The organism is Streptomyces sp. NPDC101219 (assembly GCF_044767675.1).
Lineage (GTDB): Bacteria > Actinomycetota > Actinomycetes > Streptomycetales > Streptomycetaceae > Streptomyces.
The window spans coordinates 284,333-340,746 of record NZ_JBIWOK010000006.1; the positions used below are offsets into that span (position 1 = coordinate 284,333).

Annotated in this window: 52 protein-coding genes, 1 tRNA gene and 2 pseudogenes (2 of these 55 running past the window's edge); 38 read left to right on the plus strand and 17 right to left on the minus strand. The window is 70.9% G+C overall.

Features of this window, described 5'->3' with window-relative positions; genetic code table 11:
• Both ACIRPP_RS14305 and ACIRPP_RS14310 read left to right on the plus strand, forming a co-directional pair.
• Window positions 1-274: the end of a sensor histidine kinase gene (locus tag ACIRPP_RS14305; RefSeq protein WP_403641755.1), read on the plus strand. 905 nt of this gene lie to the left of the window's left edge; only the last 274 of its 1,179 coding nucleotides appear in the window; its start codon lies off the left edge, out of view; it ends in the stop codon at window positions 272-274.
• Window positions 271-954, plus strand: coding sequence for a LuxR C-terminal-related transcriptional regulator (locus ACIRPP_RS14310; protein WP_403641758.1), 684 nt, complete (start codon window positions 271-273; stop codon window positions 952-954). The genes ACIRPP_RS14305 and ACIRPP_RS14310 overlap by 4 nt, the downstream gene beginning before the upstream one ends.
• A 205-nt stretch (window positions 955-1,159) precedes the next feature.
• Here ACIRPP_RS14310 and ACIRPP_RS14315 read toward each other — a convergent pair whose 3' ends face one another.
• Window positions 1,160-2,377 carry a hypothetical protein gene (locus ACIRPP_RS14315; protein WP_403641761.1) on the minus strand — a complete coding sequence of 406 codons (1,218 nt, stop codon included), beginning with the start codon at window positions 2,375-2,377 and terminating at the stop codon, window positions 1,160-1,162.
• 158 nt (window positions 2,378-2,535) lie between these two features.
• Here ACIRPP_RS14315 and cpt point away from each other — a divergent pair, with 158 nt between their 5' ends.
• Window positions 2,536-3,057: a chloramphenicol phosphotransferase CPT gene (cpt, locus tag ACIRPP_RS14320; protein WP_403642178.1), complete on the plus strand. Its 522-nt coding sequence runs from the start codon at window positions 2,536-2,538 to the stop codon at window positions 3,055-3,057.
• A gap of 76 nt (window positions 3,058-3,133) precedes the next feature.
• On the opposite strand, the gene ACIRPP_RS14325 is transcribed toward cpt, so the two are convergent.
• The 3 genes from ACIRPP_RS14325 to ACIRPP_RS14335 form a co-directional block, all read right to left on the minus strand.
• Complete coding sequence (locus ACIRPP_RS14325) at window positions 3,134-4,933, minus strand: alpha/beta hydrolase family protein (RefSeq protein WP_403641763.1); 1,800 nt, start codon at window positions 4,931-4,933, stop codon at window positions 3,134-3,136.
• The gene (locus ACIRPP_RS14330) at window positions 4,920-6,119 is read right to left on the minus strand and encodes an MFS transporter (RefSeq protein WP_403641766.1); all 1,200 of its coding nucleotides are present in this window, start codon (window positions 6,117-6,119) and stop codon (window positions 4,920-4,922) included. The genes ACIRPP_RS14325 and ACIRPP_RS14330 overlap by 14 nt, the downstream gene beginning before the upstream one ends.
• A gap of 110 nt (window positions 6,120-6,229) precedes the next feature.
• Complete coding sequence (locus tag ACIRPP_RS14335) at window positions 6,230-7,732, minus strand: tetratricopeptide repeat protein (RefSeq protein ID WP_403641769.1); 1,503 nt, start codon at window positions 7,730-7,732, stop codon at window positions 6,230-6,232.
• 882 nt (window positions 7,733-8,614) lie between these two features.
• Here ACIRPP_RS14335 and ACIRPP_RS14340 point away from each other — a divergent pair.
• Window positions 8,615-9,259 (plus strand): hypothetical protein, encoded by a 645-nt coding sequence (locus ACIRPP_RS14340; protein ID WP_403642180.1) that lies wholly within the window; start codon window positions 8,615-8,617, stop codon window positions 9,257-9,259.
• Window positions 9,260-9,421: 162 nt separating this feature from the next.
• Here ACIRPP_RS14340 and ACIRPP_RS14345 read toward each other — a convergent pair.
• From ACIRPP_RS14345 to ACIRPP_RS14370, 6 genes and pseudogenes are all read right to left on the minus strand, one after another.
• Window positions 9,422-9,800, minus strand: a pseudogene (locus tag ACIRPP_RS14345) (IS701 family transposase); the annotation flags it as partial.
• Window positions 9,801-9,897: 97 nt separating this feature from the next.
• Window positions 9,898-10,236: a type II toxin-antitoxin system PemK/MazF family toxin gene (locus tag ACIRPP_RS14350; RefSeq protein ID WP_403641772.1), complete on the minus strand. Its 339-nt coding sequence runs from the start codon at window positions 10,234-10,236 to the stop codon at window positions 9,898-9,900.
• A 603-nt stretch (window positions 10,237-10,839) separates the two neighbouring features.
• A pseudogene (locus ACIRPP_RS14355) lies at window positions 10,840-11,601 on the minus strand (IS5 family transposase).
• 179 nt (window positions 11,602-11,780) lie between these two features.
• Entirely contained in the window at window positions 11,781-13,724 is a 1,944-nt protein-coding gene (locus ACIRPP_RS14360; RefSeq protein WP_403641775.1) for a caspase family protein, read from the minus strand.
• Entirely contained in the window at window positions 13,711-14,133 is a 423-nt protein-coding gene (locus ACIRPP_RS14365) for a hypothetical protein (protein WP_403641778.1), read from the minus strand. The genes ACIRPP_RS14360 and ACIRPP_RS14365 overlap by 14 nt, the downstream gene beginning before the upstream one ends.
• A 445-nt stretch (window positions 14,134-14,578) precedes the next feature.
• Window positions 14,579-14,650: transfer RNA gene (locus ACIRPP_RS14370), tRNA-Arg, on the minus strand.
• A 156-nt stretch (window positions 14,651-14,806) separates the two neighbouring features.
• On the opposite strand from ACIRPP_RS14370, the gene ACIRPP_RS14375 reads away from it, so the two are divergent.
• The 25 genes from ACIRPP_RS14375 (at window position 14,807) to ACIRPP_RS14495 (ending at window position 41,655) form a co-directional block, all read left to right on the plus strand.
• Complete coding sequence (locus ACIRPP_RS14375; RefSeq protein ID WP_360596345.1) at window positions 14,807-15,334, plus strand: response regulator; 528 nt, start codon at window positions 14,807-14,809, stop codon at window positions 15,332-15,334.
• Between the two features lie 255 nt (window positions 15,335-15,589).
• Window positions 15,590-16,714, plus strand: coding sequence for an ArgS-related anticodon-binding protein NrtL (gene nrtL, locus ACIRPP_RS14380; RefSeq protein WP_403641781.1), 1,125 nt, complete (start codon window positions 15,590-15,592; stop codon window positions 16,712-16,714).
• A 15-nt stretch (window positions 16,715-16,729) separates the two neighbouring features.
• Window positions 16,730-18,121, plus strand: coding sequence for a diaminopimelate decarboxylase (gene lysA, locus ACIRPP_RS14385; protein WP_403641784.1), 1,392 nt, complete (start codon window positions 16,730-16,732; stop codon window positions 18,119-18,121).
• Window positions 18,122-18,265: 144 nt separating this feature from the next.
• The gene (locus tag ACIRPP_RS14390) at window positions 18,266-19,558 is read left to right on the plus strand and encodes a homoserine dehydrogenase (protein ID WP_164335378.1); all 1,293 of its coding nucleotides are present in this window, start codon (window positions 18,266-18,268) and stop codon (window positions 19,556-19,558) included.
• 6 nt (window positions 19,559-19,564) lie between these two features.
• Window positions 19,565-20,623, plus strand: a complete 1,059-nt coding sequence (thrC, locus tag ACIRPP_RS14395; protein WP_403641788.1) for a threonine synthase — start codon at window positions 19,565-19,567, stop codon at window positions 20,621-20,623.
• 476 nt (window positions 20,624-21,099) lie between these two features.
• Window positions 21,100-22,017, plus strand: a complete 918-nt coding sequence (thrB, locus tag ACIRPP_RS14400) for a homoserine kinase (protein ID WP_403641791.1) — start codon at window positions 21,100-21,102, stop codon at window positions 22,015-22,017.
• A gap of 398 nt (window positions 22,018-22,415) precedes the next feature.
• Window positions 22,416-24,536, plus strand: a complete 2,121-nt coding sequence (rho, locus tag ACIRPP_RS14405) for a transcription termination factor Rho (protein ID WP_403641793.1) — start codon at window positions 22,416-22,418, stop codon at window positions 24,534-24,536.
• Between the two features lie 430 nt (window positions 24,537-24,966).
• Complete coding sequence (locus ACIRPP_RS14410; protein WP_403641796.1) at window positions 24,967-26,103, plus strand: LCP family protein; 1,137 nt, start codon at window positions 24,967-24,969, stop codon at window positions 26,101-26,103.
• Window positions 26,104-26,331: 228 nt separating this feature from the next.
• Entirely contained in the window at window positions 26,332-26,556 is a 225-nt protein-coding gene (gene rpmE, locus ACIRPP_RS14415; RefSeq protein ID WP_003973638.1) for a 50S ribosomal protein L31, read from the plus strand.
• 106 nt (window positions 26,557-26,662) lie between these two features.
• The gene (gene prfA / locus ACIRPP_RS14420) at window positions 26,663-27,730 is read left to right on the plus strand and encodes a peptide chain release factor 1 (protein ID WP_403641800.1); all 1,068 of its coding nucleotides are present in this window, start codon (window positions 26,663-26,665) and stop codon (window positions 27,728-27,730) included.
• A gap of 26 nt (window positions 27,731-27,756) precedes the next feature.
• A complete protein-coding gene (prmC, locus tag ACIRPP_RS14425) occupies window positions 27,757-28,602 on the plus strand; it encodes a peptide chain release factor N(5)-glutamine methyltransferase (RefSeq protein ID WP_164333638.1) in 846 nt (281 codons plus the stop codon).
• A 52-nt stretch (window positions 28,603-28,654) separates the two neighbouring features.
• Window positions 28,655-29,302, plus strand: a complete 648-nt coding sequence (locus tag ACIRPP_RS14430) for an L-threonylcarbamoyladenylate synthase (protein WP_403641804.1) — start codon at window positions 28,655-28,657, stop codon at window positions 29,300-29,302.
• On the plus strand, window positions 29,299-29,976 hold the full coding sequence (locus tag ACIRPP_RS14435) for a protein-tyrosine-phosphatase (RefSeq protein ID WP_403641807.1): 678 nt from the start codon (window positions 29,299-29,301) through the stop codon (window positions 29,974-29,976). The genes ACIRPP_RS14430 and ACIRPP_RS14435 overlap by 4 nt, the downstream gene beginning before the upstream one ends.
• A gap of 217 nt (window positions 29,977-30,193) precedes the next feature.
• A complete protein-coding gene (gene glyA, locus ACIRPP_RS14440) occupies window positions 30,194-31,432 on the plus strand; it encodes a serine hydroxymethyltransferase (protein ID WP_403641810.1) in 1,239 nt (412 codons plus the stop codon).
• A 148-nt stretch (window positions 31,433-31,580) separates the two neighbouring features.
• Window positions 31,581-32,945 (plus strand): MraY family glycosyltransferase, encoded by a 1,365-nt coding sequence (locus ACIRPP_RS14445; protein WP_403641813.1) that lies wholly within the window; start codon window positions 31,581-31,583, stop codon window positions 32,943-32,945.
• A 335-nt stretch (window positions 32,946-33,280) separates the two neighbouring features.
• Entirely contained in the window at window positions 33,281-33,721 is a 441-nt protein-coding gene (locus tag ACIRPP_RS14450; protein ID WP_403641815.1) for a hypothetical protein, read from the plus strand.
• A gap of 225 nt (window positions 33,722-33,946) precedes the next feature.
• Window positions 33,947-34,768 (plus strand): F0F1 ATP synthase subunit A, encoded by an 822-nt coding sequence (atpB, locus tag ACIRPP_RS14455; RefSeq protein WP_164348381.1) that lies wholly within the window; start codon window positions 33,947-33,949, stop codon window positions 34,766-34,768.
• A 72-nt stretch (window positions 34,769-34,840) separates the two neighbouring features.
• Complete coding sequence (gene atpE, locus ACIRPP_RS14460) at window positions 34,841-35,071, plus strand: ATP synthase F0 subunit C (protein WP_164336124.1); 231 nt, start codon at window positions 34,841-34,843, stop codon at window positions 35,069-35,071.
• A gap of 44 nt (window positions 35,072-35,115) precedes the next feature.
• A complete protein-coding gene (locus tag ACIRPP_RS14465) occupies window positions 35,116-35,661 on the plus strand; it encodes a F0F1 ATP synthase subunit B (RefSeq protein WP_164348379.1) in 546 nt (181 codons plus the stop codon).
• Window positions 35,658-36,473 (plus strand): F0F1 ATP synthase subunit delta, encoded by an 816-nt coding sequence (locus ACIRPP_RS14470; RefSeq protein ID WP_403641819.1) that lies wholly within the window; start codon window positions 35,658-35,660, stop codon window positions 36,471-36,473. The genes ACIRPP_RS14465 and ACIRPP_RS14470 overlap by 4 nt, the downstream gene beginning before the upstream one ends.
• 135 nt (window positions 36,474-36,608) lie before the next feature.
• Window positions 36,609-38,201, plus strand: coding sequence for a F0F1 ATP synthase subunit alpha (gene atpA / locus ACIRPP_RS14475; RefSeq protein WP_403641822.1), 1,593 nt, complete (start codon window positions 36,609-36,611; stop codon window positions 38,199-38,201).
• A 21-nt stretch (window positions 38,202-38,222) separates the two neighbouring features.
• Window positions 38,223-39,140, plus strand: a complete 918-nt coding sequence (locus tag ACIRPP_RS14480; protein ID WP_403641825.1) for a F0F1 ATP synthase subunit gamma — start codon at window positions 38,223-38,225, stop codon at window positions 39,138-39,140.
• Window positions 39,140-40,576: a F0F1 ATP synthase subunit beta gene (gene atpD / locus ACIRPP_RS14485; protein WP_403641828.1), complete on the plus strand. Its 1,437-nt coding sequence runs from the start codon at window positions 39,140-39,142 to the stop codon at window positions 40,574-40,576. The genes ACIRPP_RS14480 and atpD overlap by 1 nt, the downstream gene beginning before the upstream one ends.
• A gap of 129 nt (window positions 40,577-40,705) precedes the next feature.
• Window positions 40,706-41,080 carry a F0F1 ATP synthase subunit epsilon gene (locus ACIRPP_RS14490; protein ID WP_403641830.1) on the plus strand — a complete coding sequence of 125 codons (375 nt, stop codon included), beginning with the start codon at window positions 40,706-40,708 and terminating at the stop codon, window positions 41,078-41,080.
• Window positions 41,081-41,208: 128 nt separating this feature from the next.
• Window positions 41,209-41,655, plus strand: coding sequence for a DUF2550 domain-containing protein (locus ACIRPP_RS14495; protein ID WP_403641833.1), 447 nt, complete (start codon window positions 41,209-41,211; stop codon window positions 41,653-41,655).
• Between the two features lie 267 nt (window positions 41,656-41,922).
• Here the strand turns inward: ACIRPP_RS14495 and ACIRPP_RS14500 are convergent, their stop codons facing one another.
• The 3 genes from ACIRPP_RS14500 to ACIRPP_RS14510 form a co-directional block, all read right to left on the minus strand.
• Window positions 41,923-43,746 (minus strand): glycosyl hydrolase family 18 protein, encoded by a 1,824-nt coding sequence (locus ACIRPP_RS14500; RefSeq protein ID WP_403641836.1) that lies wholly within the window; start codon window positions 43,744-43,746, stop codon window positions 41,923-41,925.
• Window positions 43,747-43,901: 155 nt separating this feature from the next.
• A complete protein-coding gene (locus ACIRPP_RS14505; RefSeq protein WP_403641839.1) occupies window positions 43,902-44,546 on the minus strand; it encodes a response regulator in 645 nt (214 codons plus the stop codon).
• Window positions 44,546-45,751 carry a sensor histidine kinase gene (locus ACIRPP_RS14510; protein WP_403641841.1) on the minus strand — a complete coding sequence of 402 codons (1,206 nt, stop codon included), beginning with the start codon at window positions 45,749-45,751 and terminating at the stop codon, window positions 44,546-44,548. The genes ACIRPP_RS14505 and ACIRPP_RS14510 overlap by 1 nt, the downstream gene beginning before the upstream one ends.
• Window positions 45,752-45,903: 152 nt before the next feature.
• On the opposite strand from ACIRPP_RS14510, the gene ACIRPP_RS14515 reads away from it, so the two are divergent.
• Window positions 45,904-46,485: a hypothetical protein gene (locus tag ACIRPP_RS14515; protein WP_403641844.1), complete on the plus strand. Its 582-nt coding sequence runs from the start codon at window positions 45,904-45,906 to the stop codon at window positions 46,483-46,485.
• Between the two features lie 38 nt (window positions 46,486-46,523).
• Window positions 46,524-46,763 (plus strand): DUF5708 family protein, encoded by a 240-nt coding sequence (locus tag ACIRPP_RS14520; RefSeq protein WP_403642183.1) that lies wholly within the window; start codon window positions 46,524-46,526, stop codon window positions 46,761-46,763.
• Here the strand turns inward: ACIRPP_RS14520 and ACIRPP_RS14525 are convergent.
• The gene (locus ACIRPP_RS14525; protein WP_403641847.1) at window positions 46,667-47,239 is read right to left on the minus strand and encodes a cob(I)yrinic acid a,c-diamide adenosyltransferase; all 573 of its coding nucleotides are present in this window, start codon (window positions 47,237-47,239) and stop codon (window positions 46,667-46,669) included. The two genes, ACIRPP_RS14520 and ACIRPP_RS14525, sit on opposite strands and share 97 nt — an antisense overlap.
• A 142-nt stretch (window positions 47,240-47,381) precedes the next feature.
• The gene (locus tag ACIRPP_RS14530; RefSeq protein WP_403641849.1) at window positions 47,382-48,116 is read right to left on the minus strand and encodes a D-Ala-D-Ala carboxypeptidase family metallohydrolase; all 735 of its coding nucleotides are present in this window, start codon (window positions 48,114-48,116) and stop codon (window positions 47,382-47,384) included.
• Window positions 48,117-48,440: 324 nt separating this feature from the next.
• Here ACIRPP_RS14530 and ACIRPP_RS14535 point away from each other — a divergent pair, with 324 nt between their 5' ends.
• From ACIRPP_RS14535 to ACIRPP_RS14545, 3 genes are all read left to right on the plus strand, one after another.
• On the plus strand, window positions 48,441-49,289 hold the full coding sequence (locus tag ACIRPP_RS14535; protein ID WP_403641852.1) for a 3-hydroxyacyl-CoA dehydrogenase family protein: 849 nt from the start codon (window positions 48,441-48,443) through the stop codon (window positions 49,287-49,289).
• A 153-nt stretch (window positions 49,290-49,442) separates the two neighbouring features.
• Window positions 49,443-49,766 (plus strand): STAS domain-containing protein, encoded by a 324-nt coding sequence (locus ACIRPP_RS14540; protein ID WP_164336093.1) that lies wholly within the window; start codon window positions 49,443-49,445, stop codon window positions 49,764-49,766.
• A gap of 262 nt (window positions 49,767-50,028) precedes the next feature.
• Window positions 50,029-52,560: an ATP-binding protein gene (locus ACIRPP_RS14545; protein ID WP_403641856.1), complete on the plus strand. Its 2,532-nt coding sequence runs from the start codon at window positions 50,029-50,031 to the stop codon at window positions 52,558-52,560.
• An 85-nt stretch (window positions 52,561-52,645) separates the two neighbouring features.
• Here the strand turns inward: ACIRPP_RS14545 and nucS are convergent, their stop codons facing one another.
• Entirely contained in the window at window positions 52,646-53,317 is a 672-nt protein-coding gene (gene nucS, locus ACIRPP_RS14550) for an endonuclease NucS (protein ID WP_164344214.1), read from the minus strand.
• Window positions 53,318-53,629: 312 nt separating this feature from the next.
• On the opposite strand from nucS, the gene ACIRPP_RS14555 reads away from it, so the two are divergent.
• Entirely contained in the window at window positions 53,630-54,022 is a 393-nt protein-coding gene (locus tag ACIRPP_RS14555; protein ID WP_164336165.1) for an SCO5389 family protein, read from the plus strand.
• An 84-nt stretch (window positions 54,023-54,106) separates the two neighbouring features.
• On the opposite strand, the gene ACIRPP_RS14560 is transcribed toward ACIRPP_RS14555, so the two are convergent.
• Window positions 54,107-55,135 carry an LLM class flavin-dependent oxidoreductase gene (locus ACIRPP_RS14560; RefSeq protein ID WP_403641859.1) on the minus strand — a complete coding sequence of 343 codons (1,029 nt, stop codon included), beginning with the start codon at window positions 55,133-55,135 and terminating at the stop codon, window positions 54,107-54,109.
• Between the two features lie 240 nt (window positions 55,136-55,375).
• Between ACIRPP_RS14560 and ACIRPP_RS14565 the strand changes: the two genes are divergently transcribed.
• The 3 genes from ACIRPP_RS14565 to ACIRPP_RS14575 all read left to right on the plus strand — a co-directional run.
• The gene (locus tag ACIRPP_RS14565; protein ID WP_403641862.1) at window positions 55,376-55,708 is read left to right on the plus strand and encodes an ATP/GTP-binding protein; all 333 of its coding nucleotides are present in this window, start codon (window positions 55,376-55,378) and stop codon (window positions 55,706-55,708) included.
• Between the two features lie 89 nt (window positions 55,709-55,797).
• Entirely contained in the window at window positions 55,798-56,100 is a 303-nt protein-coding gene (locus ACIRPP_RS14570; RefSeq protein ID WP_403641865.1) for an ArsR/SmtB family transcription factor, read from the plus strand.
• Window positions 56,097-56,414: the 5' portion of a VOC family protein gene (locus tag ACIRPP_RS14575; protein WP_403641867.1), read on the plus strand. 75 nt of this gene lie beyond the right edge of the window; 318 of the gene's 393 nt are visible here — the first part of the coding sequence; its start codon is at window positions 56,097-56,099; the stop codon falls past the right edge of the window. Before ACIRPP_RS14570 ends, ACIRPP_RS14575 begins: the two co-directional genes overlap by 4 nt.

The window sequence follows — 56,414 nt, forward strand, 5'->3', positions numbered from 1 at the left end:
GACCGCCCTCGGCGCCGCCCTCACCGAGGCCCTCAACAACGTCCTGCGCCACGCCGGCACCGGACGTGCCTACGTGACCGTCACCGGCTCCCCGGACGGCACCGCCCGGGTGACGGCGGTCGACCGCGGCGTCGGCTTCGACCCGGCCACCGTCACCAAGGGCCTGGGCCTGCGCTCCTCGGTCGCCGCCCGGATGCGCGAGGCGGGCGGCAGCGCCCACATCGACAGCGCCCCCGGCGAGGGCACCCGCATCGAACTGCGCTGGCCGGCATGACGGGCACCACCATCACCGTGGGCGCGGTGGACGACGACCGGATGCTGCTCGACGGCCTGCGGCTCTGGCTGGCCGACGTCCCCCGCATCCACCTGGCGGCGACGGCCCCCACAGTCGGCGAACTCCTCACCCCCGCACCGGCACCGGCACGGACACCGGCACCGGCCACGCCCGCCGGACCACCGTGCCTGGACGTCGTCCTGCTGGACCTGCTCCTGCGCGACGGCTCCAGCCCCTCCGACAACATCCGCCGCCTGCGGGCCGCCGGACCCCGCGTCCTCGTCATCAGCACGGTGGCCGACCGCGGCAGGATCGTCGCCGCGATGGCGGCCGGAGCGGACGGCTACCTCACCAAGGACCACGACCTCCCCACCCTGGTGACCGCCCTCACCGACATCGCCGCGGGCGGCACCGCCCACTGCCCCGAACTCGCCTTCGCCTGGGCCCACGACGACACCCCGGCCCGGCCGGCGCTCTCCCCGAAGGAACGCCAGGTGCTGGTCGAGTACGCCTCCGGCCTCACCCTCAAGGCCACGGCCCGCCGCCTCGGCATCAGCCCGCACACGGCCAAGTACTACCTGGACCGGGTCAAGGACAAGTATCAGCAGGCGGGCCGCCCCACCTACACCAAGACCGACCTGGCGAGCCGCGTGCGCGAGGACGGCTGGGGCCCCGACTGAACCCGCTCCGGCACGGGACGGCTCCGTCATGGGACGGCTCCGGCACGGGACGCGCACCGCCGGCCGGAGCCGACCGACCCGATATGCGTTCGTACGCCCGCCGCGCGGCCACCGTCACCACTGCCGGGCCGTGAGCGGCCGGGGGCCCGCGCCGGGCTCCCCGGACCACCCACCAACTCGCCGGCCCACCCGGGGATACGGTGCTCTACCGGCTGCCCCACGGCGCCGGCGCCCCGACCTTCACCCGCGCGTGGCCGCGTACCCGCACCGGGTGCGGTGGCGCCCCCGTCGTGACCAGCACCAGTTCGCCCCCGTCGTGGGGCGCCCCGAACAGCACGGCCTCACGCAGCCGGGGCTCGACGGCACGCGGGTCGGCGACCACGGGCTCCCCGGGACCGGCCACCCGCACGGCGAACACCCGGTCGCAGACCAGCACCGGGTCACTGCCCGCCACATCGTCCGCGGCATACACCCGGACGAGGCCGTCCTCCCCGAGCCGTTCCAGCACCCGCAACGCCGGCACCGGCGCCCGCCACAGGGCCGCCGCCCGCCGACGCGCGAGCAGTCCCGAGCCCAGCAGCGAGAGCCCGGGCAGTCCGGCGACCAGGACCAACAGCTGCCAGTCGAAGGCGTCGTAGGGCTCGGCCACCAGACGCCGCCACGTCCCGTCCTCCAGCACCGTCACCGTGCCCCCGACGGGGTAGTGCTCCGGGAAGAGCGCGTCGACGGTGACCGTCCTCGTACCGTCGAGACGCACCCGCAGCGACAGGTCGTGCCGCGCGACCACCTCGGCCTCCACGGCGACGGCCGCGTCGGCGCGCCGCTCGTCCGCCCGGATACCGCCGAGGCCCATCCCCACCGCCCAGGCGGCCAGGCCGCACAGCGTCGCCCCGACCGCGATCAGGACCGTGCCCCGCCGCAACGGCAGCACGGACGCCGGCAGCGGGTGCCGTGCCTCTCCCGCCGCCCGCAGGGCGAGCTCCCGCTGCCGACGCCGGGCCGCCACCCGCTCCCGGGCACCGGCCCAGCACAGCCCGACGGCCGCGATCACCCCGAGGTTCGCCACCGCCGACGCGGCGTCCGCGCCCGGCACTTCCGTCAGCCCCACCGAGACGGCCAGCAGGGGCGCGGCGACCAGCGCCAGATCCGATCCCCGGGCCGTCCAGTACACCAGCCCCACGGCCAGCCCCAGCTGCGCCATGCCGCCCCAGTCCGGCCCGCACGGCACCGCCTCACTGCACACCGGCACCGGCTCCACGGCGAAGGCCCACACCAGAGCCGCCAGCAGCGCCGGCACCGCCCACAACGGCCGCGCCCACCCGGCGGGCCGAGCCCGCACCCACTCCCACGCATCCCCGGACGACCAGCCGACCGCACCCGCGGGAACCGAAGCCGACGGTATCGGCACAGGACTCTCGATCACGCATGGAGTATGGCGCAGGCGGGGGGCGGCAGCCGGGGTTTTCCCTCCCGGGACCTGGCGCCCAGGTGACCGGCGGCAACCGCCGGGCGGGCAACCGCCGTGGAAACCCGTTTCAGGGACGGCCGCGGTGCCCCTACTGTGGCGCGGTGACGACTCAAGTGATCGTGCTCAACGGCGGTTCCAGCTCGGGGAAGTCCGGCATCGCCCGGTGTCTGCAGGCGGTCCTGCCGGGTCCGTGGCTGACCCTCGGGACCGACACGCTGGTCGACGCGATGCCTGCCTCCCTGCAGACGTCGGACGGGGGCATCGAGTTCGCTCCGGACGGCGAGGTCGTCGTCGGTCCGCAGTTCCGGACGCTGGAAGCGGCCTGGATCGAGGGGGTCGCCGCCATGGCCCGCGCCGGCGCCCGGGTCGTCGTCGACGAGGTCTTCCTCGGCGGAACGGCGTCGCAGCAGCGGTGGCAGAACGCCCTGCGCGGTCTGGAGGTGCTGTGGGTCGGCGTCCGGTGCGACAGTGCCGTGGCCGCGGGCCGTGAGGTCGCACGCGGCGACCGCACCCTCGGGATGGCCGCCTCCCAGGCGGACCTGGTGCACCGGGGCGTGGTCTACGACCTGGAGGTGGACACCACCCGCACCGAGGCGATGGAGTGCGCGCGGGCCATCGCCGCACGGGTCGGGTGATCGACGGCCCCGCCGCAGGTCCGACCGTGTGACCCCGCCACGGTGACCGCCGTGCCCCCGGGTGTGCCGCCGGGGATCACCGCGACGCCAGCGTCGTCCGCCCCAACACCTCGAACAACGCCCCCCGGATGTTCCGGTACCGCTGCTCCGTCTCGTCGGCGTCCGCGGGCACGTGGCCGACGCCCGGTTCGGTGACCAGCGTCCAGGGCAGCCCGCGGCGCGTGGCCTCGTCGGTGACGTGCCTGCTGTGCTGCCACTGCGTCACCTCGTCCTCGCTGCCGTGGACGAGGACGACACGTTGCCCCGGGGCCGTGCCGGCCAAGTGCGCGGGGTCGAAGACCCGCTCGGCCGGAGTCGCCGTCGCCGCGAGTTCGAAGCGGGCCGCGAACCAGTCCCGGTAGAAGGGGTCGGCGGCCGCCGCCCGCTCCGCGTGCCCGCGGATGTCGATGAGAGGGGCGGCGGCCACCGCACCGGCGAGGTCGTGCCGCAGCACACAGCCCAGCAGGGCGAGCGCGCCGCCGAAACTCCCCCCGAGCAGGGCGATACGGCCCGGCTCCACACCCCACCCCGCGGCGGCCTCCACACACGCCTCCACGTCCTCCCGGAACGCGGACGTCCACGCCTTCCAGGCGCGCCGGGTGTGCAGGGGCCCGTGGCCCGCGGAACCGCAGTAGTCGACACCCAGCACGGCGATCCCCGTGTCCAGCAGGTCGCGGTACAGGCCGTCCCAGCGGAGTTCGTCGCGTTCCAGGGACTCCGGACCGCCGTGCAACGACACGACGACGGCCGTCGGCGGCTGCCGCTCCGGCAGGTACCGCAGCATCGGCGTCCGGCCGTAGCGGACGGACGACAGCGTGGCCCGCCCGCCGTACCGGGGCACCTCCCCCGGCGAGCGGTGCAGCGTCGCCGCCCCGTCGTGGCCCAGCCACAGCCAGCCGGAGCCGCCCAGCGTCGACACCTGGTACATCCCGATACCGCGCGGCCCGGCCGTCCGGATGCGCAGCCGGCCGGTGCCGTGCGACGCGAGGGGGACGCTCGTGCCGGTGCGCGGGGACCACAGGTGCGGGACGTCCGAGCCGTCGGCGGTGACCACGACGAGGATCCGCCCACTGCCGTCCCGTACGAAGCGTGCGTCGTCGATGTGTCCGGCAGGTCCCGCGAGGGGCACCGAGGACCCGGCCGCCAGGTCCCACAGCACCGGGCGGCCCTCGCTGTCCGGGGGCGTCCCGACCAGCAGCGCGCGCCCCTGCAGGCCGTCCGCCCACCGCGCCACGACCGACTCCGGGGCGGCCCCGGACAGCGGACGCTCCAGGTGCAGCCGGGGGTCCCACGGACCGCGGTCCTCGCGGACGACGACGGCGTCGCTGCGCAGGTCCCAGTGGACCAACTGCCCGGCCACGGACGGCCGGTGGGTCCGCGCCGCCCGACCGGGACCGACCGCGTGGAACGCGACACCGCCGGCCTCGTCCCGCACCGTGAGCACCAGACACGCGGTGCCCGCCTCGTCCACGCCGTGCACGACGTCCGTCAGGGTCCGTCCACCCCGGCCCGCCGGCGGCAACACCGCCCGCCACCGCTCGCTCCCGCCGTCCAGGCCGTGCTCGACCACGACGACCTCCGTGCCGCCCGCAGGCAGGTGCACCGCGACGAACACCTCGCGTTCCTCGACGTACAGGACCGCGTCGCCGTCGAGCCCGACCCGCGCGCCGCCCTGCACCCGCCGTGCCTCCGCAGGCGCGGCGATGTGCAGCATGCCGTCGTCGCCGACCGCGCCCAGAACGGGGCCGCCGTCCCACGACAGCAGGAACCGCTCACGCTCGCGGAAGAAGGTCCGGCACAGGTGGTGCCCGGGAAGCACGGCATCAGCGAGCCGCATGCGCGCTCCGCCTTTCCGAATCGGGGCCCGAACCGGCCTCGGCCAGTCCGCGCAGACGGCGGTAGAAGGCCGGCACGAGCAGGGCGTTGGCCAGGGTGAGGCCGGTGGCGATCAGGACCGTGTGGGAGCTGCCGAGCTGGTGGTACAGCCATCCGCCGATCGCCCCGCCCAGCGAGTCCCCGGCCAGGAAGGCGCTCTGCACGAGTCCGAAGAAGACCCCGGCGAGCGCACCGGGAAAGGCGTTCAGCTGCAGCAGCTCCTGGGACACCGTGGCCCCGAGCAGGAAGGCGCCCCGCACGGCCAGCGCGCAGGCAGCGAGCCACGGGCTCACCGACAGGGCCAGCAGAAGCGTCGCCGCGGCACAGCAGCTCTCGGAGACGAGGAAGACCGCCAGGGGCGACCGCGCGCGCAGGAACTTCCCCGCGACCGCCGCCGCGATCAGCCGCACGACGCTGGCCACGGCGAGCACGACACCCACCAGAGCCACCGGCACCCCGCGTTCGGCCAGCAGCAACGGCAGATACGGGCTGAGGATGCTGACGTAGAAGCCCATCAGCAGACCCAGCCCCACGATGCCCAGCGCCAGCCCCCGGTACTGCCGGAACACGGTGCGGAACCCGGCCTCGCCGCCACCGTCCGCGCCCGCACCGCCGGCGACGTCATGGGGGCGGCTCGGCGGGACGAGGAGCAGCCCCGACAGGACACACCCCGCGGCAAGCAGCAGCACGGTGACGTACCCGGGATCACCGGCACCCACGAACGCGGCGAGCGCCCCGGCCGTGCCCATGCCCAGCGCCGTCCCCGCCTGGGTCATGAACTCCCGGCGCGACACGAGCCCCACCCGCTGGTCCTCGGTCGTGTTGTGCAGGGTCCAGGTGCGCAGGCCGATGAACACCGACGAGGCCCCGACCCCGGCCACCAGCCCGGACGCGACCGCGACGAGCGCACTGTCGTGGACGATCCGCAGCGCCATCCCGGCCGCGTACAGGGCGGTACCCGCGACGAGCACCGCCCTCGGCCCCCACCGGTCCGCGAGCCGGCCGATGAACACCGACGTCGTGCCCGCGAGCGCCATCGCGGTGTACGAGAGACCGAAGTTGACGAGATGGTCGTGCCGGTCGAAGTACAGCGGGTGCACCGTCTTCGACAGCCACATGCCCGCGAAGAACATGAAGGTGTACGCCACGACGCGACGAGCGCCCGGCACGGGCAGACCGCGCCCGGAGGGCGTGGCAGGGGACGGAATCATGGGCTCTTTCTCGGCTCTGGACAAGGACTCCTCGCTCGGGGGCACGCTCACGCCATGGCGGCCGCCACCTGGTCAAGATTGGCGCGGGCCGCCGGATCGTCCGGAGTGAGCGCGAGGACCTCCTCCAACGCCGCGTGGGCGGCGGGCAGATCCCCCAGCTGGGCATGCTGCTCGGCCGCGAGCGTCAGGAACCTGGCCGCCTGCTCAGCCGGCAGCCGGCCCGTGTCCACGCTCCGCGCCAGCCGCAGGGCCTCCGCCGACTCCCCGGACTCCGCCAGGAGATACGCGTAGTCGTACAACGCCTCGACGTCCGACGGGTCGCAGGCATGCGCCGTGCGGTAGGCATCCAGCGCCTCCGCCGTCCTGCCGAGCTGCAGATAAGTGAAGCCCAGCAGGGAATGCACTTCCTGAATACTCGGCCCGAGATCCCGGGCCTCCCGCAGTGCGGCCAGTGCCTCGGCGAACTGCTCCTTGCTCACATAACAATGAGCGAGCTCCATATGATACTCGGGCATCTTCCCGTCAAGACCGAGCAGTTCACGATAGGTGTCGATCGCGGAATCAATCCTGCCGATGCGGCGATAACACTGGGCCAGGTTGTAGATGAGCACTGTCTGATGCATCCGGTGCAACGCCGTCCCGTTCCGCAACTGCGCGATCCCCGAGGTTAGATGCTCGATCGCGGCGTCGACCCGCCCCCGCCTGAATTCCACGAGCGCGTACCCGTTCCGGTTGAACACCCGGTGGAAGGTGAGGTCCCGTTCGTCGTCCTCGCCGACCCGGCCGAGCGTCGCGTACCCGTGCTCCAGGTATTCGGCGGTCCGGTCGAGCGAGCGCAGGTGCGGCGGATGATGGCGGGCGTACAGCATCGACAGCGCGTAGTCCGCGCCGGCCACACCCACCGGGTCGGGGTCAAGGCGCCACCGCAGGTAACAGAACTCCGCCTCCAGCGTCCGGTCCTGCATCGTGTACGCCAGACCGAGCCGCCCCCACACGGCCGGCACGTCGTGGTACGGCTGGATGCCCCGCAGGATCCGCTCGGCCGTCCAGCTGTCACCGACGCTCAGATACTCCACCGCCTGCTCGTACAGGTACTCCAGATCCCGCTCCGCCAACATCGCGACCTGCACGAACAACCGGTCGACGGTCTCCTCACGGACGTTCTTCACCGGCTGCGCGGTCACCTCGGCATCCCCGGCGCCCACCCGGAACCGCACCTCGACGTCCTGCCCCGGCAGGCCCGCCAGCGTCTCCAGGAACAGCCGGCTGCCCTCGTTGAGCCACTCGGCCCGCACCACCTCGACGACACAGGGCCCCACGGCGGACAGCCACGCCCGGCCCACATCACGGAAGTTGCGCGTCAGACGGTCCTTGAGGAAGAACCGGATCCGCTCCTGGGCCTGCGCGGCATCCGTGAGACTCGCCTCGCGGTCGATACCGGAGCACGCGGGATCCTCCGGGGAGATCAGCTTCAGCCCGATCAGGGCCTCCCGCGGCCACGAGGACCGGTCGGTCTCCTCGATGAGCGCCTTCACCGGCGAGAAACTCACGACCCCACGATCCGCTGACACCACGACATGACGCACCCTGAGCCCCGTTCCCGTTCCCGTAGCCGTCCATTTCACCGCGCGCGGTCCGCGCCCACACCGATTACCTGCGTCCGCGCTGATTACCTGTGCTGCGTGCCGCGAGCTCTGTTCTGTGTGCCGCGTGGGGGCGGGGCGCCCCGCCCCCACGCCTGCGCAACGCGTCGGATCAGACCGGCGCGTTGTACATCACCGAAAAGGTCACCTTCTTGGCAGCGGGAGCGGCCTTGATGAGCTTCATCGCATTCTCCTTCCCGTTTCCCCCGGACGGGCTGCCCAGGTGGAACGAGCGTCATCCACCGCCCATTTACCGAACAAGGCCTTTCCGCCCGACAGGAATTGTGGCGTGCATCACGCCCACGCTCGGTTTACCCCTCGCCGACACACTTCGGCCATCCTCCGAACCATCGGAAACCCTTTCCGGCTCCCGGCCGTCCCACCCCGCTGACCGGGAATGCCTCGGACGCCCCCGCATCCGGCCGGGACAGCCACACATCACAACACGTCACATTCCAGCCGCGTAGCCCAACCAAGTCGGCCAACCCGTTTTCCGTTCCCCTGGCTTCGGCGCCGCAGAAAAAAGGGCGCGCTCCCCGATGAGCGGCGTTCACGCAGCGAAACGCTGATCGCCGAAGCCCGACCGCTGATCAAAACGAACCAAAGGGCACGGACCCCGGACGCCGGATCCCGGCCCCTGGCCCCGGCCCCCGGAAAGTCACTAGCCCCCACGCCCCCGACTCGCCACAATCCGACCCCGTGACGACGCCCCAGCAGACCCTGTTCCCGCCCCTGGCCCAGTCCTTGGTCCGAGCCGCCGCCCGCAACAACGCCGAATGGTGCGCGGTGATGAGCGGGGCACACGGCGTGCCGAACAGCTTCGGCCCCCAGAGCTGGGCAGCCCCCACCCGCACACCGCCCTACTACCCCGACGCGGTGACACTGGTACCGGACGCCGACCCGACCGAGCTCCTGAACCGCATCGACCTCACGGCCCCCGGCGCCACCATCAAGGACAGCTTCGCCGACCTGGACCTGACGGGAGCCGGCTTCCGCATCCTGTTCGAGGCCCAGTGGATCCACCGCCCGGCGAGCGCCCCCGCCGTGGCATCGGACGTCCCCTGGAGCGTGGTCGACACCGCGCCCGCCCTGCACACCTGGGCACACGCCTGGGACAACGGCCAGGGAAACGCCGACCTGTTCCGCCCCGAGCTGCTGAACGACCCGGCGACTGCCGTGCTGGCCGGACACGCGCCCGACGGCACGGTGACCGCCGGCGCGGTGGCCAGCCGCAGCGACCACGTCGTCGGCATCTCCAACGTCTTCGCCCGCAACGACGACCTGGACACCGCCTGGCCCATGATCCTGAACGCGGCCCACACCCTCTTCCCCGGCCACCCCCTGGTCGGCTACGAACACACCGCCGACCTGGAAGCCGCCCTCCACCACGGCTTCGAACCGATCGGGGCGCTGCGGATCTGGCTGCACGGGTAAAGCGGACGCCTGTGCCTGCCCGCCCATCCAGTCCGCTGCACGAAGAAGGCGCGGTAAGCAGCAGAGAAGGTGAACGGGCGCACGGGCACAGGTAGCGCAGTGCGAAGTAGCGATCACGGCACAGTAGGGCCGGGTTCATACTCCAGCTGTAGTTCGTGATCTTCATGTCTGGGTTGCGGCTTGCCGCCGGTAATAACTGGTGCGTGATGGTGCCTGGTGGCGGCGGCGCCAGTCGGACCAGGCAAGCCGGTGGGCCGCGCCGTGGACGGGTCGGGCGACGAGCGCGATGAACAGGCCGCAGATCTCGTTGCAGGTCAACGGGATCAGGCCGTCCGGCGTGGGCCGGTGTGCGTGTTGGTCGGCGCGGACGACGGCGAGGAAGGCGTGGGCCAGAATCGCGAGTGACCCAGCGGGCCCAGGAGGGATAGCGGCGGACCTGGTGCTCATCCAGCCCGGCCAGGCCCTTCTCAATAGGGAAGGTTTCCGCCACCCGCCATCTGGAGCCGGCGACCTTGACCAGCGTGGCCAGGGATGCCGGTGAACGCCTCCCGCGAGCGGACGGGATCTATGCTGTGACCTGCGGCCACCCTCATCGTTACTCCACACAAGTCAGCAAGATCACGATCTGCGGCTGAGTGCTAGGAAAGTCCTAAGATCACGCGAACGCGGTTCTCCACCTGCCTCATCTCGGCCGGATCTAACAGTCCGAGACGCCTACGGAGCCTGGACTTGTTGACTGTGTGCAGGTCAGTGCAGTTGACGTAGGACTCGTCGTATTTGGTAACGCCGCATTCAGGACCAATGGGAATGTGAGTAGCTGCAGGTCCAGACGTCCCCGTGACCACAGCAATCGTCACCGCCGATAGGGGCTCAGCAATGCGATTGACCGTGAGGACCACTACCGGATGTGCGCCAATGGGGCTTGGCAGCACACATCCCCAGACCTCACCGCGCAACGCCGTGCCGGGGCTCACCATTCGATTTCGTCCCCTGCCGCCAGCTCCTCTGCCGTGGCGGGTAGTACACCTGCGGGAGCAGGAGCGGGAGCCCCCTGGTAGAAGGACCGAATCTCCTCAGAGGCTGCTACCTCCGCTGCCTCGCGTGAGAGCAAGCGGAGTCCCTCTCGAAGCGCATCGGAGACCGATGGCAGGTTCAGGGACTGCATCACCAGTCGCAGGTCTGCCATTTCGTCAGGCCTCAGTCTGACCTGAGCCACTTCGGTAGATCGAGAGTGGCTGCCTTTTTGGGACCGTCCACGGTACTGATCAGACTTTGCGTGTTGCGTGGTTTTGCTACTCAGAGGGGTCTTGGTCGTCCTGCTGCGTGTAACACTCGCCTCGCCTCGCTTTGTGCGGGTAACAGATGGCTTGGCTTTTTTGCCTCGGGTTTCAGGGGTCATCAGTCCTCCTTCCGGCGCTTCGTAGTACAGATGTCATACGCCAAGTGTCAGGGGCATGGCTCGGCTGGTCAAGGCAGCGCGATGGGGCTGGCAGGCGTCGCTGTAAGCGCAGGCCCGGAGCGTGTCGGAGGTGTGTCGCGTGTATCGCAGATGGTGCGCGAACAGTGAGCGTTTTCCATCTTCATCTTGAGCAGGTCAGATGAAGGGTGAGTACGGCCTGGACAAGGCTGGTGATCCGGGTGGTCGAGCACCGCAGTTTGCAGAGGAGCCGCCACCTTGAGGGTGGCGACGGCCTGCTCGACGAGGGCTCGGATCTTCGCGTGGGACCGGTTCACTGCCTGCTGGCCTGAGGAGAGGGTCTCCCACCGCCCCCAGCACGGGATGCGGACCGTGCCTCCGGCACCTCGGTATCCCTTGTCGGCCCAGCACGAGACACCGGCCTCGGCCAGGGCGTCGATGATGCCGTGTTCGCGGGCCGCGCGGATGTCATGGACGGCACCGGGCAAAGCCGTGATGCCCACAGCAGCCGACCGAAGGGATCGGCGATGACCTGTACGTTCACCCCGTGCTCCTTGTGTTTGCCGGAGTAGAACGGCCGGTCCGCGACGATGCGGTCGATCGGCAGGAGCGTGCCGTCCAGGATCAGATACGCCTTCGCCGACGCGGTCCGTACCACGTCGGCCAGACTGGGGGCGAGAGCGGCCAGGAGCTCGACCGCCTCGGTGGCATAGCGGTAAGCCGTCGTGGTGCCGACGCCGAATCCGGCGGCGAGCTGGGCATAGGTGTGTCCCACCCGGAGATGGGCGAGGGTGAGCAGGGCCTGGCGGCCGGCGGTCAGGCGCCGCCACCGGGAGCCGCTCGCGCGGCGGTGGCGCCGCAACTGCTGCGCGAGGAAGCGGAGGGCGGAGCTGGACACGTCGACGCCCGACGGGTTGACAAGCACGTGAAGCCTCTGGTGGAGACGGTTCTCTTGGTCGAAAACCCATCTACCAGGGGCTTCACTCGTTGTCAGCCCAACTGGCCAGCCTGAGCGCCAGGTTGGAAAACGCTCACTGATGCTTGGCGCTGTCCGGCTTGTTTGTACAGGTGGGAGGCGTAACCCGACAGTCGTGAAACGCCGTCTTAGCTGAGGGACCACACGGCAGCAGTCTTGTCGAGACTGCCGGTCGCGAGGCGGGTGCTGTTTGAATTGAATGCCAAACCCCACGTGGGTTTCTTGTGCTGCACATCGAGCAGTCGTTCGCCTGTGGAAGTGTCCCAAACTGCCACCGTCCCGTGACGGATGGCGGCCAGGCGGGTACTATCCTGACTGAAAGTCCAACTGTCGGCATGCCGAAAAAAATCGGGCTCACCGCGCAGGGGAATCTGGAGCAGTTGTTCACCAGAGATGGTGTCCCAGAACACCACGGTATCGCGGATAGCGGTAAGCAAGCGGGTGCCGTCCTGGCTGAACGTCAAGGCGACCGGACTGACAGTATCGTGATCCAATAGCAGCTGCCGTGCTCCGGTGGCGGCGTCCCACAGTAGCGCGGCGCGGACGCCGCCGGTCGCCAAGCGGGTGCCGTTTGGACTGAATGCGAGGCAATCAACGGCGTCGTCGCCGCGTTTCGGGATCTCGAGGAGGTGTCGGCCGGTGACGGCGTCCCAGAGCACCGGGGTGCCACGCTCGCCTACAGCAGCTACGCGAATGCTGTCCGGACTGAAGACCAAGCTCCTAATCTTTCCTTGACCCTTCGAGAGCTGGATCTTGAGGAGTTGTTGGCCGGTGGCGGCATCCCAGATCACTGCGGCTTCGTCTTCATCTGCGACAGTGGCCAGTCGTGTGCCATCTGGACTGAGAGCCATGGCCTCCAATGGATTCCATAAAGTGCCTATCTTCTTCCGCCACACAATATTCGAAGTATTGGGATCGCGCAGGTCCCATATGCCGAGATGGCGTGTGGTCGCGATGGCCAGGAGTGCGCCGTCTGGGCTGAACGCCAGATGCATCGCCCACTGCCCGACCTCGATTTTGCGCGGGACCACGGGGTACGGGTCCGGTGGGGGCGACGATGGATCAGGCGCGTTTCCGTAGCCGTTGAGTAGGGGGAGGGAGGAAAGCGGTCTGGGAATTCGGGGGTTGGTGCGTGGCGCTGCCGTCTGCGTCGAGGTTTCGTCTGCCTCGTCATCGAGTTTGCTCTGTGGTCTCCTCTCGAGCGCTGAAGTGGGCTGTGGCAGGACCTGCTCAACCCTGTTACCGGCTGCCCCCTTCAGGCGGATTTGATCAGCATAGGAGGTGGCGGCCAGGTCGGGAGTGCGGCCGTCCGAGGTCCCGTCTCTGTTGGGGCGCCGGGCGATCGCCATACTGCCTTCTCCGCCTAGTAGCCAGCGATGAGGCGTTTGCCTGGCGCCGCTCGCCAGAAGGCGGTCGTTCACATGGAAGTACAGGTCTTCGACGGACACCCACCCGTCGCCGTCGCGGTCAGCCTCGCCGGTGCGGAGTCCGCTGACGATCGCCGCGGTAAAGGCAGACATTTGTGACTGTCCGGTCTCGGTGAAGTGGTCACCCTCCCAGGCGTACTGGAGTGCGTTGGTCGCGGTGATGACGGCGGTCCCGGTGCCATGAAAGCGGTCGCGGAGGTTGACCGTCGTATCGCCCTTCGCGCCGGGGTCAAACGCCCCGCTGTAACAGCAGTCAAGGAGGAGCACCATGCTGCGGGCTACGCAGCGACTAAGTTGACTGCTGAGGAAAGCTGCTGAGACTGCGGTGGATTCCAGCAAGGCCGGGTCATGTTCGGTGTCGGTGCCGGCAAAGTACAGATAGCCGTCGTCGTCCTTGATGCCGTGACAGGAGAAATAGAGAAGTAATTGATCGTCGGTCCTACGGCGGACGAGGAACTCCTGCACCTTGCGCCGAATGACGTGTGTGGGTTGGTCCAGAGCTGTGTGGACCGTATAGTTTCCAATGTCTGGTGCCGATAACACGGCGCCCAAAGACTGGGAGTCTCGGCCGGGAGCCATGAGCCGACTGAACTGTGAGTCGGCGTATGTCGACGTCGCGACAATCAGGCTCTCACGGACTCCCATGGGTCATCTCCCCCTGGGGTGTCTCCCCTTCCTGCGGGGATGTGGCCGTCCTCCGACGGAAGTCGTCAATCAGTTCGCGCTGTTCCACTTCGGACAGGCCGGAAGCGGCCAAGGAGCGCTCGCCCTCGACGATCTCCACGCTGCGGCCAGCGGCCCGCTCCGACCACGTCTGGAAAAGGGAGACTACTGAGCTGAAGACGTGCGGTGCGAGAGTAACCAACATTGCGCCTAGAACAATGCCGTTCCCGGCTTTGGTGTTGGGGGGTCGGCCTTCGTCCCGCTGCAGCCGCACCTCCTCCACACCGACTTGGAGTAGTAATTTGCGCAGCTGAGCTGTGCCCTCCGCGCGCTCCCGCTCGTCAGCTTCCGGTCCCGTGTTGACAATGACATGGATCTGCACGTATGCCATGGCACCCCCTCTTGAGAGGATACCAAGGTAAAGACATAGAGAGGGAGGATTCGTCGCAATGAGTAGCGCGCTCGACGAGTCGCGTCGACACCCAGGACGCCGACGGCACCCGTACCGCGGACGACGTGTGGGCCCGGTGGCGCATGGGTGGCCTCCAGGGCCTTTCTGTCGATCCGAGCACTCCACGTGGTGCCGGCCGCCGCTGCGACAGCGCCGACGAGCCCAAGACCTCCGGCGATAGAGGCGTCCAACCCCTGGTCCCTCGCAGCACCCTCATCGTGACTGGCGCGGTATGTAGCTACGCCTGAGGTGACGAGTGTGTCGTAGGTGTGTCGCGAACACCGAGAGACAACGAGAGAGGGCTGGAGTCAGTGAGACTGACTCCAGCCCTCTTCTGTCGGCATCCGCCCTGGTCAGCACTTGATTTCTGCTGATGCTCGGCGAGTGCCCCCGGCAGGATTCGAACCTGCGCACACGGCTCCGGAGGCCGTTGCTCTATCCCCTGAGCTACGGGGGCGTGTCGGGCGCGGTGATCGCGGCGACGGGTAGAACACTACCAGTTCCGGTGGGGTGGTCATGAACCCCTTTTCGTGAGTCGGCCGAGGTCCCGCCGAGGCCCGGGAGGCGTCTCCGGTCAGCTCCGTGAGCGGTGGGTCGCCCGTGCGGGGTGGAAGTGGGGAAAAGCCGGACGCGGTGGTCGGTCCGGACCTACTCTCGAGTTGTGTCAGGGGCGTCTGGCCGGGTTCTTGTTGTCGACGACAACAAGGTCATCCGGCAGCTGATCAGGGTCAATCTCGAGCTGGAGGGCATCGAGGTCGTGACCGCGGCCGATGGTGCCGAGTGTCTCGAAGTCGTTCATCAGGTGCGGCCCGACGCCGTCACCCTTGATGTGGTCATGCCGCGGCTGGACGGGATCCGGACCGCTGCGCGGCTGCGGTCGGATCCACGTACCCGCGATCTGCCGCTCGCCATCGTCAGTGCCTGCAATCCGCACGAGGTCGAGAGCGGGCTCGAAGTCGGGGTCGACGCCTTTCTCGCCAAGCCCTTCGAGCCTGCCGAACTCGTCCACATCGTGAGGCAGTTGGTCGAGCGCGGGCAGCGCGGTGGCCCACGGCCGGGAGGCCCCGGCGTGGATCGGCTAGGGCGGGTCGCCGGCAGCGCCGACGGTTCCCAGTGGGCTGCCGATCACGCGGGAGGTTGACGGCGGACCTCCGGGAGTGGCGGACCTTCGGGAGTGGCGGACCTTCGGGAGTGGCGGGCCTTCGGGAGTGGCGGGCCTTCGGGAGTGGCGGACCTTCGGGAGTGGCGGGCCTTCGGGAGTGGCGGACCTTCGGGAGTGGGGGAGTGGTGCCGGTCCTCCCCCCGCCCCCCTCGCCCGTCCACCCCGTTGTCCACATCGCGGGACCACCGCAAACCGGTTCGCCTACCCACCCCCCTCCTCGCCTACGCTTGTCCCGTGACCCCCGTCGAGCTCTCCCGCACCGTGCTGCGCGCCGTGCGTTGTGCTGTCGAGGAGGGGGAGCTGGACGTGGCCGTGCCCGAGCGGGTCGTGGTCGCGCCGCCGGGTGGCGGGGGGTGTGGGGACTACGCCACCGGTGTCGCCCTCCAGCTCGCCCGGCCCGCCGGTGAGACCCCGCAGCGGGTGGCCGGCATCCTGCGCGCGCAGCTGCTCCGGCAGCGCGGGATCGGCGAGGTCGTCGTCACCGGGCCCGGGTTCCTCAACATCAGCTTGCGCGGCTCGGCTGCCGTCGCCCTCGTCGCCGAGATCCTGGCGGCCGGCGCGCGGTACGGGGAGAGCGACGTCCTCGGCGGACAGGTCGTCCCGCTGGTCGTTCCCCGGGAAGTGCGGGCCGTCGTCCACGCCGACGTGCTCCGTCGCATCCTCCGGTCGCAAGGCGCCGACGCCTACATCCACGCCGACAGCCCCAGCGGCATCCGCGCCCGCGTCCAGACCCGCGTCCACACCCACCCCAGCACGGACATCCCCCTCCCCTCGTCCTGGCACACGGTCCTCGGCGTCCCCGACAGCCTCCCTGCGGCCCCCGCCCCCCACGGTGACGTAGTCGCGCCCCTCACCCCCGTCCCCGTAGCCGCCCCCGACGCTCTGTTGGGCCTCGGGCGGGACGCCGCCCGGTGGGCGTCGGCGTATCCCGCGGCGCATGATCGGGTCGTCGTCTCCGGGGAGCATCTGGTGCAGCGGGAGAGCAATCCCCTCTTCCGGGTGCGGTACGCCCACGCCCGGGTTCGTGCCCTGCTGCGCAACGCCGCCGACCTCGGTTTCCGGGCCGAGCCCGGGGAGACGGCCGTCCAAGGGCCGGCCGGGCGGGCCCTGCTCGCGGTCCTCGGCGACCACCCCCGGGTCCTTGCCGTCGCTGCCGCCCAGCGTGCGCCCGACCGGGTGGCCCGGCAGCTCGTCGGGGTCGCGGATGCCGTGCTGCCGCTGTTGCCGGACGTGCTGCCGCTCGGGGAGGAGAAACCCTCGGCCGCCCACCGTGCCCGGCTCGCGCTTGCCGAAGCCGCCGGGGCGGTGCTGGCCGGCGGCCTGGACCTGCTCGGCATCGACGCACCCGACCACCTCTGAGAGAGCACGCGAAGAATGAGCCGTTCCGCACACCCCGCCGGGCCCCGTTACGCCGATGTCCTTCCCGAGGGGCACTACTCCGCACCGCCCGCCGATCTGAACGCCCTGGACGCGAAGGTGTGGGCCGAGACCGTCGCCCGGGACGAGGACGGGGTCGTCACGGTGGGCGGGATTCCCGTGACCCGGCTGGCCGAGGAGTTCGGCACGCCCGCCTACATCCTCGACGAGACCGACTTCCGGTCCCGGGCGCGGGCCTGGCGCACCGCGTTCGGGAGCGAGGCCGACGTGTTCTACGCCGGCAAGGCGTTCCTGTCCCGGGCCGTGGTGCGGTGGCTGCACGAGGAGGGGCTGAACCTCGACGTGTGCTCGGGCGGGGAGCTGGCGACGGCCCTGTCGGCCGGGATGCCCGCCGAGCGGATCGCCTTCCACGGCAACAACAAGTCGCCCGAGGAGATCCGCCGTGCCGTCGAGGCCGGGGTGGGGCGGATCGTGCTCGACTCGTTCCAGGAGATCGTGCGGGTCGCGCACATCGCGCAGTCGCTGGGCAGGCGGCAGCGGGTGCAGATCCGGATCACGGTCGGCGTCGAGGCGCACACGCACGAGTTCATCGCCACGGCCCACGAGGACCAGAAGTTCGGCATCCCGCTCGCGGGCGGGCAGGCCGCCGAGGCGGTGCGGCGGGCGTTGCAGCTGGACGGGCTGGAGCTGATCGGGATCCACTCGCACATCGGGTCGCAGATCTTCGACATGTCGGGGTTCGAGGTCGCCGCGCACCGGGTCGTCGGGCTGCTCAAGGAGGTCCGTGACGAGCACGGGGTCGAGCTGCCCGAGATCGACCTCGGGGGCGGGCTCGGGATCGCGTACACCAGCGACGACGACCCGCGGGAGCCGCACGAGATCGCCAAGGCGCTGACCGAGATCGTCACCCGGGAGTGCGAGTCCGCCCGGCTGGCCACGCCGCGCATCTCGGTGGAGCCGGGGCGGGCCATCGCCGGGCCGACCGCGTTCACGCTGTACGAGGTGGGCACGACGAAGCCGCTGGAGGGGCTGCGCACGTACGTCTCCGTCGACGGGGGGATGTCGGACAACATCCGGACCGCCCTGTACGACGCCGACTACAGCGTCGCCCTGGTCTCCCGCACCTCCGACGCCGAGCCGATGCTGTGCCGCGTCGTCGGCAAGCACTGCGAGAGCGGTGACATCGTGGTGCGGGACGCGTTCCTGCCGGCGGACCTGGCTCCGGGGGACCTGATCGCCGTGCCGGCGACGGGGGCGTACTGCCGGTCGATGGCCAGCAACTACAACCACGTGCTGCGTCCCCCGGTGGTCGCCGTGAGCGGTGGCGAGGCGCGGGTGATCGTGCGCCGGGAGACGGAGGAGGACCTGCTCCGGCTGGACGTCGGTTAGCCGGCGGGCGGCGCGGCGGAAGATCTCCGGTTTCCCCGGCCGCCAAAATGAAATAGATGTCTCACGATCCGGACATAGGGCAGAAACGTCCGTCCGGTGAGTGAGACTGGTGCAACCGAGACGGTAATCAGGAAACGAGGTCGGATGATGCGTACGCGTCCGCTGAAGGTGGCGCTGCTGGGCTGTGGAGTGGTCGGCTCAGAGGTGGCGCGCATCATGACGACGCACGCCGACGACCTCGCCGCCCGCATCGGCGCCCCGGTGGAACTGGCCGGGGTCGCCGTGCGCCGCCCGGACCGGGTGCGCGAGGGCATCCCGGCCGAGCTCATCACCACCGACGCCACCGCCCTGGTCAAACGCGGCGACCTGGACGTCGTCGTCGAGGTCATCGGCGGGATCGAGCCCGCCCGGTCGCTGATCGCCACCGCCTTCGAGCACGGCGCGTCCGTGGTCTCCGCGAACAAGGCGCTGCTCGCCCAGGACGGCGCGGCCCTGCACGCCGCGGCCGAGGAGCACGGCAAGGACCTCTACTACGAGGCCGCCGTCGCCGGCGCGATCCCGCTGATCCGCCCGCTGCGCGAGTCGCTCGCCGGGGACAAGGTGAACCGGGTGCTGGGCATCGTCAACGGCACCACCAACTTCATCCTCGACAAGATGGACACCACCGGCGCCGGCTACCAGGAGGCCCTCGACGAGGCCACCGCGCTCGGCTACGCCGAGGCCGACCCGACCGCCGACGTGGAGGGCTTCGACGCGGCCGCCAAGGCCGCCATCCTCGCCGGGATCGCCTTCCACACCCGCGTGCGCCTCGACGACGTGTACCGCGAGGGCATGACCGAGGTGACCGCCGCGGACTTCGCCTCCGCCAAGGAGATGGGCTGCACCATCAAGCTGCTCGCCATCTGCGAGCGGGCGGCGGACGGCGCCTCGGTCACGGCCCGCGTGCACCCGGCGATGATCCCGCTGACGCATCCGCTGGCCTCGGTGCGCGGCGCGTACAACGCGGTGTTCGTGGAGTCGGACGCCGCCGGGCAGCTGATGTTCTACGGTCCCGGCGCGGGCGGCGCGCCGACCGCGTCGGCGGTGCTCGGCGACTTGGTCGCGGTGTGCCGCAACCGGCTCAACGGGGCCACCGGACCGGGGGAGTCCGCGTACGCGGCGCTGCCCGTCTCGCCGATGGGCGAGGTGGTCACGCGGTACCACATCAGTCTGGACGTGGCGGACAAACCGGGTGTCCTGGCCCAGGTCGCCACCGTGTTCGCGGAGCACGGTGTCTCGATCGACACGGTTCGCCAGCAGGGCAAGGACGGGGAGGCATCCCTCGTCGTCGTCACCCACCGCGCGTCCGACGCGGCCCTCGTCGGGACGGTCGAGGCGCTCCGCAATCTCGACACCGTGCGCGGTGTCGCCAGCATCATGCGGGTTGAAGGAGAGTAGGCAGCAATGACCCACCAGTGGCGCGGAATCATCGAGGAGTACCGGGACCGGCTGCCGGTATCCGACAGCACGCCGGTCGTGACGCTCCGTGAGGGCGGTACGCCGCTCGTGCCCGCGCAGGTGCTCTCCGAGCGCACCGGCTGCGAGGTCCACCTCAAGGTCGAGGGCGCCAACCCCACCGGGTCCTTCAAGGACCGCGGCATGACGATGGCCATCTCCAAGGCCAAGGAGGAGGGCGCGAAGGCCGTCATCTGCGCCTCCACCGGCAACACCTCCGCCTCGGCTGCCGCGTACGGGGTGCGCGCCGGGATGGTGTCGGCGGTGCTCGTGCCGCAGGGCAAGATCGCGCTCGGCAAGATGGGCCAGGCGCTGGTGCACGGCGCGAAGATCCTCCAGGTCGACGGGAACTTCGACGACTGCCTCACGCTCGCCCGCGGCCTGAGCGACAACTACCCCGTCGCGCTGGTCAATTCGGTCAATCCGGTCCGTATCGAGGGCCAGAAGACCGCCGCGTTCGAGATCGTCGACATGCTGGGCGACGCCCCGGACATCCACGTCCTGCCGGTGGGCAACGCGGGCAACATCACCGCCTACTGGCGGGGGTACCGCGAGTACGCTGCCGACGGCGTCTCGACCCGCACCCCGCGCATGTGGGGCTTCCAGGCGTCCGGCAGCGCGCCGATCGTGCGCGGCGAGGTCGTCAAGGACCCCTCGACCATCGCCACGGCCATCCGCATCGGCAACCCGGCCTCCTGGCAGTTCGCACTCGACGCGCGCGACGAGTCCGGCGGACTGATCGAGGAGGTGACGGACCGTGAGATCCTGCGCGCCTACCGGCTGTTGGCCTCGCAGGAGGGCGTGTTCGTCGAGCCCGCGTCGGCCGCGTCGGTGGCCGGTCTGCTGAAGGCCGCCGAGCAGGGCAAGGTCGACCCGGGACAGCGCATCGTGTGCACGGTCACCGGCAACGGTCTGAAGGACCCTGACTGGGCCGTCGCGGGAGCCCCGCAGCCGGTCACCGTCCCGGTCGACGCCGCGACCGCGGCCGAGCGGCTGGGCCTGGTCTGACCCGCCCGGCCGGTGACCCCGGGTCACCGGCCGGCGTCCGGCCGCCGTCTTCGGCGTCCCGCAGTCGTCGTCCCGCCGTCTCCGGCGGCGTCCGGCCGCCCCCGTCGGCGCCCGCGTCGCCCGCCCCTGCGCGGGGCGGTGGCCGCTCGCGCACCGGGCGGGTTCCCGGCCCGTACACAGGCGTAAAGGGGCGCCCACCTGGGAAAGTTCTGGGCAGGGTGGCACAGGGGGCTTACGACACGCATCGTGCGCCTCCCGTGCGCCCTATGTCGACACAGAACCTTCCTTCGATAGGCTGTACTGAACCCGCCCGCCGCATATGCCGCGGTACAGCGTCGTCCCCATGGTCCGGACCGTGGCCCGGGGCGGCCCGGAAAGCGGCCGGCCAGCCCGGTCGGCGGCGTCCCCCCATCGGTTTTCCGTTCGTCATCGAATGTCATTCGACAGACACGCAGCTCAAGGAGAGTCATCGAGCGATGGCCGGTCCCGCCTTCCGCGCTGCCGCCGTCCGGGTGCGCGTTCCCGCCACCAGCGCCAACCTCGGCCCGGGCTTCGACGCCCTCGGCCTCGCGCTGGGCCTCTACGACGACGTCGTCGTCCGGGTGGCCGACTCGGGACTGCACATCGACATCGCCGGTGAGGGCAGCGAGACCCTCCCGCGCGACGAGAGGCACCTGCTCGTACGCTCCCTGCGCACCGCGTTCGACCTGCTCGGCGGGCAGCCCCGCGGCCTCGAGATCGTGTGCGCCAACCGCATCCCGCACGGCCGCGGACTCGGCTCCTCCTCGGCCGCCATCTGCGCCGGGATCGTCGCCGCCCGCGCCGTGACCATAGGCGCCGACGCCAGACTGGACGACACCGCGCTGCTCGAACTCGCCACCGAGATCGAGGGCCACCCCGACAACGTCGCGGCCTGCCTGCTCGGCGGGTTCACCCTGTCCTGGATGGACTCCGGCGCCGCCCGCGCGATCCGCATGGAACCCGCGGCCTCCATCGTCCCGGTGGTCTTCGTCCCCGGGAAGCCGGTCCTCACCGAAACCGCGCGCGGCCTGCTCCCGCGCACCGTCCCGCACGTCGACGCCGCCGCCAACGCGGGCCGTGCCGCCCTGCTCGTCGAGGCCCTGACCAGGCGCCCCGAGCTGCTGCTGCCCGCCACCGAGGACCGCCTGCACCAGGAGTACCGCGCCCCGGCCATGCCGGAGAGCGCCGCACTGGTGGAACGCCTGCGGACGGACGGCGTACCGGCCGTCATCTCGGGCGCCGGTCCCACCGTCATGGCGCTGGCCGACGCGGAGACCGCCGACAAGGTCGAAGCCCTGGCAGGACCCGACTGGGCCGCCAACCGGCTCCACCTGGACCAGCACGGAGCGAGCGTGCTGCCGCTCGCCACCTGACACGGTTGCCGGATGAAGAGAGGGGGAATGTTTGTTGGATCCGGTAGTGTTAACCTCAAGTCTGCACCCGACCCCACCATGGCGAGGTGCCTCGTGTCCCCGTTCGGGACAGACATTCTTCCGGGAGCTCCCCAAGCCACACTGTGTTCTCTGCTACGTACGCGAGTAGTACGTCGTACGCGGACACCGAGGGCCCACCGGGCTCGATCCGGAACCGGTGCAACCACGCCACGTGTCACTCGGTGCCACGGCTCGAGGTAGCGCCATCACCAGAAATTTCTTCCGCCGCTGAGGCGGACCACCGCCCCGGCACGGTTCTCGAAGAAGAACCGAAGCCGGACAGCACAACCGGTCGCCGAGCCAGACAGGCCGACGTCCGCTCCAGGGAAGGACCCTTCGTGAGCGACACCACCGATCTGATGGGCGCACGTGTCGAGGAGACCGCTGCCGCGCCCGCCACGGACGCTTCCGCGCCTGCCACCGGTGCCGGCTCCCGGCGGCGCCGCGGTACCGGCCTCGAGGGCATGGTGCTGGCCGAGCTGCAGCAGGTCGCATCCGGCCTCGGCATCAGGGGCACCGCGCGCATGCGCAAGAGCCAGCTGATCGAGGTCATCAAGGAGGCGCAGGCCGCCGGAGGCAGCGCCCCGGCCAAGGCCGACGCGCCCGCCGAGACCAAGCCGAAGCGCCGCACCACCTCCCGTGCCCGTACGGACGACGCTGCGGAGAAGGACGCGGCCGCCCCGGCCGAGGCCCCCGCCGACAAGGCCGCGGACGCCGCGCAGCAGCAGATCGACATCCCGGGCCAGCCCTCCCCGAAGGCCGACGCCCCCGCCGAGCAGGCCGCCGACGAGGCGCCCGCCGAGCGCCGCCGGCGTCGCGCCACCGCCGAGGCCGGCGCCCCGGCCGCCGCGACCGGGACGGTCGCCGCCGACGCGAAGACGGACACCCGGTCCGAGCCGCAGAGCGAGCCGAAGGGCGACGCCCCGGCGCAGCAGCAGAACCAGCAGTCGCAACAGCAGAACCAGCAGCAGGGTCAGCCGTCGCAGGGCGACGGCAAGTCGGACCACGACGGCGGCGAGGGCCGCCGCCGGGACCGCCGCGACCGCGGACGCGGCAACGACCGTGGCGACCGCGGCAACGACCGCGGTGACCGTGGCAACGACCGCGGAGGCCGCGGCAAGGGCGACGACCAGCAGCAGAACCAGGGCGGCCAGGGCGGCCGTCAGAACCAGCAGCAGGGCGGCGGCGGCCGGCAGGACCGGCAGCAGCACGACGACGACGACTTCGAGGGCGGCCGCCGTGGCCGTCGCGGCCGCTACCGCGACCGCCGTGGCCGCCGGGGCCGCGACGACGTGCAGGAGCCGCAGATCAACGAGGACGACGTCCTGATCCCCGTCGCGGGCATCCTGGACATCCTCGACAACTACGCCTTCATCCGCACCTCCGGCTACCTGCCGGGCCCGAACGACGTGTACGTCTCCCTCGCCCAGGTCCGCAAGAACGGCCTGCGCAAGGGCGACCACATCACCGGCGCGGTCCGCCAGCCCAAGGAAGGCGAGCGGCGCGAGAAGTTCAACGCGCTGGTCCGTCTCGACTCCGTCAACGGCATGGCGCCCGAACACGGCCGCGGCCGCCCGGAGTTCAACAAGCTGACGCCGCTCTACCCGCAGGACCGCCTGCGCCTGGAGACCGACCCGGGCGTGCTGACCACGCGGATCATCGACCTCGTGTCGCCGATCGGCAAGGGCCAGCGCGGTCTGATCGTGGCCCCGCCGAAGACCGGCAAGACCATGATCATGCAGGCGATCGCCAACGCGATCACCCACAACAACCCCGAGTGCCACCTGATGGTCGTCCTCGTCGACGAGCGTCCGGAAGAGGTCACCGACATGCAGCGGTCGGTGAAGGGCGAGGTCATCTCCTCGACCTTCGACCGCCCGGCCGAGGACCACACCACGGTCGCCGAGCTCGCCATCGAGCGTGCCAAGCGCCTGGTGGAGCTGGGCCACGACGTCGTCGTGCTGCTCGACTCGATCACCCGCCTGGGCCGTGCGTACAACCTCGCCGCCCCGGCCTCCGGGCGCATCCTGTCCGGTGGTGTCGACTCCACGGCCCTGTACCCGCCGAAGCGCTTCTTCGGTGCGGCCCGCAACATCGAGGACGGCGGTTCGCTGACCATCCTCGCCACCGCCCTGGTGGACACCGGGTCCCGCATGGACGAGGTCATCTTCGAGGAGTTCAAGGGCACCGGCAACGCCGAGCTCAAGCTGGACCGCAAGCTCGCCGACAAGCGCATCTTCCCCGCGGTGGACGTCGACGCGTCCGGCACCCGTAAGGAAGAGATCCTGCTGGCCCCTGACGAGCTCGCCATCGTCTGGAAGCTGCGCCGGGTGCTGCACGCGCTCGACCAGCAGCAGGCGGTCGAGCTGCTGCTGGACAAGATGAAGCAGACCAAGTCGAACGCCGAGTTCCTGATGCAGATCCAGAAGACGACGCCGACTCCCGGCAACGGGGACTGACCCCCGCCGGATCAAGCAGCACCCGAAGTGGCCGTCCTGTGCGCAGGGCGGCCACTTCGCGTGTTCCGGGACCCTCCGCGAGGCCGCAGAAGGGCCGCGGGCGCGAAAGCCGCGGCACGGGGCAGACGTACCGGTACAAGGGCACCGGAAAGGCCACCCGCGAGATCTTCGCCACACGGACGTCCGCCGCGGCCGATTTCGATCAGTACGGCATGCATGGCCGAAAACGCAGGTGAGCGGCGCATTCGCCGCTCTTCGGCGGAACGTGTACCCGCCCCGCCGGCCACCGGCCGGGCACAGGGCCCCGTGCAACCCTGTGCCGGGTTTCCCCGTCTGAGGCATGGAGCGACCATGGGTGTTGTACGGGCCGTCACCGGTCATGTCCGACGCCGCGCAGGGGGTACCCGACCGGAGCAGAGCTGAGGAGCGCATGACTGCCGAGAGCACACCCGGACCCGGCATACCGGGGGAGTCCGCCGCGGAGGGACCGCGCCGGCGGGCCAGGGGCAAGCGGCGCAAGCCGCGCGGGAAGCGGTCCGGCGTGAAGATCGCCGCGTGGACCGCGGCGGCCGTCGTGGTGCTCGGCGGCACCGGCCTCGGCTACGTCTACTTCAAGCTCAACGGCAACATCAGCAGCGTCGACATCGACCAGGCGCTCGGCACGGACCGGCCCGACAAGGTGGACAACGGCTCCGAGAACATCCTCGTCCTCGGCTCCGACACCCGCGCCGGAGGCAACAAGGACCTCGGCGGCGGCAGCGACGACGGCAGTGCCCGCTCCGACACCGCCATGATCGTCCACGTCCACGAGGGCCACAAGAAGGCCAGCGTGGTCTCCCTCCCGCGGGACACCCTCATCGACCGGCCCGAGTGCACCGACACCGACGGCGGCACCCACCCCGCCGCCCGGAACGTCATGTTCAACTCGGCCTACTCCACCGGCGGCGCCGCCTGCGCGGTGAAGACCGTCGAAGAGATCACCGACCTGCGCATGGACCACTATCTGGAGGTCGACTTCTCCGGCTTCCAGAAGCTCATCGACGAACTCGGCGGCGTCGAGATCACCACCAGTAAGCCCATCGACGACCCCGACAGCCACCTGAAGCTGGACGCCGGCACCCACCGGCTCGACGGGGAACAGGCCCTCGGCCTGGTCCGCACCCGGCACGGCGTCGGCGACGGCTCCGACCTCGGCCGCATCCAGCTCCAGCAGGCGTTCATCAAGGCCCTGGTCAAGCAGGTCAAGGAGGTCGGCGTCTTCACCAACCCCAAGAAGCTCTACGACCTCGCCGACACCGCCACCCAGGCCGTCACCACCGACTCCGGCCTGGGCTCGGTGAACTCCCTGATGTCCTTCGCGGGCGGCCTGAAGGGCATCAGCCCCGCCAACATGCACATGGTGACCATGCCGGTGCAGTACGACCCCGCCAACCCCAACCGGGTCCTCGTCCAGAAGGACAAGGCCCGCCTCGTCTGGGACGCCCTCAAGAACGACCGGGCGATCCCCGAGGAGGCGACCGAGGACTCGGCCACCGGCGAGGCCAAGGACGTCGTCAGCGCACCGTAGGGCCCGCAGGGTGCCCACGCCGGTGCCCACCCGGCCCGCGCCCCCGGCCGGGGCGGGCCACCGCCGGCCGGCCGCCGGCGGGAAAACACCCGCCCCGAGGGAACAAAAAACGGCCACCCCCGGTTTTGGGTGGAGGGCCCAGTCCTGGCAGACTGGTACGTCGGCTCCGGTTCACGCTTCCGCACCCCGTGGTGGCGACCCGGCGCCCTCCCGGATCTAGGAGACACCTTGAAGCGCGACATCCACCCCGAGTACGTCGAGACGCAGGTCAGCTGCACCTGCGGTGCGTCGTTCACGACCCGCAGCACGATCGAGTCCGGCACCATCCGGGCCGAGGTCTGCTCCGAGTGCCACCCGTTCTACACGGGTAAGCAGAAGATCCTCGACACCGGTGGCCGTGTGGCCCGCTTCGAGGCCCGCTTCGGCAAGGCTTCCGCAGGCTCCAAGAAGTAGCGAGCCTCCATTCGCCGGTCCACGGCAGCGTCCCCGGCCGGGGGCGCTCCGGGACCGGCGTTTTTGGTCGCCCGCCCTTCACCCACGCACCACGCAGGAGCCCAAGATGTTCGAGGCCGTCGAGGAACTCGTCGCCGAGCACGCCACCCTGGAGAAGAAGCTCGCCGACCCGTCGGTCCACGCCGACCAGGCCAACGCGCGCAAGCTGAACAAGCGTTACGCCGAACTCACCCCGATCGTCGCCACGTACCGCTCCTGGAAGCAGACCGGCGACGACATCGAGACCGCGCGCGAACTGGCCGCCGACGACCCCGACTTCGCCGCCGAGGTCAAGGAGATGGAGCAGCAGCGCGAGGAGCTCACCGAGAAGCTCCGCCTGCTCCTCGTCCCGCGCGACCCCAGCGACGACAAGGACGTCATCCTCGAGATCAAGGCGGGCGCGGGCGGCGACGAGTCCGCCCTGTTCGCCGGCGACCTGCTGCGCATGTACCTGCGCTACGCCGAGCGCGTCGGCTGGAAGACCGAGATCATCGACGCCACCGAGTCCGAGCTGGGCGGCTACAAGGACGTCCAGGTCGCCGTGAAGGCCCGCGGCCAGATCGAACCCGGCCAGGGCGTGTGGGCCCGCCTGAAGTACGAGGGCGGGGTGCACCGCGTGCAGCGGGTGCCCGCCACCGAGTCGCAGGGCCGCATCCACACCTCCGCGGCGGGCGTCCTGGTCACGCCCGAGGCGGAGGAGATCGACGTCGAGATCAACCCCAACGACCTGCGCGTCGACGTCTACCGCTCCTCCGGGCCCGGCGGGCAGTCCGTGAACACCACCGACTCCGCCGTGCGGATCACGCACATCCCGACCGGAGTCGTCGCCTCCTGCCAGAACGAGAAGAGCCAGCTGCAGAACAAGGAGCAGGCCCTGCGTATCCTGCGCTCCAGGCTGCTCGCCATGGCCCAGGAGGAAGCCGAGCGGGAGGCTGCCGACGCCCGCCGCAGCCAGGTCCGCACCGTCGACCGCTCCGAGAAGATCCGGACCTACAACTACCCGGAGAACCGCATCTCGGACCACCGCGTCGGCTTCAAGGCGTACAACCTGGACCAGGTTCTGGACGGCGACCTCGCCGCGGTGATCCAGGCCTGCGTCGACGCGGACTCGGCCGCCAAGCTGGCCGCCGCGTAAGCCCCGTACCCACGTCCGGAGGACCAGTGAACCTGCTGCTCGCCGAGGTGGCCCAGGCCACCCAGCGGCTCGCCGACGCCGGCGTGCCCTCGCCGCGTACCGACGCGGAGGAACTCGCCGCGTTCGTGCACGGCGTCAAGCGCGGCGAGCTGCACAACGTGCCCGACTCCGACTTCGACGCCCGGTACTGGGAGGTCATCGCCCGCCGCGAGGCGCGCGAACCGCTCCAGCACATCACCGGCCACGCCTACTTCCGCTACCTGGAACTCCAGGTCGGCCCCGGGGTGTTCGTGCCGCGCCCGGAGACCGAGTCGGTCGTCGGCTGGGCCATAGACGCCGTCCGCGCGATGGACGTCGTCGAGCCGTGCATCGTCGACCTGTGCACCGGCTCGGGCGCCATCGCGCTCGCCCTCGCCCAGGAGGTGCCGCGCTCGCGCGTGCACGCCGTGGAGCTCTCCGAGGACGCGCTGCGCTGGACCCGCCGCAACATGGAGGGCTCCAGGGTCGACCTGCGCCAGGGCGACGCCCTGACCGCGTTCCCCGACCTCGACGGCCAGGTCGACCTGGTCATCTCCAACCCGCCCTACATCCCGCTCACCGAGTGGGAGTACGTCGCCCCCGAGGCCCGCGACTACGACCCCGGGCTGGCCCTCTTCTCCGGCGAGGACGGCCTGGACCTGATCCGCGGCCTGGAACGCACCGCGCACCGGCTGCTGCGCCCCGGCGGCGTGGTCGTCGTCGAGCACGCGGACACCCAGGGCGGCCAGGTGCCGTGGATCTTCGCCGAGGACCGCGGCTGGACGGACGCCGCCGACCACCCCGACCTGAACAACCGCCCCCGGTTCGCCACCGCGCGCAAGGCACTGCCGTGAGCGGCCCGCAGACTCCACTTCCCAGCAGCATGTGTACGAGGAGGCCCGCCCCATGGCCCGGCGATACGACACCAACGACGTGACCGACCGCGCGACCGGTCTGCGCGAGGCCGCATCGGCGGTACGTCGTGGCGAGCTCGTGGTGCTGCCCACGGACACCGTGTACGGCATCGGCGCGGACGCCTTCACCGCCGAGGCGGTCGGCGACCTGCTGGAGGCCAAGGGCCGCGGCCGGAACATGCCCACCCCCGTCCTCATCGGCTCCCCGAACACGCTGCACGGGCTCGTCACCGACTTCTCCGAGCAGGCCTGGGAACTCGTCGACGCCTTCTGGCCGGGCGCGCTGACTCTGGTCGCCCGCCATCAGCCGTCCCTCCAGTGGGACCTCGGCGACACCCGGGGCACGGTCGCCGTGCGCATGCCGCTGCACCCCGTCGCCATCGAACTGCTCACCGAGGTCGGCCCGATGGCCGTGTCGTCGGCGAACCTCACCGGCCACCCGGCCCCCGAGAACTGCGACGCCGCCCAGGAGATGCTCGGCGACGCCGTCTCCGTCTACCTCGACGGCGGGCCCACCCCGGGCATCGTCCCGTCCTCGATCGTCGACGTCACCCGCCCCGTGCCCGTGCTGCTGCGCGAGGGCGCCCTCTCGCCGGACGAGCTGCGCAAGGTCGTACCAGACCTCGAGGTGGCGAATTGACAGCCCCTGAGGCGGGGCGTGGCATAGGCAACGGGGAACGCAGCGCGGAAGTGACGTCGACCTTCGGCTTCCCGCGCGACACCTTCCGCATCCTCCACGTCAGCACCGGCAACGTGTGCCGCTCACCCATCACCGAGCGGCTGACCCGGCATTTCGTGAGCCAGCGGCTGGGCATCCTGGGCGGCGGGCTGATCGTGGAGAGCGCCGGCACCTGGGGCCACGAGGGCGCGCCCATGGAGACCCACGCCGAGACGGTGCTGGGCGACTTCGGCGCGGACGCGTCCGGCTTCGTGGGCCGTGAACTGCTCGACGAGCACGTCATCCGCGCCGATCTGGTGCTGACCGCGACCCGCGACCACCGCGCCCAGGTCATCTCCATGGGCCACTCGGCGGGGCTGCGCACCTTCACCCTGAAAGAGTTCACCCGCCTGGTGAACGCCATCGACCCGGCGACGCTGCCCCCGCTCGACGAGGGCCTGGTCATGCGCGCCCGCGCCCTGGTCCGCGCCGCCGCGGCCCTCCGCGGCTGGCTGCTGGCGCCCACGGCCGAGGCGGACGAGGTCTACGACCCCTACGGGGCCCCGCTGACGTTCTTCCGCTCCATCGGCGACGAGATACACGAGGCCCTGGACCCGGTGGTGACGGCGCTGACGGGGGTGCCGGCGCGGGCCTGACCGCCCCCAGCGGGCGACCGCCCCCAGCGGCCGACTGCCCCCAGCGCCGGCGCCGGCCTGACCGCCCCACCGGCCGGCCGCCCGGGCACCACCGTGCTCACCGGGGCGTACCGCAGTGCCGGTACCCGTTCGCCCCGCGAGGGTGCCGCAGCCGCGCGGTTGCGGAGAGCCCGGCCTACATTGGTGCTACGTCAGCGTCGACGTCCGGGAGTCCACCATGACGGTCAGCCCTGCCCTCGAGGCCGATGTCCTGCGCCGGCAGGACCCCGAGCTCGCCGACATCCTGCGGGGGGAGAGCGAGCGGCAGCAGACCACGCTCCAGCTGATCGCCGCCGAGAACTTCACCTCGCCCGCGGTGCTGGCCGCGCTCGGCTCGCCGCTGGCCAACAAGTACGCCGAGGGCTACCCGGGAGCCCGGCACCACGGCGGCTGCTCGTACGCGGACGCCGCCGAGCGCCTCGCCGTGGAGCGCGCCAAGGCGCTGTTCGGCGCCGAGCACGCCAACGTGCAGGCCCACTCCGGCTCCTCCGCCGTGCTGGCCGCCTACGCCGCCCTGCTGCGCCCAGGCGACACCGTCCTCGCCCTGGGCCTGCCGCACGGCGGCCACCTCACCCACGGCTCGCCCGCGAACTTCTCCGGCCGCTGGTTCCGCTTCGTCGGCTACGGCGTGGACGCGGAGAGCGGCCTCATCGACCACGACCAGGTCCGCGCCCTCGCCCTCGCCCACCGGCCCAAGGCGATCGTGTGCGGCTCCATCGCCTACCCGCGCCACATCGACTACGGCTTCTTCCGCGAGGTCGCCGACGAGGTGGGCGCCCACCTCATCGCCGACGCCGCGCACCCCATCGGCCTGGTCGCCGGGGGAGCGGCCCCGAACCCCGTGCCGTACGCGGACGTCGTGTGCGCCACCACGCACAAGGTGCTGCGCGGTCCGCGCGGCGGGATGCTGCTGTGCGGCGCGGACCTGGCCGAGCGCGTGGACCGTGCGGTGTTCCCCTTCACCCAGGGCGGCGCCCAGATGCACACCGTCGCCGCCAAAGCCGTCGCCTTCGGGGAGGCCGCCACCCCGGCCTACACGGTGTACGCGCACCAGGTCGTCGCCAACGCGCGGGCGCTGGCCGCCGCCCTGGCCGCCGAGGGCCTGGTCGTCACCACCGGCGGCACGGACACCCACCTGATCACCGTCGACCCGGCCCCGCTGGGCGTCGGCGGCCGCGAGGCCCGCGGCCGGCTCGCGGCGGCCGGTCTGGTGCTGGACTGCTGTGCGCTGCCGCACGCCGACGACCGCGGGCTGCGCCTGGGCACGGCCGCGGTCACCACCCAGGGCATGGGCACGCGGGAGATGTCCCTCGTGGCGGGACTGCTGGCGAGCGTGCTGCGCGGTGGCACGGACCCGGCGCGGGCCCGCGAGGACGTACGGGAACTGGCCGCGGCCTTTCCGCCGTACCCGCACTGAGGGCGCGCTGAGGGCCGGGCCGCCGGGCAGGCGCACGGGATGCACAGCCGTACGTGCAACCATCGTCGCTACCCGGAAGTCCCCACCCATATGCGCGCCTCGCTAGGGTGTGGGGCTGTGATGGCCAGCGAGACCTGTGGGGAAGCCCGTGCGTGAATACCTGCTGACGCTCTGTGTCACGGCCGCGGTGACGTACCTGCTGACCGGGCCGGTACGCAAGTTCGCGATCGTGGCCGGGGCGATGCCGGAGATCCGGGCCCGGGACGTGCACCGGGAACCCACTCCGCGGCTCGGCGGGATCGCGATGTTCTTCGGGCTGTGCGCCGGTCTGCTGGTCGCCGACCATCTCACCAACCTCAACCAGCTCTTCGAGAAGTCCAACGAGCCGCGGGCCCTGCTCTCCGGGGCCGCCCTGATCTGGCTGATCGGGGTGCTGGACGACAAGTTCGAGATCGACGCCCTGATCAAGCTGGGCGGCCAGATGATCGCCGCCGGTGTGATGGTCATGCAGGGTCTGACGATCCTGTGGCTGCCCGTCCCCGGCGTCGGCTCGGTCGCGCTCACCCAGTGGCAGGGCACCCTGCTGACGGTGGCGCTGGTCGTCATCACCATCAACGCGGTCAACTTCGTGGACGGGCTCGACGGTCTCGCGGCCGGCATGGTCTGCATCGCGGCGGCGGCGTTCTTCCTGTACGCCTACCGCATCTGGTACTCGTACGGCATCGAGGCCGCGGCCCCGGCGACGCTGTTCTCGGCGATCCTGATGGGCATGTGCCTGGGCTTCCTGCCCCACAACATGCATCCCGCGCGGATCTTCATGGGCGACTCCGGTTCGATGCTCATCGGGCTGGTGCTCGCCGCCGGTGCGATCTCCGTCACGGGACAGGTGGACCCCGACGCCCTCAACCTGTACGTCGGTTCGGAGAAGGAGGCCGTGCACCAGACGGTGCCGGTGTACATCCCGCTGCTGCTGCCGCTGACCATCATCGCGGTGCCCGCGGCCGACCTGATCCTGGCGATCGTGCGGCGCACCTGGCGCGGCCAGTCGCCGTTCGCGGCGGACCGGGGGCACTTGCACCACCGGCTGCTGGAGATCGGCCACTCGCACAGCCGGGCGGTGCTGATCATGTACTTCTGGTCGGCGCTGATCGCCTTCGGCGCGCTGGCCTACTCCGTCAACTCGGCGTCGATGTGGATCGTGCTGAGCGTGGTGTTCCTCAGCGCCATCGGTCTCATCCTGCTCCTGCTGCCGCGCTTCACCCCGCGCACCCCGCGCTGGATGGAGGCCTTCGTCCCGCCGCGCTACCGGCGCCGCCGCGCCGCGTCGGCGGGTGCGCCGGCGGCCGCCACGGGCGCCCTGCGGGCCGCGGAGGCCGGGGACGGGGACCGGGAGCCCGTCGCGGCCGGTGTGGCCGGAGTCAACGGCGCGACCGCCGTGGGCCACCGCGCACGTCTGGGCGAGCGCCGCACCCCGTCCGGCACCGACGCCCGCTCGGCACCCACGGCCCGGTAACGGGCAAGGTAAGAATTCGGCTAGAGCATTGCCAAGTCGTGGGAGACCGATGGGGCTCCGTTGGGTGCCCCTTGGGCGTGTAAACCCGCGCAATACCAGACAGATCGGTGGCAACGTCGCTGGAACACGCGAGGTTGGACCATGTGTGTGACGCCGAGCACGCTCATCGGGTAAAGACTGCATCAAATAGTTTGTGATAGCGTTCACGAGTCCCCGGACAGAGCCGCCGGGCCGCAGTGCGACGGCCCGCTCGGTGCGAGGAATTTCCATCCCGTCCGGGGGACTACGCTCGTCCATGACGACACCCCTTGCCCCCTGAAAGCGGAGCTGCCGCCATGCCGTCCAACGACGTCCGGATCCTGATCCAGGCTGCCGTGCCCACCGCTGCGGTCGGCGCTGTCGCCGTCGCGGTCGGCGCCGCCGTCCAGGGTGGCCAGGGTGCCATCGGCGGCGTCGTCGGCACCCTGCTCGTGCTCCTCCTCATGGGGGTGGGGCTCTACGTCATGCAGTGGACCGCCAAGTCGCTGCCTCATCTGTTCCAGGCCATGGGACTGATGATGTACATGGCGCAGATCCTGCTGATGTTCATCTTCATCGCGCTCTTCAAGAACACGACGCTGTTCCACCCGAAGGTCTTCGCTCTCACTCTGCTCGTCTGCACCCTCACCTGGGTCGCCGCGCAGGCCCGGGCGCACATGAAGGCCAAGTTCCTCTACGTGGAACCGGATTCGACGGTGAGTGAGCAGAAGAAGGAAGCGCAGGGGCGTCCGTCGTGAGGCGTAGGGCCGCGATAAAGGCGCATGCGGGACCCTGCTATCGTCCGGTGCCAACTGCGGCATCGCGGGCGCGGGCATCCGAGATGACGCCTGCCGCAACGCGAGGCGTGATGCCCCCCGGCCGCCCCCACATCCGTTACACCAGTCCCGTGCCGATCCGCGGCCTCGTGCCGCGCAGACACCACGAGGTTGCCCAATCCATGCGTCACGCCGAAGGAGCCCGCGGTGAGTGCTGACCCGACGCAGGTGCTCGCCTTCGAGACCGACTGCCACATCTTCGACGGCTGTGGCTTCCCGTCTCCCGGGCTGCACTCGTTCGTCTTCGAGCCCCTCTGGGGCGACGGCGACAGCAACCTGTACTTCAACAAGGTGATGTTGCTGGCGCTGATCGGCTCGCTCGTCGTGATCCTCTTCTTCTGGGCGGCCTTCCGCCGGCCCAGGGTCGTTCCCGGCAAGCTGCAGATGGTCGCCGAGGCGGGGTACGACTTCGTCCGCCGGGGCGTCGTCTACGAGACCATGGGCAAGCGTCAGGGCGAGAAGTACGTCCCGTTCATCGTCGCCCTGTTCTTCTTCGTGTGGATGATGAACCTCTGGTCGATCATCCCGCTCGCCCAGTTCCCGGTGACCTCGATCATCGCCTACCCGGCGGCACTCGCCCTGGTCGTCTACGGGGTCTGGGTCTCGCTGACCTTCAAGAAGCACGGCTTCGTCGGCGCCCTGAAGAACTTCACCGGTTACGACAAGTCTCTCGGCGCCGCCCTCCCGGTCGTCATGCTGATCGAGGCCTTCTCGAACCTGCTCGTGCGCCCCTTCACGCACGCCGTGCGACTCTTCGCGAACATGTTCGCGGGTCACATCCTGATCGTGCTGTTCACCATCGCCAGCTGGTACCTGCTGAACGGCATCGGGATCGCCTACGCCAGCGTGTCGTTCCTGATGGTGCTCGTGATGACCGCTTTCGAGCTCTTCATCCAGGCCCTGCAGGCCTACGTGTTCGTCCTGCTGGCCGTGACCTACATCCAGGGCGCGCTCGCCGAGCAGCACTGAGCGTCCCACTCCACACCCCCAGTCGTCCGGTGGCGCACCCCCACCGGCCCGCGAAGAAAAGGAAGAACTGGCATGTCCCAGACCCTCGCTGCCGTTACCGGCTCGATCGCTTCCGTCGGTTACGGCATCGCCGCCTTCGGCCCCGGCATCGGCGTCGGCATCATCTTCGGCAAGGGCACCGAAGCCATCGCCCGTCAGCCCGAGGCCGCCGGCCTGATCCGCGCCAACCAGATCCTCGGCTTCGCCTTCTGCGAGGCGCTCGCCCTCATCGGCCTGGTCATGCCGTTCGTCTACGGCCGGTAAGCACCTGATCCACGACCAGGTCACCAGACGAAAGGCACTTTGATATGAACGCACTGCTTCATATCGCGGCCGAGGAGCCTCAGAACCCCCTCGTCCCGCCGATTCCCGAGCTCGTCATCGGCCTGCTCGCCTTCGTCATCGTCTTCGGCTTCCTCGCCAAGAAGCTCCTCCCGAACATCAACAAGGTTCTGGAGGAGCGCCGCGAGGCGATCGAGGGCGGGATCGAGAAGGCCGAGGCCGCTCAGACCGAGGCCCAGAGCGTGCTGGAGCAGTACAAGGCCCAGCTCGCCGAGGCCCGGCACGAGGCCGCGCGCCTGCGCCAGGAGGCGCAGGAGCAGGGCGCCGCGCTCATCGCCGAGATGCGCGCGGAAGGCCAGCGGCAGCGTGAGGAGATCGTGGCCGCCGGTCACACCCAGGTCGAGGCCGACCGCAAGGCCGCGTCCGCGGCCCTGCGCCAGGACATCGGCCGGCTCGCCACCGAACTGGCGGGCAAGCTGGTCGGCGAGTCCCTCGAGGACCACGCCCGGCAGAGCCGTGTGATCGACCGCTTCCTCGACCAGCTCGAGGAGAAGGCCGAGGCAGCACGATGAACGGAGCGAGCCGCGAGGCACTGGCCGCCGCACGTGAGCGGCTCGACGCGCTGACGGACTCCACGTCCGTGGACGCGGCGCAGCTCGCCGACGAGCTGGCCGCCGTCACCGCGCTGCTCGACCGCGAGGTCAGCTTGCGCCGGGTCCTCACCGACCCGGCGCAGGCCGCTGACGCGAAGGCCGAACTGGTGGGGCGCGTCCTCGGCGGTCAGATCGGCGGCCCCGCCGCCGACCTGGTGGCCGGCACGGTGCGCTCCCGCTGGTCGCAGTCGCGTGACCTGGTGGACGCGCTGGAGGAGCTGGCCAACACGGCCGACTTCACCGCCGCCCAGCAGGACGGCACGCTCGACGACGTCGAGGACGAGCTGTTCCGCTTCGGCCGGATCATCTCCTCCGACACCGAGCTGCGGGCGGCGCTGACCAACCGCGCCGCGGGCGCCTCGGCCAAGAGCGAGCTGGTGCGCAGCCTGCTCGGCGGCCGGGCCCGGCCCACGACCGAGCGTCTGGTGACGCGCCTTGTCACCGCGCCGCGTGGACGTAGCCTGGAGGCGGGACTCGAGTCCCTGACCAAGCTCGCGGCCGAGCGTCGCAACCGCATGGTTGCCGTCGTCACCTCCGCGGTCCCGCTGAGCGACACCCAGAAGCGGCGCCTCGGTGCCGCCCTGGCGAAGCTCTACGGGCGGCAGATGCACCTCAACCTCGACGTGGACCCCGAGGTCCTGGGCGGGATCCGGGTGCGGGTCGGCGACGAGATCATCAACGGCTCGCTCGCGGACCGGCTCGAGGACGCCGCCCGCCGCATGGCGAGCTAGCAGCAACTCCATAAGCATGACTACGGCCCGGGTTGGGCCGTGCAGAGGATTCACCTCTTATTGGGGGGAGTCCCCGACTCGTGGAATACCCCCCAAGTGAAACTTCGGGCCCAACAAGGAGAGCAGGGAACTCAGATGGCGGAGCTCACGATCCGGCCGGAGGAGATCCGGGACGCGCTGGAGAATTTCGTCCAGTCGTACAAGCCGGACGCGGCCTCGCGCGAGGAGGTCGGTACGGTCACCCTTGCCGGCGACGGCATCGCCAAGGTCGAGGGTCTTCCCTCGGCCATGGCCAACGAGCTGCTGAAGTTCGAGGACGGCACCCTCGGTCTCGCCCTCAACCTCGAGGAGCGCGAGATCGGTGCCATCGTCCTCGGTGAGTTCAGCGGCATCGAGGAGGGTCAGCCGGTCACCCGCACCGGCGAGGTCCTGTCCGTCGCCGTGGGCGAGGGCTACCTCGGCCGTGTGGTCGACCCGCTCGGCAACCCGATCGACGGCCTCGGCGAGATCGAGACCGAGGGCCGCCGCGCCCTCGAACTGCAGGCCCCCACGGTCATGCAGCGCAAGTCGGTGCACGAGCCGATGGAGACCGGCTACAAGGCCGTCGACGCCATGACCCCGATCGGCCGTGGCCAGCGTCAGCTCGTCATCGGCGACCGCGGCACGGGCAAGACCGCCCTCGCCGTGGACACGATCATCAACCAGCGGGACAACTGGCGTTCCGGCGACCCGAAGAAGCAGGTCCGCTGCATCTACGTCGCCGTCGGCCAGAAGGGCTCCACCATCGCGTCGGTGCGCCGCGCGCTGGAGGAGAACGGCGCCCTGGAGTACACGACCATCGTCGCCGCCCCGGCGTCCGACCCGGCCGGCTTCAAGTACCTCGCGCCGTACACCGGCTCGGCCATCGGCCAGCAGTGGATGTACGAGGGCAAGCACGTCCTGATCATCTTCGACGACCTGTCGAAGCAGGCGGACGCCTACCGCGCCGTGTCGCTGCTGCTGCGCCGCCCGCCGGGCCGCGAGGCCTACCCGGGTGACGTCTTCTACCTGCACTCCCGCCTGCTGGAGCGCTGCGCGAAGCTCTCCGACGAGATGGGTGCCGGCTCGATGACCGGTCTGCCGATCGTCGAGACCAAGGCCAACGACGTGTCGGCGTTCATTCCGACCAACGTCATCTCCATCACCGACGGCCAGTGCTTCCTGGAGTCGGACTTGTTCAACGCCGGTCAGCGCCCCGCGCTGAACGTCGGTATCTCCGTCTCCCGGGTCGGTGGTTCCGCACAGCACAAGGCGATGCGCCAGGTCTCCGGCCGTCTGCGCGTGGACCTCGCCCAGTTCCGTGAGCTGGAGGCGTTCGCCGCCTTCGGTTCCGACCTGGACGCCGCGTCCAAGGCGCAGCTGGAGCGCGGTCAGCGTCTGGTCGAGCTGCTGAAGCAGAACCAGTACGAGCCGATGGCGACCGAGGACCAGGTCGTGTCCGTCTGGGCCGGTACCACGGGCCGCATGGACGACGTGCCGGTCGGCGACGTCCGCCGCTTCGAGAAGGAGCTGCTGGAGTACCTGCACCGCAAGGAGCAGGGCCTCATGACCTCCATCCGGGAGGGCGCCAAGATGTCCGACGACACGATCCAGGCGATCGCGGACGCCGTGGCGGAGTTCAAGAAGCAGTTCGAGACGAGCGACGGCAAGCTGCTCGGCGAGGACGCCCCGGCCGCTGCCGCCAAGTGACGTAAGGAAGGGACCTGACTCATGGGAGCTCAGCTCCGGGTCTACAAGCGTCGCATCCGATCCGTCACCGCGACCAAGAAGATCACCAAGGCGATGGAGATGATCGCCGCCTCGCGTGTCGTCAAGGCGCAGCGCAAGGTGCGTGCTTCCTCGCCGTACGCGGAGGAACTCACCCGCGCGGTCACGGCGGTCGGTACCGGTTCGGACACCAAGCACCCGCTGACCACGGAGGCGGAGAACCCGACCCGTGCCGCGGTCCTGCTCCTCACGAGCGACCGCGGCCTGGCCGGCGCCTTCAACGCCAACGCCATCAAGGCGGCGGAGCAGCTGACCGCGCGCCTGGAGCGCGAGGGCAAGGAGGTCGACACGTACATCGTCGGCCGCCGTGGTCTCGCGCACTACAACTTCCGTGAGCGCAAGGTCACGGAGTCGTTCAGCGGCTTCACCGACGACCCCTCGTACGCGGACGCCAAGAAGGTCGCGGCGCCCCTGATCGAGGCCATCGAGACGGACACGGCGGAGGGCGGTGTGGACGAACTCCACATCGTCTACACCGAGTTCGTGTCGATGATGACGCAGACCGCGGTCGGTGCCCGGCTGCTCCCGCTGCGTCTCGACGAGGTCGCGGAGGAGTCGTCCGCCAAGGACGAGATCCTCCCGCTGTACGACTTCGAGCCCTCGGCCGAGGACGTCCTCGACGCCCTGCTGCCGCGCTACGTGGAGAGCCGGATCTACAACGCGCTGCTCCAGTCGGCCGCCTCCAAGCACGCCGCCACGCGGCGCGCGATGAAGTCGGCCACCGACAACGCGGGCGAGCTGATCAACACGCTCTCCCGTCTTGCCAACGCGGCCCGCCAGGCCGAAATCACCCAGGAAATCAGCGAGATCGTCGGTGGCGCCAGTGCACTGGCCGACGCGACCGCGGGGAGTGACAAGTAATGACCACCACTGTTGAGACCGCGACGGCTACGGGCCGCGTCGCCCGGGTCATCGGCCCGGTCGTCGACGTGGAGTTCCCCGTCGACTCGATGCCGGAGATCTACAACGCCCTGCACGTCGAGGTCGCCGACCCGGCGAACGCGGGCGAGCTGAAGACGCTGACCCTGGAGGTCGCCCAGCACCTGGGTGACGGTCTGGTCCGCACCATCTCCATGCAGCCCACCGACGGTCTGGTCCGCCAGGCCCCGGTGACGGACACCGGTTCCGCCATCTCCGTCCCGGTCGGCGACTTCACCAAGGGCAAGGTGTTCAACACCCTCGGTGAGGTGCTGAACGTCGACGAGCAGTACGACGGCGAGCGCTGGCCGATCCACCGCAAGGCGCCCAACTTCGACGAGCTCGAGTCGAAGACCGAGATGTTCGAGACCGGCGTCAAGGTCATCGACCTCCTCACCCCGTACGTCAAGGGTGGAAAGATCGGTCTGTTCGGCGGTGCCGGCGTCGGCAAGACGGTGCTCATCCAGGAGATGATCTACCGCGTCGCCAACAACCACGACGGTGTGTCGGTGTTCGCCGGTGTCGGTGAGCGCACCCGTGAGGGCAACGACCTCATCGACGAGATGAGCGAGTCGGGCGTCATCGACAAGACCGCGCTGGTCTTCGGCCAGATGGACGAGCCGCCGGGGACGCGTCTGCGCGTCGCGCTGGCCGGCCTGACCATGGCCGAGTACTTCCGCGACGTCCAGAAGCAGGACGTGCTGTTCTTCATCGACAACATCTTCCGCTTCACCCAGGCGGGTTCCGAGGTGTCGACCCTGCTCGGCCGCATGCCCTCCGCGGTGGGCTACCAGCCGAACCTGGCCGACGAGATGGGTCTCCTCCAGGAGCGCATCACCTCGACCCGTGGTCACTCGATCACCTCGATGCAGGCGATCTACGTCCCCGCGGACGACCTGACCGACCCGGCCCCGGCCACCACCTTCGCCCACCTCGACGCGACGACGGTGCTCTCCCGTCCGATCTCGGAGAAGGGCATCTACCCGGCCGTGGACCCGCTGGACTCGACGTCCCGGATCCTGGACCCGCGCTACATCGCGCAGGACCACTACGACGCGGCCATGCGCGTGAAGAACATCCTGCAGAAGTACAAGGACCTGCAGGACATCATCGCGATCCTCGGTATCGACGAGCTGGGCGAGGAGGACAAGCTGGTCGTCCACCGTGCCCGTCGCGTGGAGCGCTTCCTGTCGCAGAACACCCACGTCGCCAAGCAGTTCACCGGCGTGGACGGCTCGGACGTGCCGCTGGACGAGTCGATCGCCGCGTTCAACGCGATCTGCGACGGTGAGTACGACCACTTCCCCGAGCAGGCGTTCTTCATGTGCGGTGGCATCGAGGACCTGAAGGCGAACGCGAAGGAGCTGGGCGTCTCCTGAGCCCCGTGCTCCGGATGAGCCCCCGGGCTCACCCTGAGGGGGCGGGCGTGTCCCGCCCCCTCGTACACGCCCTTTAGACTTGTAACCAACACCCGGCATGACCGCCGGGTGGTGACCCGAGGAGCCACCTTGGCTGCTGAGCTGCACGTCGCGCTGGTCGCGGCCGACCGAGAGGTCTGGTCCGGCGAGGCCACCCTGGTCGTCGCGCGCACCACGTCCGGCGACATCGGCGTCATGCCCGGTCACCAGCCGCTGCTCGGTGTGCTGGAATCGGGCCCCGTGACCATCCGCACCAACGAGGGGGAGACGGTCGTCGCCGCGGTGCACGGCGGTTTCATCTCGTTCGCGGACAACAAGCTGTCGCTGCTGGCGGAGGTCGCCGAGCTGGCGGACGAGATCGACGTCCGGAGCGTGGAGCAGGAGCTGGCCCGCGCGAAGGCGGAGAACGACCCCGACGCAGAGCGCCGCGCAAACGCACGTCTGCGGGCGACGGCGGCGCGCTGACCCCAGCGCAGTGCGATGATGTCACTCAGCCGCGGCAGGCACCGGAGCGATCCGGAGCCGGTCGCGGCTGAGTCAGATCTGGATGATTTTTCCGTTCCGTTACCTAGGAGACGAGGAGGTCGGTGTCGATGGTCCTCGCTCTGACTGTGTGCGGAATCGTGGTGGTGCTCGTGGTGGCGGGCCTGTTCGTCTTCGGGCTGCGCCGCCGCATCATCCAGCGCTCCGGCGGGACGTTCGACTGCAGCCTGCGCTGGGAGGCGCCGGAGCCCGGTGACCCGGGCGGCAAGGGCTGGGCGTACGGCGTGGCCCGCTACAACGGCGACCGGGTCGAGTGGTTCCGTGTCTTCTCCTACGCGCCCCGCCCGCGCCGCGTCCTGGAACGCTCCGCGATCGAGGTGGCCGGCCGCCGGGTCCCGGAGGGCGAGGAGGAGCTCGCGCTGCTGTCGGACGCGGTCGTCCTGGCCTGCCGGCACCGCGGCACGCGCCTCGAACTCGCGATGAGCGAGGATGCGTTGACCGGTTTCCTGGCCTGGCTGGAGGCAGCCCCGCCGGGACAGAGGGTGAACGTCGCGTAGCGGCGTTCAGGGCCCCGCTGGGTGGGGGAGGGTGGACGTCGCGTAGCGCGGCCCCTAGCTCGCACAGCGCGGCACCCGGGGCGCACAGCGCCCCCCCGGTCGGGTAGTTCGGCCCCCGGGCCCCGGCAACAGAGGACTCGGGCTGCCGCAGAGGCAGGCATCTCCCGTGCGGACGGTGAGCCGTCCGCGCCCGTGGCAACGGAACCGCCCCCGGACTCGGTCGTCCGGGGGCGGTGGTGTCGCCGTGGCCGTGGGGGGCCGGTGGTGCTACTTCAGTCCGCTGTCGATCGCGCTCACGAGTTCGCCGTTCGCGGTGTCACCGCTGAACTCCCAGAAGAACGCGCCGCCCAGACCCTGGTTCTTGGCCCAGGCCATCTTGCCGTTGATGGTGGCGGGGGTGTCGTAGGACCACCAGTTGCTGCCGCAGTGGGCGTACGCGGTGCCGGCGAAGGTGCCGGTCACGGGGCAGGCGGTCTTCAGGACCTTGTAGTCCTCGATGCCCGCCTCGTACGTGCCGGGCGCCGCGCCCGTCGCCGTGCCGCCGGGGGCGGACTGGGTGACGCCGGTCCAGCCGCGGCCGTAGAAGCCGATGCCGAGCAGCAGCTTCTTCGCCGGGACGCCCTTCGCCTTCAGCTTGGCGATGGCGGCGGCCGAGTTGAAGCCCTCCTTCGGGATGCCGTTGAACGAGGTCAGCGGCGAGTGGGGGTTGGTCGGGCCGGTCTTGTCCCAGGCGCCGAAGTAGTCGTAGGTCATCACGTTGTACCAGTCGAGGTACTGCGCGGCGCCCCCGTAGTCGGCGGCGTCGATCTTGCCGCCGTCGGAGCCGTCCGCGGTGATGGCGGCGGTGACCAGGTAGTCCTTGCCGAACTCGGCGCGCAGGGCCTGGGAGAGGTTCTTGAAGGCCGCCGGGCCGCTGGTGTCACAGGTCAGACCGCAGGCGTTGGGGTACTCCCAGTCGATGTCGATGCCGTCGAAGACATCGGCCCAGCGCGGGTCCTCCACCACGGCCTTGCAGGACTTGGCGAACGCGGCCGGGTTCTGCGCGGCCTGGCCGAAGCCGCCGGAGTAGGTCCAGCCGCCGAAGGAGTACAGCACCTTGATGTGCGGGTACTTGGCCTTCAGCTGGCGCAGCTGGTTGAAGTTGCCGCGCAGCGGCTGGTCCCAGGTGTCGGCCTGGCCGCTGACGGACTGGTCGGCGGTGTAGGCCTTGTCGGTGGCGGCGTAGGCGTCGTCCAGCTTGCACTGGCCGTTCACCACGTTGCCGAAGGCGTAGTTGATGTGGGTGATCTTGGCGGCCGAGCCGGACGTCACCAGGTTCTTGACGTGGTAGTTGCGGCCGTAGACGCCCCACTCGGTGAAGTAGCCGAGGTTGATCTTGTCGCCGGTGGGCGGCGGTTCCTCGGTCTGGCCGGTGGTGCGGACCTTCACCGCGCCGCTGACCGGGCCGGTCTGGTCGGCGGTGTCCCGGGCCTGCACGGTGTAGGAGTAGTCGGTGCCCTTGCTGAGCCCGGTGTCCGTGTAGGTGGTGCCGGTCACGGTGGCGACCTTGGCGCCGTCGCGGAGCACGTCGTAGTTCTTGATGCCCTTGTCGTCGGTCGCCGCGGACCAGGACAGCTTCACCGAGGTGTCGGTGACGTTCGAGGCGGTGGGGGTGCCGGGCGCGGAGGGTGCATCGTCGCCGGGGACGCTGCCGCCGTCGCAGCTGCCGCCGTTGAGCTTGCAGCCGGAGGGGGAGCCGGTGCCGCTGCCGTTGAAGCCGAAGGAGACGGACGCCCCGGGGGCGAGGGTGCCGTTCCAGCCGAGGTTCTTGGCGGTCCAGTGGTCACCGGAGTTGGTGACCGTGGCGTCCCAGGCCGACGTCACCTTGGTGCCGGCGGGGAAGTCCCACTCGATCGTCCAGGCGTTGATGGTCGTGGTGCCGGTGTTCTTCACCGTCCACTTGCCCTCGAAGCCGGAGCCCCAGTCCTGGGTCTTGGCGTAGGTGGCGGTGGCGGAGGTGGCGGCCTGGGCGGGGGGTGCGAGGGCGACCATGCCCGACAGGGGGAGCAGCAGGGTCGCGAATCCTGCCGCGGCTCTGTGTCTGAAGCGCATGCTGCGCCTCCTTGTGAGGTCGTGGAGGGGACGTGACTGAGCCATCACGCCCACGGTGCCGCGAGAATAGAAAGGTCTGGACCACGGGTCAATAGGTCTGGACCACCTGGACGGTTTGTCCGCTCCCTGATCCGGCATGATCCGAACCAGAGGCGCTAGATCCCCAACTCCTGCGCGAGCACTGCCGCTTGGACCCGGCTGCGCAGCCCCAGCTTGCCCAGCAGGCGGCTGACGTGCGTCTTCACCGTCGCCTCCGCCATGTCCAGGCGTTCGGCGACGGCCGCGTTGGACAGCCCCTCGCCCAGGCACGACAGCACCTCCCGCTCGCGCCGGGTGAGCGCGTCCAGAGCCGCCGGGTCCACGGCCGGAGTGCGCCGGACGGGCTTCGCGGCGAACTCGGCGATCAGCCGCCGGGTGACGGCCGGGGCCACGATGCCCTCGCCCTGCGCCACCGTGCGCACCGCCGCGAGCAGGTCCTTGGCGTCGGTGTTCTTCAGCAGGAACCCGGCCGCCCCCGCCCGCAGCGCCCCGAACACGTACGCGTCGAGGTCGAAGGTGGTCAGCACGAGCACGTCCGCCAGCCCCTCCGCGACCACCTGCCGGGTCGCCGACACCCCGTCCAGGCGCGGCATCTGGATGTCCATCAGCACCAGGTCCGGGCGCAGTTCACGGGCGAGCTCCACCGCCCGCTCGCCGTCCGCCGCCTCGCCGACCACCTCGATGTCGGGCGCGCTGCGCAGGATGAGGACCAGCCCGGCGCGGACGGCGGACTGGTCCTCGGCGACGAGGACACGGATCATCAGGCATCTCCCGGGGCGGAATCGGTGTCGGTGACGGGCAGCGAGGCACGGACGGCCCAGACCTTGCCGCCCGTGCCGTCCGGGTCCTTCTCGGGACCCGCGTCGAAGGTGCCGCCGAGCAGGGCGGCCCGCTCCCGCATGCCCACCAGTCCGGCCCCCGAACCAGGGGCGCGCGGGGCGTCACGGCCGCCGTACGGACTGGTCACCCGGACGTCCAGGGTGCCGTCGGTGCGGCGCAGCCACACGGACACGCGGCCCTTCTCGGCATGCTTGAGCGCATTGGTCAGCGACTCCTGGACGATCCGGTACGCGGCCAGCTCGACCGGTGCGGGGACGGAGCAGGGCTCGGTGTCGAGGCGGGCGTCCAGGCCGTTGGCGCGGGCGCCCTTCACCAGCGCGGCGAGGCCGTCCAGGGTCGGGGTGGCCGCGGGTTCGCCGTCGTCGGCGCCCTCCCGCAGGATGCCGATCAGGCGGCGCATCTCGGACAGCCCCTGGACACTGTTCTCCCGGATCACGGTCAGCGCCTCGCGGGAGGTGCCGGGCTCGTCCAGGGAGAGCGCGGCCGTGGAGTGAATGGCGATCGCCGACAGGTGGTTGGCGACCACGTCGTGCAACTCCCGGGCCATGCGGGCGCGTTCCTGGTTCACCGCCTGGGTGCGGTCCATCTCGGCCAGCAGCGCGGTCTGTTCGGCGCGCAGCCGGGCGGCGTCGGCGGCGTCGCGGTGGTTGCGCACGATCAGACCGGTCGACGCGGGCGCGAACGTCACGGCGCCGACCACCAGCCCGATCAGCAGCGCCTCCGGCACCCGCCACCCGGCGTACGGGACCAGGGTGGCCGCGACCGTGAGCACACCGGTGATCTTGGGCAGGCGGCGGGCGGTGGCGGGCGTGCCGTACACCACCGCCGCGTACATCAGGTCGGTGTACATCACGATCGTGGCGATGCTGCCCTGGGTCATGGTGTCCGCGGCCAGCGCGGCCGTGCCGATCAGCAGGGCGGTGCGGGGGGCGGTGCGGCGCAGCAGCTCGCAGCAGGCCATCACGGCCAGCGGCACGAGCAGCGGCCAGCGGCCCCCGAAGAGCACCATCGGGTCCTGGGGCGAGCGGACGCCCAGCCCGAAGCCCCACAGCAGCAGGCCGCCGGCGAGACCCGCGAGCGCGATCCACGCGTCGAACCGGGAAGGTCGGGACAGTCGTACGGCCATGGCACCATCCAACACGCTGCGCGGCGCCGGTGCCCGGTCCCGGGGGAGGGTCCTGGACTGCATCTTTCGATGTACCGCGAGTTCGTCGTCGGCGACGACGCCCCGGGCCGCCCGGGGCGGGAGCCTGGAAGGGTGACCGAGAGGAGCGAGACGTGATCGTCGCCTTGATCGCCGCCTGCGAGATCGGCTTCTGGGTGCTGCTGGCGGCCGGCCTGGCCTTCTGCTACCTGTTGAAGATGCCGCGCACCGGCCTGGCGCTGCTGCTGTGCGAGCCGCTGCTGGAGGTCGTGCTGCTGGTCGTGACCGCCCTGGACCTGAAGAACGGCGCGGAGCCGAACTGGACGCACGGGCTGGCCGCGCTCTACATCGGCTACACCGTCGGCCACGGTCACCGCACGGTGAAGTGGCTCGACGGCCACGCCGCCCACCGTCTGGGCGGCGGGCCGAGGCCGCCCGGCGCGCCGAAGTACGGACGGGCCCGCGCCCGGCACGAGACCCGGGTGTGGCTCGGCACGCTGGCCGGCGCCGCGGTGGCGACCGTGCTGCTCCAGCTGGCCATCTGGTATGTCGGCGATCCGGGCCGCGTCACGTCCCTGGAGGCCTGGCGCTTCACGGCCTGGCGGGTGGCCGGCATCCACGGCCTGGTGACGCTGGCGTACTGGGTGTGGCCGAAGAAGGCCCCGGCGGGCGACGCCGGCGCGGGCGTCGCGGACCGCGAGCGGGTGGGCCGGTGAGACGGGCCGCCGAGCACTGCGCCACCGGCGCGGGCACGGTGCTCGGGGGCCTGGCCCTGTGGCGCTGCACCCAGGGGGTGGAGCTGCCGGTGGTCTCGCTCCCCAAGGTGGGCGTCCTGTTCATGTGCCTCGGCGCCGCCGAGGTCCTGCTCGGCCTGTACCGGGTCGTGCGCGGTAGGGCTCAGCGCTCCCCGCCCGGCACCCACAGCACGTCGCCGGTCTCCTTGTTGGCGATCCGGGCCAGGATGAACAGCAGGTCCGAGAGGCGGTTGAGGTAGGTGGCGGTGAGCGGGTTCATGCTCTCACCGTGCGCCTGAAGGGCGGCCCAGGTGGAGCGCTCGGCCCGCCGTACGACCGTGCACGCCTGGTGCAGCAGCGCGGCGCCCGCGGTGCCTCCGGGCAGGATGAACGAGCGCAGCTTCTCCAGCTGCTCGTTGAAGCGGTCGCAGTCCGCCTCCAGCCGGTCGATGTAGAACTGCTCCACCCGCAGCGGCGGGTACTCGGGGTTCTCCACCACCGGGGTCGACAGGTCGGCGCCCACGTCGAACAGGTCGTTCTGCACGCGGGTGAGGACGGCGACGAGGTCCTCGTCGAGACCGCCCAGGGCGAGCGCCGTGCCGATCACCGCGTTCGCCTCGTTGGCGTCGGCGTAGGCGGAGATCCGCAGGTCGGTCTTGGGGACCCGGCTCATGTCCCCCAGGTTGGTGGTGCCCCGGTCGCCGGTCCGGGTGTAGATGCGCGTCAGATTGACCATGGGGCCAGCCTAGTTCCGCCGACGCTCCCGGGGGCGGCTGTGTGCGGGGGGTCACGGAGCGCCGGGGGAGGCGTCCCGGCCGCGCCGGGACGGCGCGGCCGGAATTCCCCGGGCGTGCGGTGGGGCGCACGCCCCGTTCCGGTCAGATGCCGCAGGTGGGCGCCGACCAGTACGCGGAGGGGTCGAAGGCGACGTGGGTGTGGTCGTTGTGGCCGGGGTAGCCCGGGCCGAGGATCTCGGAGAAGCCGTGGACCCGTGCCTGGCGGGCCAGCGTGCACAGGCTGGGCGTGCCGACCAGGTCGGCCGCGTCGCCGTAGAGGTGACGGCTGTTGGACGCGCCGCCGACCGCGCTGTTGCAGGCGTAGGAGCGGAAGCCGCTGGAGATGGTGATCGGCACGTCACCCAGCTTGCGCCGCATCGCCTCCAGCTTCCACATGGTCTTCAGCGCGTTCGCCTTGGCGGTGGCCGCCGGAACCGCGCCGCCGGACCACGTGGAGTTGCACTTGTTGAGTTCGGCGTAGCTGAAGTGGACGGGGGTGCAGTCGGCGTCCTGGAGCGCGTAGATCTTGCTGAAGGTGGCGGGCCCGGCGACGCCGTCGGCGGACAGCCCGTAGGCGGCCTGGAACCGCTTCACGGCCGCCGCGGTGCGGGCGCCGTACTGGCCGTCGTAGGAGAGCCGTTCGCCCGAGGTGACCCAGCCGGCCACGCGGATCTGCAGCTGCGTCACATCGCTGCCGGAGGAGCCCTGGGACAGCGTGCGGTTCCAGGTGTAGCACGAGTCGGCGTGCGCGGTGCCCGCCGTGGCTCCCACCCCGAGCACCGTACCCGCCATGACCATGACAATTGCGAGAAGTGTCCGTGTCGCACGTCTGAGCATTCCGGCCTCCCGACCGTCTCGCTGGGGCGAAGGGGGCGCCGCCGCCGGACGGCCGCCGGCGACCAGCGTGCGACAGAGTGCTACGCGCGTCAACAACCCCTCGGTGAACACCCTGTGCTGACGACCCGTGGGAAGGCCGCCCGGACCTGCCCCGTACCTCCCTCGAAAAGCCTCCGGGCACCGGGGCCGGCGGACGTGACGGGTGTCTCACCCCATGAGACGTGACACGCATTACTAACCCCCTCCCACGCCCCCTCACGACCGCTAGTGTCCGCCAGTGACATACAGGAACAGTGTGTGAGCGTTTCGAAGGGGAGTCGCACAGTGGCAGGCAAGCTCGCCGTCATCGGGGCCGGTCTCATGGGGTCCGGCATCGCCCAGGTCTCCGCTCAGGCGGGCTGGGAGGTCGTCCTGCGCGACGTCACCGACGAAGCGCTCACCCGGGGCACCGACGGCATCAAGGCGTCGTACGACAAGTTCGTCGGCAAGGGCAGGATGGAGGCGCACGACGCCGACGCCGCCCTCGCCCGCATCACCTCGACCACCGACCTGGACGCCTGCGCGGACGCCGACGTCGTCGTCGAGGCCGTCTTCGAGAAGCTGGAAGTCAAGCACGACATCTTCCGGGCGCTCGACAAGATCGTGCGGGACGACACCGTCCTCGCCTCCAACACCTCCGCCATCCCGATCACCAAGATCGCGGCCGTGACGGAGCGCCCGGAGCGGGTCGTGGGCACCCACTTCTTCTCGCCGGTGCCGATGATGCAGCTGTGCGAACTGGTCCGCGGCTACAAGACCAGCGACGAAACCCTCGCCAGGGCACGGGAGTTCGCCGAGTCGGTCGGCAAGACCTGCATCGTCGTCAACCGCGACGTGGCCGGCTTCGTGACCACCCGCCTCATCTGCGCCCTCGTCGTCGAGGCCGCCAAGCTGCACGAGTCGGGCGTGGCCAGCGCCGAGGACATCGACCTCGCCTGCAAGCTGGGCTTCGGCCACGCGATGGGACCGCTGGCCACCGCCGACCTCACCGGCGTCGACATCCTGCTGCACGCCACCGACAACATCTACACCGAGTCCCAGGACGAGAAGTTCGCGGCTCCCGAGCTGATGCGCCGGATGGTTGACGCCGGTGACATCGGCCGCAAGAGCGGGCAGGGCTTCTACGAGCACTGATCCCGCCCCCTCACCCCGGCGCCATCACCCGCCGGGGTGAATTCGGTATCGGTTCGCTTACAGGTAGCAACCTCTGCCCCCTCCACGCAGTCAGAGGTTGCATCACCGGAATCAAAAGACGCGGAGCACCAGACGCACGCACGGGGAGCGCATATGCACATCAGGGGCGACCACGTCGAGCTGGTCGTCGGGGGCCGCCTCGACGTCCGCAGCGCGGCGGACGCCCGTACGGTCCTGCACTCGGCCGTCGACGACGGAGTCGGCGACCTGGTCCTGGACCTGTCCGAACTGGACTCCTGGGACGCCACCGGACTCGGCGTGATCATGGGAGCCCACCGGCGGGCCGGCCGCTGCGGCCGGCGCCTGGTGCTGCGCGGCGTCCCGCCGCAGATGCAGCGCCTGCTGGTGGCCACCCGGCTGCACCGCATCCTGGCGATCGAGGGGGGCATCGGGGTGGACACGCTCCCGCGTGTGTGAGCCGGCACCGGCGCCCTCCGGGTGACCGGCGGAGACCGGGCCGGCCTCGGCGAACCGTGCGACGCGCGCACAATCCTCACGAGACCGTGACGTCATGGACGGCGCGGTACCCCGGACTGTCGTACATACTGAGCGAAGGTTTAGGGTTCGGCTGCCCGCTGCCAAGCAACCCTCGAGCGGGCCCGGACCAGAAGCGACAGCGGGTGTGCGACGAGGCCGGGGAGGGCTTCCAGCACACGACGCTTTTGGGGGGCTAGGACCTATGGACCCGAACAACACGGGACCCGAGGAGTACGGCCACGACGGCACCGGCCACCCGCCGCGCCAGCGCCCTCCCAGGGAATCCCTCACATCGGACTTCGGCCAGCCCGCGCTCGCGCGCACGGTGCAGCTGGTCTCCGGCGACTTCCTGCTCACCGTCAACCCGGTCGACGGCAGCGAGATCGAGCCGTGCCCGCCCGCCGAACGGCCCGGCCGCCCGGTCAAGCTGGACGCCGCGGGCCGCGCCGAGATCGAACGCGCCGCCCGGCCGCCCGTCCCGCCCGGCCCAACGCGGCCCGCCCCGCCGCTGCTGGCCCGCCAGGACGAGCGCGAACAGCTGGTCCGGCTGCTCGCCCGCGGCCGCTCCGTGCGCCTCACCGGCCCCGGCGGCTCCGGCCGCACCCGGCTGCTCGACATCGTCGCCGACGACTGCGCCGACCTCGCCCCCGACGGCGTCGTCCGGCTCAACGGCCTCGGCCGCAGCGTCGACGACCTCCTCCACGACCTCTTCCACGCCGTCTACAGCGCCCCGCTGCACCGGCCGGAACGGGACGAACTGCTCGCCTGCGTGCGGGAGATCGGCGCCGTCGTCGTCGTGGACGACCTGGAGGCCGGCGGTACGGCCCTCGACGCGCTGCTGGACGCCTGCCCCGAGTGCGCCTTCCTGTTCGGCGCGACCCCCGCCGTGCCCGCCCCGTCCGCCGAGTCGGGCGTCGAAGAGGTCGCGCTGTCCGGACTCGACCGCGCGGCCGGACTCGACCTGCTCGGTCACGTCGTCGGACGCCGCCTCACCGAGGACGAGTCGAACTGGGCCGGGGACCTGTGGTTCGAGTCCGAGGGCCTGCCCCTGCGCTTCGTCCAGGCCGGTGCCCTGCTGCGCCAGCGGGACCGGCTGCGGGCCGGCGCCGGTGCCGTCGACGAGTTCGGCGTCTTCGAGGACGCCCGCCCCGACGACGTCCCCCCGGAGGCCGCCGCCGACGCCGACGAGGTGCCGCTGCCCGCGCTCGGCGAGGCCGCCGCGCCCGCCCCGCTGCTCGCCTCCCGGCTCAGCGCCTCCGCCCGCGCCACCCTGCGCTTCGCGGTGGCCCTCGGCGGCGAACTGCCGCACCAGGCCCACCTGCCCGCCCTGGTGGGCGACACCCACGCCGACGCCGCGCTGGGCGAGCTGGCCGCCTGCGGGCTGGTCTCTCCGGTCGGCGCCCGCTACCGGCTCGCCGCCGGAGTGATGGCCCAGCTGGAGGCCGCCGGGTACGCCGACGGCCTCCAGGTCCAGGCCCGCACCGCCGGCCAGCACTACGCCTGGTGGGCCGGACACCCCTCGGTGACCCCGGAGCGGGTCTGCGCCGAATCCGACGCGCTGCTCGCCGCGCTCGGCGTCCTGGCCCCGCAGACCACCGCCGTCACCGAGGGCGAGCCGAGCGCCGCCGTGCAGCTGGCCCGCACCGCGGCGCCCGCCTTCGCCGCCGGACTGCACTGGAGCGCCTGGGAGCGGGCGCTGCGCTCCGGCGCCGAGGCCGCCCGGCTCGCCGGGGACGTGGCGGAGGAGGCCTACTTCCACCACGAGCTGGGCGTGCACGCCCTGTGCGCCGGACAGCTCGACCGGGCCCGCACCGAACTGGAGGCGTCCATCGGCCTGCGCGGCGCGCTCGCCGACAAGCGCGGCACCGTCGCCGGCCGCCGCGCCCTGGCCCTGGTCGCCGACCGCTCCGGCATCCCGATGGCCCTCCCGCCGCTCGCCGAGGTGCCGGACGTCCGGTCCGAGGAGCCCGCCGCACCCCCGCGCGGGGCGCCCGCGGCCTTCCCGGAACTGAGGCCGCCCGCGGACACCGCCCTGGTGATCAGCCGCACCGGGACGACGCCCACGGTCGCCTCGCCGTCCCCGGCGAAGGCCGGTGGCGGTCTGAAGGGCCTGGCCCGGCGCAACCTGGTGGCGACCGGCGCGGGCGCGCTGCTCGTCGCCGTGCTCGGGACGGTGGTCACCCTCGGCGCCACGTCCGGCAACGACGCCGGGACCCCGTCGGAGAACGTCGGCGTGAACCCCTCGGCCAGCCAGGGCGTCGACGACGACAGCCTGGGCGCCGACCGTGCGGGCCAGGAGGGCGACACCGGCACGGCCACCAGCCGGCCGACCGACCCCGGCCCCGACGGCACCTTCGGCACCTCGGACGACCCGACGCCCACCGAGAGCGGGTCGGCGCGGCCGTCGGACGGTGCGAGCGGCACCGGCAAGCCCGTTGACCCGACGTCGACGTCGACGAAGCCGCCGTCGTCCACCCGGCCGCCGTCCTCCACGAAGCCGCCGACGAGCAACAAGCCGACGGACCCCACCACCCCGACCACGCCGACCGACCCGTCGACCGAGCCGGAGCCGACGCCACCGACGCCCACGGACACCGAGGAGCCCCCGCCGCCGTCGACGAGCGACAGCGCCAGCGGCCCCGCCCCGTCCTCACCGGTGCAGAGCAGCAGTTCGGCGAGCGCCCCGGAGACCGGTGACACGGGCACGCCCGGCGATCCGGACACGGTGATCTGACACCCCGCCCGCGGGTGCGGAATGTACGAAGGGCCGGATCCCCCGCGGGGATCCGGCCCTTCGCGCACGGCGCGGGCGCCGTCGCTCAGAACAGGCGCAGCTTGTCGTCGTCGATGCCGCGCAGCGCGTCGTAGTCCAGGACCTGGCAGCCGATGCCCCGGTCCGTGGCGAGCACCCGGGCCTGCGGCTTGATCTCCTGGGCGGCGAAGATGCCGCGCACCGGCGCGAGATGGGGATCGCGGTTCAACAGCTCCAGGTACCGGGTGAGTTGTTCCACCCCGTCGATCTCGCCGCGGCGCTTGATCTCCACCGCGACGGTCTGCCCGTCGGCGTCCCGGCACAGGATGTCGACAGGACCGATGGCGGTCATGTACTCGCGCCGGATGAGGGTGTAGCCCTCGCCGAGGGTCTCGATACGGTCGGCGAGCAGCTCCTGAAGGTGTGCTTCCACGCCGTCCTTGATCAGACCGGGGTCCACCCCCAGTTCGTGCGAGGAGTCGTGCAGGATCTCCTCCATCGTGATGATGAGCTTCTCGCCCGCCTTGTTGACGACGGTCCAGACCCCCTCCTCCGCTCCGGTCCCCTCCTTCAACGTGCAGGGGGGCGACATCCAGTTCAGGGGCTTGTAGGCCCGGTCGTCGGCGTGGATGGAGACGCTGCCGTCCGCCTTGACCAGGATCAGGCGGGGCGCCGGGGGGAGGTGGGCGGTGAGCCGCCCGGCGTAGTCCACGGAGCAACGGGCAATGACGAGACGCATGGTCGGCAACGCTACTCGACCGGCCCGCCCCGATGCGATTCGCCCGGGAACAGGTCCCGGATTCAAGGACCGCACAGGGCCCGTGGGACCCACCTGGCACGTCCTGAATCTCCTGGAAACCACGGTTTCGTCGATGGCCGATTACCGGCCCACAGGTTGTTCCGCATCCGGCTGTTCGCCTGGTGCGGGCCCGATCGGTTGCTTACGGTAGTGAACGGGAGGTCGCGAGACGTGTACGCAGCGTGTCCGATATCGCGAACTCCCTTATCTGTCAGGCAACCCCTGCTCGACGGGGGTGCGAGAGGAGAACCCATGTCGCTCGACGTCTCACCGGCCCTACTCGAACAGGCCGAGCGAGGCGAGGTCGACGAAGCCGCCTTCGTCGACTGCGTCCGGACCTCCCTGCCGTATGCGTGGGAGATGATCAGCTCCCTGGTGGCCCAGCTGAAGGTCGACGGCGGAGTGTTCGCCGACAACCAGACGCCTCCGCCGGACGAGCAGGCACGCGGTCAGCTGCTGCGTGCACTCGCGAGTGACGCGATACGTGGCGCGCTGCAGCGGCACTTCGGTGTCCGGCTGGCCTTCCAGAACTGCCACCGGGTGGCGGTGTTCCCGCTCGACTCCTCGGTCGACGAGACGCTCGCGCGCTTCACCTCCATCCGCGGTCAGTTGCTGAACCAGTCACCGGAGCTGCGCGACTGCTGATGCGCCCCCGTCCTTCGCTTGCCGCTCCGTACGCGGGAGGTGCGGTCTGTACCGGGGCGGCAAGCCCATGGGTCCCCGGCTCGCTCAGGCGAGCTGGGGGAGCACGTCGCTGCCGAGCCGCCGTACGTTCTCCTCGGTCGCGGCGAGGTCGCCGGAACCCTCGACGAGCAGTGCGAAGCGGGAGATGCCGGTGCGCTCGCCGGTCGCGGCGAGCCGGTCGGCGCACAGCCGCGGCGTGCCCACCGGGTGCAGCCCGCAGAGCAGTTCGGTGTACGCGAGCGGGTCGCGCATCTGCCGCTGCCGCCCGTCCACGGTCACATGGGCCTCGAGCCCCTGGCGGAGCCAGCCCGGCATCGCCTTGGTCAGGGTCTCCACCGCGTCCGAGCGCCGGTCGGCGATCTGGCAGACCCCGGCGGAGACGTGGGCGGCCTCGTGGATCTCCTCGGCCGGACGGCCCGAGGCGCGCGCGTGCCGCCGCCACAGGGCGACCATCTCGGCCTTCTCCTCGTCCCCGACGTGCATGCCCAGCAGCATCGGCAGACCCCGCTCGGCGGCCAGCCGCACACTCGCGGGCGAGGTGCACGCGACGACGACCTCGGGGCCGCCGCCCGGAGTGAGGGACTCCGACGGGCGCGGCACGACGGGCACTTCACGGAACCGGAAGCGCTCGCCGTCCGCGTCGACCCGCGGTTCGCGCAGCCAGCGCATCAGCAGATCGAGTGATTCGGGGAAGCCCTGCTCGTACGCCTCCAGGCCGGACCCGAACACCTCCAGGTCGACCCAGGGGCCGCCGCGCCCCACGCCCAGCGAGAAGCGGCCGCCGCTGGTGAGATGCAGCAGCGCCGCCTGCTCGCCGAGGGCCACGGGGTGGGCGGTGGGCAGCACGCTGACCGCCGTGCCGACCCGCAGCCGGCGGGTGCGGCCGAGCAGGAGGGCGGCCAGGGTCACGGCCGACGGGCAGGTGCCGTAGGGGACGAAGTGGTGCTCGGCCAGCCAGACCGAGTCGAGCCCCGCCTCCTCGGACACCTCCGCCGAGCGGACCGCACGGTGCAGTGCCTCCCCTTCGCCCTGCCCAGGGAACTGGGCGGCCAGTACGAAACTTCCAACGCGCATTGCTTTCCTGCTTCCTTGGCTCCGACACGGAGCTCCCCCACACGGCATAACCGTCTGACACGTGCCGAGGACACGGCCGGGCGGGGGATTTTCCGGATTGTCTGCAGAATGGACCGTCGGGAAGGGGTTCGGAGCCGCCCCGGAGGCGACGTGGGGGGACCGGTCGCGTCCGTGTACCCGGGGTCCCGCCGCGTACGCTGGACGGGTCGCTGCACCCTGTATAGCCCCGTGAGGTGTCCCTTGTCCCCGCGTCGCAACCGACCCAAGGGAGCCGGTTCCGCCGGCCGCAGTGCCGAGGGCGACCGCTCCGGCCGCTACGGCGGCTGGCAGTCCACGGAGAGCTGGCAGGGCGAGGAGTGGAGCGTACGGCACGTGGCCGGAGCCAGCGTCCACGGCAAGGCCTACCGCTGCCCCGGCTGCGACCAGTTGATCCCGGACGGCGTGCCGCACCTGGTGGCGTGGCCGGAGCACTCCGGCGTCGACGAGCGCCGGCACTGGCACAAGGCGTGCTGGAACGCGCGCGACCGCCGGACCACACGCGTGCAGCGGTCCCGCAACGCGCCGAGGTTCTGACGCCCTCCGGCCCGCCCGGCCGGCGGCCGGGCGCGCGTGCGCCGCTCCCCGGCTTGATAGGCAAGTGAAGACTTGCCTATGGTGGGGGTGTGGCCGACGACGAACTGTTCAAAGCCCTGGCCGACCCCACGCGCCGCACGATCCTCGACGAGCTCGCGGAGCAGTCCGGCCAGACCCTGTTCGAGATCTGCTCGCGCCTGGCCATGAAGCACGGGCTCGGCATCTCCCGCCAGGGCGTCTCCCAGCACCTCGCCGTGCTGGAGGCGGCGGGACTCGTCAGGACCAGGCGGGAGGGACGCTACAAGTTCCACGACCTGGACACGGCCCCGCTGCGGCGGATCACCGAACGCTGGCCCCCCACCGACCCGACCGGACCGGAGAACACCCCATGAAGATCCATCTCACCAGTGTCTTCGTCGACGACCAGGCCGCGGCCCTGCGCTTCTACACGGAGGTGCTCGGCTTCGTGAAGAAGCACGACGTCCCCGTGGGCGAGCAGGACCGCTGGCTGACCGTCGTCTCGCCCGAGGCCCCCGAGGGCCCCGAACTCCTGCTGGAGCCCCTCGGCCACCCGGCCGCCCGGACCTACCGCGACGCGCTCGTCGCCGACGGCATCCCGCTCGCCCAGTTCGCGGTCGACGACGTCCGCGCGGAGTACGAGCGGCTGCGCGGCCTCGGCGTCCGCTTCACCCAGGACCCGCTGGAG

What these genes read in the sequence shown, in the direction of transcription:
- thrC (WP_403641788.1), top strand. Translation starts at nt 19,565, where the DNA reads ATGACCCACCAGTGGCGCGGAATCATCGAGGAGTACCGGGACCGGCTG.
- ACIRPP_RS14470 (WP_403641819.1), top strand. Translation starts at nt 35,658, where the DNA reads ATGAACGGAGCGAGCCGCGAGGCACTGGCCGCCGCACGTGAGCGGCTC.
- ACIRPP_RS14540 (WP_164336093.1), top strand. Translation starts at nt 49,443, where the DNA reads ATGCACATCAGGGGCGACCACGTCGAGCTGGTCGTCGGGGGCCGCCTC.
- ACIRPP_RS14530 (WP_403641849.1), bottom strand. Translation starts at nt 48,116, where the DNA reads ATGCTCAGACGTGCGACACGGACACTTCTCGCAATTGTCATGGTCATG.
- ACIRPP_RS14505 (WP_403641839.1), bottom strand. Translation starts at nt 44,546, where the DNA reads ATGATCCGTGTCCTCGTCGCCGAGGACCAGTCCGCCGTCCGCGCCGGG.
- prfA (WP_403641800.1), top strand. Translation starts at nt 26,663, where the DNA reads ATGTTCGAGGCCGTCGAGGAACTCGTCGCCGAGCACGCCACCCTGGAG.
- ACIRPP_RS14500 (WP_403641836.1), bottom strand. Translation starts at nt 43,746, where the DNA reads ATGCGCTTCAGACACAGAGCCGCGGCAGGATTCGCGACCCTGCTGCTC.
- ACIRPP_RS14365 (WP_403641778.1), bottom strand. Translation starts at nt 14,133, where the DNA reads ATGGCATACGTGCAGATCCATGTCATTGTCAACACGGGACCGGAAGCT.
- ACIRPP_RS14390 (WP_164335378.1), top strand. Translation starts at nt 18,266, where the DNA reads ATGATGCGTACGCGTCCGCTGAAGGTGGCGCTGCTGGGCTGTGGAGTG.
- ACIRPP_RS14495 (WP_403641833.1), top strand. Translation starts at nt 41,209, where the DNA reads ATGGTCCTCGCTCTGACTGTGTGCGGAATCGTGGTGGTGCTCGTGGTG.
- lysA (WP_403641784.1), top strand. Translation starts at nt 16,730, where the DNA reads ATGAGCCGTTCCGCACACCCCGCCGGGCCCCGTTACGCCGATGTCCTT.
- ACIRPP_RS14310 (WP_403641758.1), top strand. Translation starts at nt 271, where the DNA reads ATGACGGGCACCACCATCACCGTGGGCGCGGTGGACGACGACCGGATG.
- ACIRPP_RS14465 (WP_164348379.1), top strand. Translation starts at nt 35,116, where the DNA reads ATGAACGCACTGCTTCATATCGCGGCCGAGGAGCCTCAGAACCCCCTC.
- atpA (WP_403641822.1), top strand. Translation starts at nt 36,609, where the DNA reads ATGGCGGAGCTCACGATCCGGCCGGAGGAGATCCGGGACGCGCTGGAG.
- thrB (WP_403641791.1), top strand. Translation starts at nt 21,100, where the DNA reads ATGGCCGGTCCCGCCTTCCGCGCTGCCGCCGTCCGGGTGCGCGTTCCC.
- ACIRPP_RS14430 (WP_403641804.1), top strand. Translation starts at nt 28,655, where the DNA reads ATGGCCCGGCGATACGACACCAACGACGTGACCGACCGCGCGACCGGT.
- ACIRPP_RS14480 (WP_403641825.1), top strand. Translation starts at nt 38,223, where the DNA reads ATGGGAGCTCAGCTCCGGGTCTACAAGCGTCGCATCCGATCCGTCACC.
- atpE (WP_164336124.1), top strand. Translation starts at nt 34,841, where the DNA reads ATGTCCCAGACCCTCGCTGCCGTTACCGGCTCGATCGCTTCCGTCGGT.
- ACIRPP_RS14340 (WP_403642180.1), top strand. Translation starts at nt 8,615, where the DNA reads ATGAGCGGGGCACACGGCGTGCCGAACAGCTTCGGCCCCCAGAGCTGG.
- ACIRPP_RS14325 (WP_403641763.1), bottom strand. Translation starts at nt 4,933, where the DNA reads ATGCGGCTCGCTGATGCCGTGCTTCCCGGGCACCACCTGTGCCGGACC.
- ACIRPP_RS14410 (WP_403641796.1), top strand. Translation starts at nt 24,967, where the DNA reads ATGACTGCCGAGAGCACACCCGGACCCGGCATACCGGGGGAGTCCGCC.
- glyA (WP_403641810.1), top strand. Translation starts at nt 30,194, where the DNA reads ATGACGGTCAGCCCTGCCCTCGAGGCCGATGTCCTGCGCCGGCAGGAC.
- ACIRPP_RS14545 (WP_403641856.1), top strand. Translation starts at nt 50,029, where the DNA reads ATGGACCCGAACAACACGGGACCCGAGGAGTACGGCCACGACGGCACC.
- ACIRPP_RS14555 (WP_164336165.1), top strand. Translation starts at nt 53,630, where the DNA reads ATGTCGCTCGACGTCTCACCGGCCCTACTCGAACAGGCCGAGCGAGGC.
- ACIRPP_RS14560 (WP_403641859.1), bottom strand. Translation starts at nt 55,135, where the DNA reads ATGCGCGTTGGAAGTTTCGTACTGGCCGCCCAGTTCCCTGGGCAGGGC.
- nucS (WP_164344214.1), bottom strand. Translation starts at nt 53,317, where the DNA reads ATGCGTCTCGTCATTGCCCGTTGCTCCGTGGACTACGCCGGGCGGCTC.
- ACIRPP_RS14525 (WP_403641847.1), bottom strand. Translation starts at nt 47,239, where the DNA reads ATGGTCAATCTGACGCGCATCTACACCCGGACCGGCGACCGGGGCACC.
- ACIRPP_RS14450 (WP_403641815.1), top strand. Translation starts at nt 33,281, where the DNA reads ATGCCGTCCAACGACGTCCGGATCCTGATCCAGGCTGCCGTGCCCACC.
- atpD (WP_403641828.1), top strand. Translation starts at nt 39,140, where the DNA reads ATGACCACCACTGTTGAGACCGCGACGGCTACGGGCCGCGTCGCCCGG.
- ACIRPP_RS14510 (WP_403641841.1), bottom strand. Translation starts at nt 45,751, where the DNA reads ATGGCCGTACGACTGTCCCGACCTTCCCGGTTCGACGCGTGGATCGCG.
- ACIRPP_RS14360 (WP_403641775.1), bottom strand. Translation starts at nt 13,724, where the DNA reads ATGGGAGTCCGTGAGAGCCTGATTGTCGCGACGTCGACATACGCCGAC.
- ACIRPP_RS14350 (WP_403641772.1), bottom strand. Translation starts at nt 10,236, where the DNA reads ATGGTGAGCCCCGGCACGGCGTTGCGCGGTGAGGTCTGGGGATGTGTG.